The 42,526-nt window shown below is 72.4% G+C and carries 39 protein-coding genes and 1 CRISPR repeat array (1 of these 40 cut by a window edge); of the genes, 9 read left to right on the top strand and 30 right to left on the bottom strand.

Annotated features, from left to right (window positions below):
• A protein-coding gene (locus BMY61_RS32250) for a tetratricopeptide repeat protein (protein ID WP_042447000.1) crosses the window boundary here: on the top strand, positions 1-1,972 show its 3' portion. It extends 446 nt beyond the left edge of the window; only the last 1,972 of its 2,418 coding nucleotides appear in the window; its start codon lies beyond the left edge, outside the window; it ends in the stop codon at positions 1,970-1,972.
• On the opposite strand, the gene BMY61_RS32255 is transcribed toward BMY61_RS32250, so the two are convergent.
• The 13 genes from BMY61_RS32255 to BMY61_RS32315 all read right to left on the bottom strand — a co-directional run bounded on the left by BMY61_RS32255 (position 1,867) and on the right by BMY61_RS32315 (position 20,731).
• Positions 1,867-3,036 (bottom strand): polyprenyl synthetase family protein, encoded by a 1,170-nt coding sequence (locus tag BMY61_RS32255; RefSeq protein ID WP_042446588.1) that lies wholly within the window; start codon positions 3,034-3,036, stop codon positions 1,867-1,869. The genes BMY61_RS32250 and BMY61_RS32255 overlap by 106 nt on opposite strands.
• Positions 3,033-4,229: a UbiA family prenyltransferase gene (locus BMY61_RS32260; RefSeq protein ID WP_042446585.1), complete on the bottom strand. Its 1,197-nt coding sequence runs from the start codon at positions 4,227-4,229 to the stop codon at positions 3,033-3,035. Before BMY61_RS32260 ends, BMY61_RS32255 begins: the two co-directional genes overlap by 4 nt.
• The gene (locus BMY61_RS32265) at positions 4,219-5,202 is read right to left on the bottom strand and encodes a hypothetical protein (RefSeq protein ID WP_042446582.1); all 984 of its coding nucleotides are present in this window, start codon (positions 5,200-5,202) and stop codon (positions 4,219-4,221) included. The genes BMY61_RS32260 and BMY61_RS32265 overlap by 11 nt, the downstream gene beginning before the upstream one ends.
• A complete protein-coding gene (locus BMY61_RS32270) occupies positions 5,199-6,221 on the bottom strand; it encodes a hypothetical protein (protein WP_075004151.1) in 1,023 nt (340 codons plus the stop codon). Before BMY61_RS32270 ends, BMY61_RS32265 begins: the two co-directional genes overlap by 4 nt.
• On the bottom strand, positions 6,208-6,969 hold the full coding sequence (locus tag BMY61_RS32275; RefSeq protein ID WP_075004152.1) for a glycosyltransferase family 2 protein: 762 nt from the start codon (positions 6,967-6,969) through the stop codon (positions 6,208-6,210). Before BMY61_RS32275 ends, BMY61_RS32270 begins: the two co-directional genes overlap by 14 nt.
• Positions 6,966-8,483, bottom strand: coding sequence for a GNAT family N-acetyltransferase (locus tag BMY61_RS32280; protein ID WP_052438624.1), 1,518 nt, complete (start codon positions 8,481-8,483; stop codon positions 6,966-6,968). Before BMY61_RS32280 ends, BMY61_RS32275 begins: the two co-directional genes overlap by 4 nt.
• The gene (locus tag BMY61_RS47195) at positions 8,480-9,454 is read right to left on the bottom strand and encodes a DUF3419 family protein (RefSeq protein WP_042446573.1); all 975 of its coding nucleotides are present in this window, start codon (positions 9,452-9,454) and stop codon (positions 8,480-8,482) included. The genes BMY61_RS32280 and BMY61_RS47195 overlap by 4 nt, the downstream gene beginning before the upstream one ends.
• Entirely contained in the window at positions 9,451-10,347 is an 897-nt protein-coding gene (locus BMY61_RS47200; RefSeq protein WP_042446569.1) for a hypothetical protein, read from the bottom strand. Before BMY61_RS47200 ends, BMY61_RS47195 begins: the two co-directional genes overlap by 4 nt.
• Entirely contained in the window at positions 10,344-11,366 is a 1,023-nt protein-coding gene (locus tag BMY61_RS32295) for a hypothetical protein (RefSeq protein ID WP_042446565.1), read from the bottom strand. The genes BMY61_RS47200 and BMY61_RS32295 overlap by 4 nt, the downstream gene beginning before the upstream one ends.
• On the bottom strand, positions 11,363-12,343 hold the full coding sequence (locus BMY61_RS32300; protein WP_143094628.1) for a hypothetical protein: 981 nt from the start codon (positions 12,341-12,343) through the stop codon (positions 11,363-11,365). Before BMY61_RS32300 ends, BMY61_RS32295 begins: the two co-directional genes overlap by 4 nt.
• Before the next feature lie 372 nt (positions 12,344-12,715).
• Positions 12,716-16,540 (bottom strand): CHAT domain-containing protein, encoded by a 3,825-nt coding sequence (locus BMY61_RS32305; RefSeq protein ID WP_042446559.1) that lies wholly within the window; start codon positions 16,538-16,540, stop codon positions 12,716-12,718.
• 761 nt (positions 16,541-17,301) lie between these two features.
• Positions 17,302-18,306: a CRISPR direct-repeat array (repeat unit 29 nt; unit sequence GGGACCATCCCCGCGGGCGCGGGGAGCAG).
• A 94-nt stretch (positions 18,307-18,400) separates the two neighbouring features.
• Positions 18,401-19,705 carry an IS256 family transposase gene (locus tag BMY61_RS32310; RefSeq protein WP_042446555.1) on the bottom strand — a complete coding sequence of 435 codons (1,305 nt, stop codon included), beginning with the start codon at positions 19,703-19,705 and terminating at the stop codon, positions 18,401-18,403.
• A 168-nt stretch (positions 19,706-19,873) separates the two neighbouring features.
• Entirely contained in the window at positions 19,874-20,731 is an 858-nt protein-coding gene (locus tag BMY61_RS32315; RefSeq protein WP_052438623.1) for a HEAT repeat domain-containing protein, read from the bottom strand.
• Positions 20,732-20,743: 12 nt separating this feature from the next.
• On the opposite strand from BMY61_RS32315, the gene BMY61_RS48025 reads away from it, so the two are divergent.
• Positions 20,744-21,106, top strand: coding sequence for a hypothetical protein (locus BMY61_RS48025; protein ID WP_042446552.1), 363 nt, complete (start codon positions 20,744-20,746; stop codon positions 21,104-21,106).
• A 448-nt stretch (positions 21,107-21,554) separates the two neighbouring features.
• On the opposite strand, the gene BMY61_RS32325 is transcribed toward BMY61_RS48025, so the two are convergent.
• Entirely contained in the window at positions 21,555-22,226 is a 672-nt protein-coding gene (locus BMY61_RS32325; RefSeq protein WP_143094629.1) for a hypothetical protein, read from the bottom strand.
• 367 nt (positions 22,227-22,593) lie between these two features.
• Here BMY61_RS32325 and BMY61_RS32330 point away from each other — a divergent pair, with 367 nt between their 5' ends.
• Positions 22,594-23,082, top strand: coding sequence for a YfbM family protein (locus BMY61_RS32330; RefSeq protein ID WP_042446546.1), 489 nt, complete (start codon positions 22,594-22,596; stop codon positions 23,080-23,082).
• 153 nt (positions 23,083-23,235) lie between these two features.
• Positions 23,236-24,444, top strand: a complete 1,209-nt coding sequence (locus tag BMY61_RS32335) for an ISAs1 family transposase (RefSeq protein ID WP_174514490.1) — start codon at positions 23,236-23,238, stop codon at positions 24,442-24,444.
• A gap of 379 nt (positions 24,445-24,823) precedes the next feature.
• Here BMY61_RS32335 and BMY61_RS32340 read toward each other — a convergent pair whose 3' ends face one another.
• The 7 genes from BMY61_RS32340 to BMY61_RS45470 form a co-directional block, all read right to left on the bottom strand.
• Positions 24,824-25,135, bottom strand: a complete 312-nt coding sequence (locus BMY61_RS32340) for a 4a-hydroxytetrahydrobiopterin dehydratase (RefSeq protein WP_042446985.1) — start codon at positions 25,133-25,135, stop codon at positions 24,824-24,826.
• Positions 25,136-25,140: 5 nt separating this feature from the next.
• The gene (locus tag BMY61_RS32345) at positions 25,141-26,400 is read right to left on the bottom strand and encodes an NsdA family TPR-like regulatory protein (protein ID WP_042446542.1); all 1,260 of its coding nucleotides are present in this window, start codon (positions 26,398-26,400) and stop codon (positions 25,141-25,143) included.
• A gap of 1,304 nt (positions 26,401-27,704) precedes the next feature.
• On the bottom strand, positions 27,705-28,136 hold the full coding sequence (locus BMY61_RS32355) for a PIN domain-containing protein (RefSeq protein ID WP_042446536.1): 432 nt from the start codon (positions 28,134-28,136) through the stop codon (positions 27,705-27,707).
• Positions 28,137-28,146: 10 nt separating this feature from the next.
• Positions 28,147-28,533, bottom strand: coding sequence for an AbrB/MazE/SpoVT family DNA-binding domain-containing protein (locus BMY61_RS32360; protein WP_143094631.1), 387 nt, complete (start codon positions 28,531-28,533; stop codon positions 28,147-28,149).
• Positions 28,523-28,837 (bottom strand): hypothetical protein, encoded by a 315-nt coding sequence (locus BMY61_RS32365; protein WP_236655980.1) that lies wholly within the window; start codon positions 28,835-28,837, stop codon positions 28,523-28,525. Before BMY61_RS32365 ends, BMY61_RS32360 begins: the two co-directional genes overlap by 11 nt.
• A 193-nt stretch (positions 28,838-29,030) precedes the next feature.
• Positions 29,031-30,923, bottom strand: coding sequence for a pentapeptide repeat-containing protein (locus BMY61_RS32370; protein WP_236655979.1), 1,893 nt, complete (start codon positions 30,921-30,923; stop codon positions 29,031-29,033).
• A gap of 425 nt (positions 30,924-31,348) precedes the next feature.
• Positions 31,349-31,939, bottom strand: a complete 591-nt coding sequence (locus BMY61_RS45470) for a hypothetical protein (protein WP_042446530.1) — start codon at positions 31,937-31,939, stop codon at positions 31,349-31,351.
• A gap of 454 nt (positions 31,940-32,393) precedes the next feature.
• Here BMY61_RS45470 and BMY61_RS32380 point away from each other — a divergent pair, with 454 nt between their 5' ends.
• Positions 32,394-33,110: an ATP synthase F0 subunit B gene (locus BMY61_RS32380; RefSeq protein ID WP_042446527.1), complete on the top strand. Its 717-nt coding sequence runs from the start codon at positions 32,394-32,396 to the stop codon at positions 33,108-33,110.
• A gap of 71 nt (positions 33,111-33,181) precedes the next feature.
• On the opposite strand, the gene BMY61_RS32385 is transcribed toward BMY61_RS32380, so the two are convergent.
• The 3 genes from BMY61_RS32385 to BMY61_RS32395 form a co-directional block, all read right to left on the bottom strand.
• Positions 33,182-34,294: a DUF4238 domain-containing protein gene (locus BMY61_RS32385; protein ID WP_042446524.1), complete on the bottom strand. Its 1,113-nt coding sequence runs from the start codon at positions 34,292-34,294 to the stop codon at positions 33,182-33,184.
• Between the two features lie 135 nt (positions 34,295-34,429).
• Entirely contained in the window at positions 34,430-34,852 is a 423-nt protein-coding gene (locus tag BMY61_RS32390; protein ID WP_052438621.1) for a PIN domain-containing protein, read from the bottom strand.
• A complete protein-coding gene (locus BMY61_RS32395) occupies positions 34,849-35,268 on the bottom strand; it encodes an AbrB/MazE/SpoVT family DNA-binding domain-containing protein (protein ID WP_042446521.1) in 420 nt (139 codons plus the stop codon). The genes BMY61_RS32390 and BMY61_RS32395 overlap by 4 nt, the downstream gene beginning before the upstream one ends.
• A 239-nt stretch (positions 35,269-35,507) precedes the next feature.
• Between BMY61_RS32395 and BMY61_RS32400 the strand changes: the two genes are divergently transcribed.
• Entirely contained in the window at positions 35,508-36,698 is a 1,191-nt protein-coding gene (locus tag BMY61_RS32400; protein WP_075004155.1) for a tyrosine-type recombinase/integrase, read from the top strand.
• Positions 36,699-37,195: 497 nt separating this feature from the next.
• Complete coding sequence (locus tag BMY61_RS32405; protein ID WP_143094633.1) at positions 37,196-37,672, top strand: helix-turn-helix domain-containing protein; 477 nt, start codon at positions 37,196-37,198, stop codon at positions 37,670-37,672.
• A 252-nt stretch (positions 37,673-37,924) separates the two neighbouring features.
• On the opposite strand, the gene BMY61_RS46640 is transcribed toward BMY61_RS32405, so the two are convergent.
• The 3 genes from BMY61_RS46640 to BMY61_RS32415 form a co-directional block, all read right to left on the bottom strand.
• Positions 37,925-38,095, bottom strand: a complete 171-nt coding sequence (locus BMY61_RS46640) for a hypothetical protein (RefSeq protein WP_161791241.1) — start codon at positions 38,093-38,095, stop codon at positions 37,925-37,927.
• Positions 38,096-38,384: 289 nt separating this feature from the next.
• Positions 38,385-38,822, bottom strand: a complete 438-nt coding sequence (locus tag BMY61_RS32410) for a hypothetical protein (protein ID WP_042446513.1) — start codon at positions 38,820-38,822, stop codon at positions 38,385-38,387.
• Between the two features lie 110 nt (positions 38,823-38,932).
• Positions 38,933-39,817, bottom strand: a complete 885-nt coding sequence (locus BMY61_RS32415; protein ID WP_143094634.1) for a hypothetical protein — start codon at positions 39,815-39,817, stop codon at positions 38,933-38,935.
• Between the two features lie 122 nt (positions 39,818-39,939).
• On the opposite strand from BMY61_RS32415, the gene BMY61_RS45475 reads away from it, so the two are divergent.
• Positions 39,940-40,137, top strand: coding sequence for a hypothetical protein (locus tag BMY61_RS45475; RefSeq protein ID WP_143094635.1), 198 nt, complete (start codon positions 39,940-39,942; stop codon positions 40,135-40,137).
• Between the two features lie 78 nt (positions 40,138-40,215).
• On the opposite strand, the gene BMY61_RS32420 is transcribed toward BMY61_RS45475, so the two are convergent.
• Positions 40,216-40,569 carry a hypothetical protein gene (locus BMY61_RS32420; protein ID WP_052438620.1) on the bottom strand — a complete coding sequence of 118 codons (354 nt, stop codon included), beginning with the start codon at positions 40,567-40,569 and terminating at the stop codon, positions 40,216-40,218.
• A 368-nt stretch (positions 40,570-40,937) separates the two neighbouring features.
• Here BMY61_RS32420 and BMY61_RS32425 point away from each other — a divergent pair, with 368 nt between their 5' ends.
• Positions 40,938-41,120 carry a hypothetical protein gene (locus tag BMY61_RS32425; RefSeq protein WP_042446507.1) on the top strand — a complete coding sequence of 61 codons (183 nt, stop codon included), beginning with the start codon at positions 40,938-40,940 and terminating at the stop codon, positions 41,118-41,120.
• Positions 41,121-41,338: 218 nt separating this feature from the next.
• On the opposite strand, the gene BMY61_RS32430 is transcribed toward BMY61_RS32425, so the two are convergent.
• Both BMY61_RS32430 and BMY61_RS32435 read right to left on the bottom strand, forming a co-directional pair.
• Positions 41,339-41,860: a hypothetical protein gene (locus tag BMY61_RS32430; protein ID WP_042446504.1), complete on the bottom strand. Its 522-nt coding sequence runs from the start codon at positions 41,858-41,860 to the stop codon at positions 41,339-41,341.
• Between the two features lie 84 nt (positions 41,861-41,944).
• The gene (locus BMY61_RS32435) at positions 41,945-42,259 is read right to left on the bottom strand and encodes a hypothetical protein (RefSeq protein WP_042446502.1); all 315 of its coding nucleotides are present in this window, start codon (positions 42,257-42,259) and stop codon (positions 41,945-41,947) included.
• Positions 42,260-42,526: the final 267 nt, after the last annotated feature.

Consider the following 42,526-nt stretch of genomic DNA (forward strand, 5'->3'; position numbering starts at 1 on the left):
CATCCGTCCACCGTTGGAACGGCTCGCCCGGGAGCCGAGGGTGCGGGGGCGGGACGCGCTCGTGGGACGTCTCGCGGACGCGCTGCGCCCGGGGGCGTCACCGCGCGTGCACGTGCTGCACGGGCTGGCCGGGGTGGGTAAGAGCACGGTGGCGCTCGCGGTCGCCGGGCTCGCCCAGGGGCGCGGGGCCCGGGTCTGGTGGGCCGGAGCCCGCACTGCCGACGCGACCGCCGACGCGATGTACGCGCTGGCCGCCGAACTCGGGGCGTCCCGCCAGCAGTTGGAGCACGCCAGTCTGCCCGACCTGGTGTGGCGGCTGCTGGGCGCGCAGCGCGGGCCGTGGCTGCTGGTGTTCGACGGGGCCGACGACACCGACACGGTGCTCGCGCCGGGCAGCGGCCCCGCCGCGGACGGCACGGGGTGGGTCCGCGCGGCGCCCACAGGGCAGGGCACGGTGCTGCTGACCACCAGTGACGGCCACACCTGGCTGGGGGCGCGGTCCAGCGTGTCGGCGCGGCGCGGCTGGTTCACCACCCACCGGGTGCACCCCCTGGACTCGGGCGATGCCGCCCGCGTCCTGCGAGAGTTGGCACCGGACGCGGGCGACGCGGCCGAGGCCGAGGCACTGGCCCGGCGCTTGGGCGGTCTGCCGCTGGGGCTGCGCCTGGTCGGTGGCGCGCTGGCTGCGGCGGCCCGGGTGCCCGCCGGGTTCGCCGATCAGGCGACCCCGCGCACCTTCGCGGCCTACGCGGCCGCCCTGGACGGCGGCGCGCTGGGCGGCTCCGGCGCCTGGCCGGGCTTCGAGGGGACGGGCGTGGGCTGGCGGGTGGCACTGGCACAGTTGGAACGTCGCGGCCACTTCGCCGCGCGGCCCCTGCTGCACCTGCTGGCGTGCCTGGCGCCCGGTCCCGTCTCGTGGGCGGCACTGCTGCGGCCACACCTGCTGGCGGCCTCCCCACTGTTCCCGGGGTTGACGGCGCTCGGGCTGTGCGAGGTCCTGGACGCCCTGACCGATGTGGGGCTCGTGACCCGCTACCGGGAGCAGCCGGACGAGCTGGTGGAGGTGCCGCCGCTGGTGCGGCGCTGCTTCCGCGACGCACCCGAGGTGCGCGGACAGCTGGATGCCCATGTCGCGCTGTTGACGGCCCTGCTGGTGGCGGCCGGGGGCCAGCGCGACGGCCGCGACCCGCAGTCCTGGCCCGGGCTGGAGGCGCTGGCTGGGCAGGAACGGGCGGCACTGGACCTGCTCGCCGACGCTGACGCGTCAGGTCTGGTCCGCCTGCCCGACCAGCTGCTGGCACCGGTGCTGCTGGCCGGACGGCACCGCCGGGCCGCCGGGCGGCTGCGGGATGCCGAACGGATGCTGGCCCAGGGGCTGGCGGACGGCCGACGGCTGCTGGGCCGCGACCACGCGGACGTGCTCGCCCTGGAGCACGAGCTCGGCCGCGTCCGGCTGGGCCGAGGGGACGCCGAACGGGCGGAGCGCGAACTGCGCGCCGTGCTGGACGCCAGGGTCCGCCTGCTCGGCCCCGACCACCCCGACACCCTGACCACGCAGCACTATCTCGGCCGGGCGCTGGTCGAGCGGGGCCGGCTCCCGGAGGCGCACGCCTGGTTCTCCCGGACGCTGCGGGCCCGGGAGCGGGTGCTGGGCCCCGCGCACCGGGACACCCTGACCAGTCGCAACAACATCGGCCTCGTGCTGGTCGAGCAGCGTCGGTACGACGAGGCCAGGACAGTGCTGGAGCAGGTGCTGGCCGAGCGGGTCGCCGCGCTCGGCGACGGCCACCCGGCCACCCTGGTGACCCGTCAGCACCTCGCCCGGCTCACCGCGGACACGCGGGGCGCCGGGCCCGGCCGTGAGGCCTACCGGGCGCTGCTGGCCGACTGCCGCCGGGTGCTGGGCCCGGACCATCCGCGCACCGCGGCCGCGCGGGCCGCGCTCACCGCGTTGTCGCCGCCGCAGGAGTGAGCAGTCCCGTCCGGCAGGGCGGCGTCCAGGTAGTGGGCGGGCAGACGGGCCAGCAGCCGCGCGGCCGGGTCGGCGAACCCCTCGTCGACCAGCGCCCGCCGGGCCCGCTCCGCCCAGGCCCGGGCGACGGCCACCGCCGGCGGCACGCCGAGCCGTCGCACGGTCTCGTAGGCGTGCGCAGTCTCGGCGTCGCCCGCGTCCTCCCGTAGCACCCCGGCGAGCCCGGACCCGCCGGCGCCGCGGGCGGCCAGCAGGACCGGCAGGGTGTAGACGCCGCGCGGGATGTCCTGCCGCACAGGCTTGCCGCAGCTCTCCGGTGTGGCCAGGACGTCGGCCAGGTCGTCGGCTATCTGGAACACGACACCGAAGCAGGCTCCGTAGCGGGCCAGCGCCCGGGCGGCGCCCGGTCCGGACGTCGTGCCGCCGCGCCGCGTGCCGCCCGCGGCCTCCCGCACCGGCAGGGCGCCGAGCACGCAGGCGGCGCTGATCAGCGCCGCCGTCTTGCCGTGGACCTGGCGCAGGTATGCGGCGGGCGTGCCGAGGCGGTGGCGCTGGGCGGTCTCCAGGGCCTGGCCGTCGCACATGGCCAGGAACGCCTGGTGCCAGACCCGGTGTACCTCCGGTCCGGCGTCCGCGAGCAGCAGGCCGGCCGCCGCCAGCAGGCGGTCCCCGCCCACGACGGCGCCCTCGGCGCGGTGCGTGGCGTAGACGGTCGGCGCGCCGCCGCGCACGTGGGAGCGGTCCATCAGGTCGTCGTGGACCAGGGAGCCCAGGTGCAGCAGTTCCACGGCGGCCGCCCGGCGCAGCAGTGCCGGCTCCGCGGCAGTGCCCGTGAGCTCGGCGACGGCCAGCAACAGCCCGGGCCGCAGCCGTTTGCTGGGACGCCGCACGGTGCGGGCCAGGGCTTCGGCCAGGTCAGGCGAGGGGCTGGCGGCGGCCTCGGCCAGCAGCTCCTCCAGCGCCGCGGCGGTGGGCGCGGGCAGCGCCAGGGGGCCGAGCACCTCGGCCGGGGAGGCGGGGCGCGGCGCCGGGACGATCGGCCCGGCCGTCGTCGTCCAGGTCACGGCCGCCTCCCTTCGGCCATGGTCCGTGCCGACCGGCGGGCAGCCCGCCGGGTATGGACGGCGCGCAGCCGGGCCAGCGCCAGCACGGCCGCGAACCACGCTGCGACGGCGGACGCCATCAGGGCGGCGGAGCGGCCGGGCAGCACCGCGGCGCAGCCCAGCAGGAAGGCGAGAGTGTTCCCGAACGACCAGCCGCCGTTGCGCAGCCAGCCGGGCGGCAGTTGCCCGCGACGCGACGGTGCGGACAGCTCGGAGCGGGAGACGTCGGCGAAGGGGCCGGCCCCCCGGAGCAGCCGGGCCAGGCCGACGGTCGAGGCCATCGCGAGCACGTCGGCGGCCGACGCCAGCCAGGTCTGGCGGGCCGTCCAGCCGTCGGCGGCCAGCACCGCCGTCGCCGCGGTGACCGCGGCGACCACTCCCGCCTGGGCGGACAGCACGAAGGCCAGGTAGCGGCGCGGGAAGTGGAAGGCGCCGTCGCGCGTGGGGTGGACCCCGAGGACCAGGGCGGTCGTGCGCGACCCGGCCGAGCGGTCGGTGGCGATGTCCTTGAGGTTTCCCACCGAGCTGTTGGTGGCGACCATGTGGAACAGGAAGGCGACCGCCATCAGGCAGGCGGCCGCGCCCGGCCGCACCCCCCTGGCCAGCGCCACGAGCGGGAGCGGCGCGGCCATGGCGACGCCGAAGAGGTAGTCCCACAGCAGGGGCGAGCCCGGCCCCTGGGCCTTCTGCAGGATGTTGAGCCAGGCCGTGAGCACCACGACGCCCGCGAGCCCGACCCGGGCGGCCGCGCCGTGCGCGAAGGCCCAGTCTGCGGCGACGAGCACGGCCGCCTCGGTGGCCGCCCAGCCGGCCACGACCGCGGGGGTGACCTCGCCCCGCACGAGCGGGCTGCGGACCCGGGCCGGGTTGATCCGGTCCGAGGCGACGTCGGTGACGTCGTTGACGTGGCAGGCGAAGGCCTGGAGCAGTGTCCCGGCGGCGACGAGCAGGGCCCAGCCCGCCCAGGTGAGGCCCGGCGCGAGCAGCCCGCCGACGACATAGGGCAGCCAGGTGAAGACCGCGACGGGAAGACGGGACAGGACGACGTAGTGCCGGACGGGCGCGGCCGTGGCGGTGGCCGGGCCGCCCGGTCGGTGCGGTGCGGGCCGGGACCGGCGCGCGGGCCGCTCCTCCCAGGCCTGGTCAGTGGTCATCGGGTCCTCCTGAGGGCAGGGTCGCGCCGAGTGGCGCGACCTCGAAGAAGGGGAAGCGTGTGGCCAGGGCCGTGCGGCCGCGGCGGAGCAGGCCGGGCACGGGCGCGGGCAACGCCCGGGTGGCGTGCTCGAATACGGCGCCAACGACCACGCCGGCGTGGAAGAGGACCAGCCAGGCCAGCAGCGTCCGGTGCCGATGGCCCGGCCCGCGTCCGTAGAAGGCCGTCAGGTCGCGGCGGGCGACGGCGAACCGGTGGCCCGCCTCGGCCAGGGCGGCGGGCAGCGGGCCGACCAGCGAGACGCGGCCGTCCGCGCGGTCCTCCAGGCGGTCCTCCAGGTCGTCCATGTACTGGAGGTACGACCCGAACGAGCGCAGGGCGCGTTCCTCCTCGGCGCCGAAGGCCGGGTTGACGGCGGCGAAGTACAGGCACACCGAGTGGTGGCCCTTGTCGCGGGTCAGCTCGGCCAGGGCCGCCGATGGCAGGTCCGGCGCCTGCGTCTGGGCCTGCGAGCGCCGCTGGGTGGTGATCATCCGCTCCAGGTGCGCCCGGATCGCGGCCGGGTCCGCGACCGACTGCCAGCAACGGGCGGCGAGTTCGCCCAGGACGCTTTCCCAGGGGTCGTCCGGGTCGGGCCGCCGGGTACCGAGGACCACCTCCTCCAGCGCGTCCAACTGCCGCGCCGATGCGGCGCGTCGGTCGTAGGCGTGGTCGAGCAGGTGGGTGACGGCGCCGAGCAGGACGCCCAGGCGGGTGTCGTGGGGCGCGCGGCGCACGGTGGCGTACAGGAACAGCAGCGCGTTGATCCGTTGGACGGTGTGGGTGAGGTGACGCTCCTCGGCGTCGTCGAGGTACAAGTCCAGGCGATGCAGCAAGGACGTCCGAAGGAGCGTCAGCTCTGCGGCGGCACTGGCGCATTCGTGGTTGGCGGTGCGCCAGGGCAGGGTGCGGGGGGTCGGGCCGGGGCCGGTCATCGGATCACCTCGCGGCGGGCGAAGAGGGTGGGGACGGAGGGCGGCCGGACCGGCCGCTCCGGGGCGGGCACCGCGCCTCGGCCGACCAGCCGGGCCAGCGCGGTCAGGTACAGCCAGCAGGTCAGGCCGTCGACGAAGGGCCTGGCCCGGCGCGGGCCGTACAGTGACGTCAGGCGCCGGTCGAGGGCGTCCAGTTCCTCGTGGAGCAGCCGTAGCGGCAGGGCGTCGAGGGTGGCCGCGGTCATCACCCCGGCCCGCAGGTCGACGGCCCGGTCCTGGTAGTCGTCGACGAGCTGGAGAAAGGCGCCGAGGGCCAGCAGGGCTTCGCGCTGGGCCGCGGACGGTGCGTGCTGCACCAGGCCGCCGAGCACGAGCATGCCCAGGCCGCCCTTCGTGCGCGAGGCGTCGAGCAGCGCTGCCGCGTCGGCGCGGCCCGCGGCGTCGCGTCCGTTCGCCGTGAGGCGGACGGAGGCGAGCTGGGCGGCGTGCAGGGCCGGCAGCGCGGCGTAGGCGGTGCGGTGGCGGTCCGGGTCGGTCCGAGCGCGCAGCGCCCGGAACAGGGACGCGGCGGCGCGGGCGGCGCCGGGTCCGGGCGCCGGGCCGGGCAAGGGCGCGTCGGCGGCGGCCGGGGCTGCGAGCCAGTCGTTTACGAGGTCCGCGGCCGACGGACCGGCGTGCTCGTCCAGAGCGTCGTCGTACAGGCGGGTGAACGCGCCCGCGAGCACCGCCGTCGCCGGGTCCACGGTGTGACCGGTCAGCCGTGCGTGACGGACGAGCAGCAGTCCGCCCTGGACGGCCCAGGGCAGAAGCCGGTCGGCGAGGCGCGGATCGCCGCCCTCGGGCAGCAGCGGTGCCACGGTCCCGGTGTAGGCGGCGGCCAGGGCGTCGCAGTCGGCGTTGACGCCGGGCAGCGCGGGCAGCAGCCGGACGGCCAGCCCCGGGAGACGCAGAAGCCGGCGCACGTTCCCGCGCACGTTCCGGCGCGCGGCGTCGGTGCCGGGGCGGTCAGCGGCGCTCATACCAGTAGCCGCATCGCGTCAGGTCGGTCCTGGCCCGCCGGGAGACCGCCATCAGGGCGTAGGTGGACAGCATCCCGCCGCGGTGGAAACCGCGCGGCGAGGCGTGCACGGTGATGCCGTCCAACTGCGCCCACCGGGCCCGGCCGCGGCGGGCGTCGGCCCGCAACTGCTCCAGGAAGGCGACGTCCTCGTAGGCGTACAGATCCTCCCGGTAACCGCCGACCGAGGCGAAGTAGCCGGCGCGCACCGCCAGCACGCCGAAGGACATCCGCTTGACCCGGGTGAGCAGGCGCAGCGCGCCGTGCGCGCACAAGCGGGTGAGCGGATCGATCTCGGCGGGTTCGAGCTCCACGCGCACCCCGGCGGCGGTCAACGTGGGCTCGGCGCCGAAGCGGGCGGTGATCCCGGTCAGGAAGCCGAGCGGGACCCGGTAGTCCGCGTCCACGAAGACCAGCAGGTCGCCGCGGGCGGCGCGGGCGCCGGCGTTGCGGGCGCGGGCGACGCCGCGCCGCGGCACTTGGACCACCCGCGCGCCGAACGCGCGCGCCGTTTCGGCGGTGGCGTCCGTGCTGGCGTTGTCGGCGACGACTATCTCGCAGCTCACGGCGCCGCCGATGTCGGCCAAGCGCAGTGCGGAGTGGTGCAGCGAGCCCAGGCAGCGCGGCAGGAAGCACGCCTCGTTGAAGGCAGGGACGACGACGGACACGTGCGGCCGGTCCGTTTCGCCGGTTGCCGTAGGGGAGTTCACGCGGGGCCTTCCTTTCTGAGCAGGACGCGGTGGTGCCCGGCGAGCGGGAGAAGGCGGTGCAGCATCCCGGAGGCGACCTCCAGCGGCAGGACGAGCGCGACGGCCACGGCGGCGGCCAGGCAGCCGGCCGTGGCCCGTACGGCGCCGAGCCGGCGCCGCTGGTGCGGGTGGGGCAACGCGGCCTCGAACAGCAGCGCGGCCGAGGCGGCGTACTCGCCGGGCAGGTAGACCGGCCGGGAAGCCAGCACGCGCGCCCCCGGACAGGCGCGGCGCAGCGTCGCCGCGAGCGAGGCGGGAGAGTGGACGTGCCGGTGGAAGGGAGGCAGCAGCGGAAACCAGCGCGAGCCGAACAGGCGCCCGGCCAGCCCGCCGGTCACCGGTGTCTCCACGCACAGCACGCCGCCCGGCACCAGCAGGTCGACGGCGCGGCGCAGCACGGCCTCGGGGTCGGCGACGTGCTCGACGACGTGGAACAGGGTGACGGCGTCGTAGCGGTCGCTGGTGCGGAACCGCGCGAAGTCGCCGTCGTGCACGGCGAGCCCGGCGCGGCGCGCCTGGCCCGCGAGCGCCGGGTCGACCTCGACGCCCTCGCCCTCCGCGCCCGTCGCGGCCAGCGCGCGCAGCAGACCCCCGGTGCCGCAGCCCACGTCGAGGACGCGCCTGCCCTGGCCGAGTCGGTGGCGGCGGGCAAGCCAGCGGGCTCGCGGCCGGTAGACCAGGCGGGCCACCGCGGGGCTGTCCATGACCGCGGTGACGAAGGGGAGTTGGGGCTCGGCCAGGATGACCGGCCCGTCGTTGTGCGTGGCCTTGTCCGCTCCGCCGTCCGGCTCCAGCCGGCGGAGGTGACCGCAGTGCGGGCAGCCGGCGTAGCGGCTCAGCGCGCCGCTGCCGAAGGCGCGGTCGGTGGCGGTGAACGCTTGCCGGTCGTCGACCGGGAGACGGCATCCGGGGCACGGCTCGTGCCGCGCGCCCGCGTCGCTGCGCAGCAGCACCAGGGCACGCGGGCGCGGCGCGGCGCTCAGCAGCCCGCCCAGCCGGTCCGGCCGCAGCCGGTCCGCGAACAGGCCGCGCCACTGCGCGAGGCTCAGGCCGCCCGGTCCGATGCGGCGGAAGCCGAACTCGCGGACCAGGTGCTGGGCGAGCCGCGGTCCGGTCACGCACAGGCTGGTACGGGCCTGCGGCAGGGCCGCCTCGAACAGCAACCGCGCCGTCCCGCGACCCCGGAACGCGGGGTGGACGTAGAGACCCGCGAGCTCCTGGGTGACGCCGTCGCGGTGCGGGACGCACAGCAGCCACCCGGCGGTCTCCCCGGACGCGGTGGTGGCCAGCAGCAGCCGGCCGGTGTCGCAGGCGCGAGCGAGCTGGGCGCGGCTGCGCGGGGCGAGGGCGGGATCGTCGCGCAGGGTGCGGTGGACGGTGGCCACCAGCGCCTGGCGGCGGTGCGGTTCGGCGGGTGCCGCGCTTACGGTGAGGGGTTCCGGTGCCGTGACGGGTGCGTGGCGGGGCGGGTTCATCGAGGGTCTCCCGGGGTGCGCACGACGAGGACGAGGAGGCTGCGGAAGTAGCGGACCCGGTCGCCCACCAGCAGCGAGCGCCGGAGACGGTCGTCGGGCTTGAAGCGGTCGGCGAGGTCGGCGGGGACGTCCAGACGTCGGTGCCGTGAGCCGGCCAGCACTCGGGCGCCCGGCGCGGCGGTGCGGGCGACCTCGGTGAGCAGCGCGTGCCAGCCGGGCCGGGTGACCCAGTCGGCGATGTTCGACAGGGCGAACCGGTCGACGCCGGCGTCGGGTTGGTCGCGGAGGTGATGGCGCAGGTCGGTGTGGACCAGCTGGATGCGGTGCGCGTGGGCGGACAGGGCCGGGTAGAGCTCCTCCGGCGGACAGGGCAGCAGCTCAGCCCTCTCGCCCGCGGCGTGACGACGCGTCAGCAGGGCCGAGCGGTCCGGGGACCGCCAGGCGAGGGGCCGCCACAGCGGAGCCCCGGCGGTGGCGAGGCGCGGGACGGCCCCCTGCCAGACCAGCCCAGCGGTGATCATTCGGGCGTTCCGGTCCCAGAAGACGCGAGTGCCGACCGGGAGCGCGGGCCGTACCTCGTGGTAGGCGGCCAGGGCCGCATCGGGGTCCGGGGCGAGGCCGAGCAGGTCGCGGAACCCCGGGTACGGCAGCTGCATGGCGGCGGTGCGCTTGAGTTCGGTCAGGTGGAGCTGGGCGGCGGACAGGTCGACGGCGGTGACCCGCCCGGGGGCGCGGCCCAGCAGCGCGAGCGGGATGTCGCCCCCGGAGGCGAGCGTGACCACGTGCTGGCCGGGGGCGACCGCGAGCGCGGTGTCGACGGTGCGCGGGTCCTCCAGCGTCGCCGAGAAGGCCACCGGGCTGACCAGCGCGTTGAGGCGTCGGTACAGGCGTCGCGAGGCCCGGAGCCGGTCGGGTCCGTGGTACCGCAGAGGCTGCGGGACGGTGGGCTCCGGTGTGGTGTCGGGTCTCATCGTCGTCCCTCGGGTCGGGCCGCGCCCCGGGCGGAGGCAGCGCTGGGGGCAGCGGCACGGGTGGCGTTCGCGGCGAGGGCGGCGAGCAGGCGCGGCCCCCGGTAGAGCGCGCGGTGGCCGCAGCGTTCGACGAGGCAGCCGTCCGGGTCGCCGAGCCCGAAGAAGTCGACGTAGGCGGGGCCGCCACCCTCGCGGCGGACCAGCACGTTCGGCAGGTACAGGCCGCGCCGGTCGGCGCGCGGGACCAGATCCAGACCGATGCCGTCGCGGTCGGCCATGAGCTGGGCCAGGCACAGCAGCACGGCGACCGCGGCGGCGGTGGCCGGATCGGGTTCCGCCGGAGCGAGCCGGACGGCCCGCGGGCCGGCGTCCTGCTGGAGCAGCGCGGGCACGTCGGCGACGCCCAGGTCCGGGAAGGACGCCACGGTCGGCCGGGACGGCTCCGGGACCAGCCCGAGTACCGGCCCATCGCCGAACGCGGCGGACACCACCATCCGCCGAAGACCGCCGGGCAGGCCGGGAACGGTGTGGCGCACGGCGGCTTCCGCCGTCTCCCGGGTGACCGTGCCGAGAACCGCGACGGCGCGGTCGTGCCCACGACGCAGCCGGTCCGCGCGCGCCCGGTCCGGCCGGAACGGGTTGTCCGGCCATGGCGCCCGGCGCAGCGGCGCGGCCCAGCGCGGCTCGCGGAGCCCGCCTCCCGGAGCCGACCCCGACCGGGTCCGCAGGGCGCGCCGAAGGTCGTCCACCGCGAGGAACTTGACGACCAGTCCGCACGCGAGACGCCCGAGGTAGGCGGTGGTGCCAGGCTGCCGCAGGGGCAGCGCGACCGTCACGGCCTGCGGGCCGGACGCCTCGATCACGGCGCGCACTCGCAGCGGGTCCGGCGTCATCGTGTGCCCTCGGGACGCAGTTCCGCCGGGGCCGCGCGCCAGCCGGGGATCGCGCGCGCGGCGTTGTCCCGTGCCTCGGCCCAGATCCGGTGCAGCCGCGCGGTCAGCTCGACGGCCGTCGCCGCGCCGGTCGGCCCAGCTGGCGTCAACGCGTCCAGCGGGACGGGGGCGTCGGCGTAGACGTACGGGCCGGGGTCGGCGTAGGCCAGGCGCAGCCGGGCGGCGGCCCGAAGCGCGGAGCGCGGTCCGGGCAGCCGGGAGGCGAGCAGATGGGCGTCCCGCACGCCGTAGACCATCGGCACCAGGTGCACCGGGCGTCCGCCGGGCTCGGCCGCCCTGGCCCGCAGCAGCAGTCGGACCAGGTGTCCGGCGCCCGGGCGCCAGGGCGCGTCCTGCTGCAGCGAGCCGCTCGGGAACAGGTGGACGCCGCCGCCCTCGCCCGCGATCAGCCGTGCCGCACAGGCGAGTTGGGCGGCGTTGGCGCGGCGGGCGGCGAAGTCGTCGCGGACCGGCCAGACCGCCTGCTCCACCGCCGCCAGCGTGCGGTCCCGCACGCCGCGCGGCGCCGGCCCCCCGCCTCCGGTGCGGGCCAGCGGCAGCACCATCCGGGCCAGGTGCGGGCCCACCGAGGCGACGAAGTCGCCGGCCAGGAAGTACACGTCCTCGCGCACCAGGAGCGCGTTGAACAGGGCGGGCTCCAGCCCGCAGGCGTGGTTGCCGAAGGCGAGGAAGGGCTCCTCGGCCAGCACCTGCCAGGTGCGCGGGTGCATCTCGTAGCGTGGTCGGACACCCCACTCTTCCAGCATCCGCCGCGAGCCCGCGCCGATGCCGTGGGCGCCGACGTCCGCGTCGTAGCGCAGCAGCGCCGTGCACAGCGCCCGCACCGGCACGAGGTTCTCCAGCGCCGCCGCGCCCGCCCTGGCCAACGGCCCTCGTTGCGTCGCTCGCTGGTAGGCGTTCGCGGCCTCGCGCAGCCCGCCCCGCCGGAACACGTCGATCAGCGCGTCGGTGGTCTTCATGCGCCTCTCCGGTCGGCGGGTGCGACGGCGCTGCGTCCCCGTAGCAGCAACGCGGCCCACGCGTTGCCGGGCGTCCTGCCCGCGCTCCCGGGGGCGCCGGCCGCGTGGGACGGTGCGTCAGATCGGGCGGCGGCCCGCAACCGCGAAGCGGCCCGCCCCACCGTGCTCAGCAGCAGGAACACGTGGGCCTCGTCCACCACGCGGCGGGCGGCACGGGGTCCGTGCACCCCGGCCAGCCGGGCCTGGGCTGCCGCCAGGCGCTCGACGAGTCCGGCCGGGTCGCAGGCGCCGACGCCCGGCAGGGTGGCGATACCCAGCGCGGCGTCGGCGTCCCGGTCGTGGTGGTCGTCGCACAGTTGCAGGGCGGCGCCCAGTTCGGCGACGGCGGCTCGTTCCTGAGCCCCCATCCGCGGCCGGGCGAGGGAGAACAGGACGGTGAGTGTCGCCGCGCCCTTGCCCCAGGTGACCTCCTCCAGTTCGGCCCGGGTCACCAGCGGCGAGGTCTGGCGGGCGGAGCGGCACTGGTAGTAGTGCACGGCGGTCAGGGCCGCGTAGAGCGGGTCGTCGGGACGGCGCCCCAAGCGCCGCTCCAGGGTGTGGAACAGGTCACCGGCCAGGGCCTCCAGCGGGCCGGCCGGGGTCCACGGCCGATGGGCGAAGAGGAGGCCCGCACGCTCGGCGAAGCCAGTGCCCGCAGAATCGTCCAGGAGATCGTCGTACAGGCGCGCGAACGCGCAGCCGAGGGCGGTCACCTCGGCCGCGTGCCGGGTGAACGGCACGCCTGACGCCCGGCAGTAGGCGGCCACCAGGTGGCCGCCCTTGGCGCTCCACGCCCTCAGCGTGGCGTGCAGCCCGGCGTGGACGGTGTCCGTGTCCGGCTGCCGCGCCAGGACCGGGGCCACCGCCCGGTCGAACGCCCGGCCGCAGGCACCCGCGTCGCGTGCCGCCGCGAGCAGTACTGCGGGCGCCGCCCGCAACCCCCGCAGGGTGCTGCGGACTTGTGGGGGCCCGCCGCGACCGGCGGGCCCGCGCCCGGGAAGGGCGGCCCGGCACGATCGGTGTGGCGGACGTATGGGAGAAACAGCGGACGGCTGCTGGGGCACGGGCACGCACCTCTTCCGTGATGTCGACCGGCCCGGTCCGGCACCGTGTGCCACGGAGGCGACGCGCGGTGCGGTGACCGGGACCCGCCCATCACAGCGCGCCGCCGGGCTCGGACGGGAACACGGTCACGTCCGACTCGGACGCTCTCGGACGCTCTCGGACGTCCGGCGTCCGGCGTCCGGCGTCCGGCGGGACGGTGCCCCGGTGTTCGGCGGCGCTGCGTTCGGCGGCCCGGCCGCGACGGCTCACACGCCGAAGTGCAGATACGCCGCCCACAGCCGGGGGTTGGTCGGGTAGCGGTCACGCAGCGCCCGGACGCCGTGGTGGACCGCCTCGGCCGGGGTCCGGCCGGGCTCGGTCAGCAGCGGGTAGAGGGCGGAGGCGACCTCGTGCGACCAGTCGTCCCCGACCGGCCACAACGTGCCGATGACATGCCGGAAGCCGGCCAGTTGCAGGGCGGCGGCGATGTGCAGCGACTCGTCGGGCAACCGCGCGCCGCCGTAGGCACTGCGGCACGAGGACAGGTAGGCGAGGTGAGCCCCGGTCAGCCGGCCCTGCACCAGGTCCCGTACCGAGAGCGGTCCGTCGGGCAGCAGCAGGGCGCTCGCGGACGGGTCGGCCGGATCGGTCAGGCAGTGGCAGGCGAAATGCGCCCAACTCGCCGCGACCAGTGCCTCGGACACCGCCGCCCGCGTCGCGGCGGCGTCGAGGAGGGGTGCGCGCACGGGCCGGCCGGCCGCACGCAGGTGGGCGTGCACGGCCTCGGCCTCCGGGGCAGCATGGGGGAGCGAGCGCTCACCGGGCACCTCGGTGACCCCGACCGCGAGCGCCGGTCCGGCGGCGGCGCCGAGGGAACCGGCCTGCTCCGGCGTGCGATCGTCGGCGGCGTGCGCCAGGACCCGCAGCGTCGGGGCGTACGAGGAGACCACGCGGTCCAGCACACTCGCCCCGACTTCGTCCGGGCCGTCCGCTCCGGCCGCGTGCAGCGGCAGCAGCGCGAGCGGGCCGGTCGGCACCCAGGTGACCCGTGGCCAGGCCGCTCCGGGCGGGGGCGGGCCGATGGCCCCGAGCGCGTCCAGGACCGGTTCGGCGACTCTCGTCCACAGGCCGGCGAGGACCGCGCGCAGCTTGCGCGACGTGTCCCAGTCGTCCGCGTCCACGGCGTCCAGCATGGTGTTCGCCCACGCCACGGCGTCGGCATGGGTGAGCTCGGGCAGGGGCACAGGCGTCACCGCGCCGTCGTCGGCCACCAGCAGGGCGGCGCAGCCGTGCCGGGAGGCGTTGACCACCGCCACGACGCCGCCCTTCGGCGCGGTGGGCCGCGCAGGCGTCCCTGCGGCCTCGGGACCTGCCAGATCCTGCCAGGCGCGGGCGGCGGCGCGCCGCGGCGCCCAGGGGTCGGCCGTGCTGAGCGGGTGCAGCGGTCCCCCGAAGGGGTCCGCCAGCGGCGCGACATCGGTGCTCAGCACACGGCGGAAGTCCTCCAGGCGGTCCGTGGCCGTGCCGCTCTGCGGCCGGTAGTCCAGGCCCTGACCGAGCAGCACCCCGCGGGAGCGTTCGAGCAGGTCGACGGCGCGGGCCGGGTCCCCGAGCCGCAGGGCCACCGCCGCGGCGTCGGCTCCGAGCCCGGTGAGCCGGCGCAGCTGGGCCTGCGCGCTCACCCGGGCCAGGGCCCGGTGGGCGACCTGCGACAGCAGCGCGATCGCCCGTTCGTAGGCGGCCTGGGCCGCCGTCAGGTCTCCCCGCCGGACCTCGCACTGCGCCTGGGCCTGCGCGGCAGCGGCCCGCCACAGCGGGGTGGCGGTGTCGCTGTCGGCACACTCGGCGTAAGCGCGGACCGCCTCCTCGGCCGCGTCTTCGGCGCCGCCGTCCGGCTCGGCCTCCGCGGCCCGGTCCAGCGCGCGGGCGAGGTTCAGCAGATAGCCGGCCCGCGCGGGATCTCTGGGCAGCGCGGCGTCGACGGCCAACCGGCCCAGCGCCAGCGCCTCCGTCAGATCCTCGGGGGCACCAGCGAGTCGGTGGCGCGCGAGCAGCGGGCCCACCAGGTTGGACCGGAACCCGGCCAGCTGCGGGGAGGCGTCCCCGGCCGCGTCCAGGCAGGCCCGGCCGCAGGTGATGGCCGCGTTCAGGTCGTTGGGCGCGTCGGTGAGTTCGTGACGGCGGAACAGTGCCAGGCCGAGGTCGGCGAGGTGACCGGCGTAGGCGGGGCCGTCCGATCCGGCGGCATTGGCCGCCTCGCCGTGGGCGGCGATGGCCCGGTCGATGTCGCGCGGGTCGCCGACCGCCTCGAAGCGGCGGATCAGCAGTGCTCCCAGGTTGGCCAGGGCCAGTTCCCGGCGGGCGGCCGCACGCGAGGGGGCGGCGATCGAGGCGCGGACCAGCCCAATGGCCTCGTCGAGGTCGCCGACCTCGCGGTCGACCTCGAACCTGACCCGCAGGGCGTTGGCGAGGTTGTGCAACCGCGACGGGCGGGCGGTGGCCGTCTCGGGGGTGAGCGCGGCGGACCTCCGGGCCAGGGCCACGGCCTCGTCGAGCTGCCGCCGGTCGCCGGCGCGGTCGAAGGTGCGCAGCAGGGCCAGGCTGACCAGGGACGCGGTGCGTGCCTCCGGCGCGCCGCCGCGCGCAGACGCGGCCAACGCGGCCCGGCCGAGCGTCAGCGCCAGCTCCAGGTCGGCGGCCCGGCCGGTCGCGTCGTAGCGGGTGCGCAGCAGCGAGCAGAGCCGCCCCAGGTGCCGCGTCCGGCGCGGGCCGGCCCCGGCCAGCCGCACCGCCCGGCGCGCCGCGAGGACGCCACGGGCCAGGTCCCGATGCGAGCCGCCGTGGACGTAGCGCCGCCGCATCGCCTCCGCCAAGCCGGACTGCACCTCGGCCCGCAGCGCGTCGTCGGGCGCCGCGGCCTGCGCCGCAGCGAGGTGGTGCAGGGCCTCGTCCAGCACGTCCTGGCTGCCGCTGGTCTCGTACTCGTGCAGCAGGACCACGGCCAGGTTGTACCGGGCTGTGGCGGTCCCCCGGCCCGTCCCGGGTGCCGTCGCGACGGCGCGGCGTGCCCAGGACTGCGCCGCTGCCAGATCGGGTGCGGACGAACGCCTGCGGTACCGCTCGCGCAGGCACGCGGCCAGGTTCGCGGCCACCGGGAAGAGCACCGGGCCGTCGTCGAAGAGCGCGGCCACCTCCTCCGCGCGGCGCACGGCCTCGTCGAGCAGCGCGTCGTTCCTGTCGGTTCGGTGCAGGGTGAGCAGAACGGCCGCCAGTTCGGCGACCACCTGCGCCAGTTCGAGGCGTCGGCCCGGTTGCCGGGCGAGCGCACCGGCTGCGTCCCGCAGGAGGTCGGCGGCCTCCGCCAGGTCCTCCTCCGGAGGCGGCCCAGCCGCCTCGGCCGCACGGGCGCGCAGCGCGGCCGCCACGCGGGCGGCGGCCAGCGGCCGGTCCTGATGGTCGTCCGCGAGGGCGGCCAGCGCCGCACGGGCCCAGGCGATCACGGCGTCGTGGTCCGTCGTCCCGGCACGGCGCTGCATGGACGCCAGGGTCGACTCGATCGTGGCACGGTGGGGGCTGTCGGGCGGCGCCTCGGCCAGCGCCGCACGGCAGGCTGCGACCGCGGCCGCGGGGTCGCGCCGACCGATGACCACGGCGAGGTCGAGCCACACCGCGCAGCGGTCGGGGTCGTCCGGCGGCAGCGCCATCAGCGCCTCCTCCAACCAGTCCCTCGCCTCGTCCCGCAACGCTTCCTCCTCGCCCGGCGCGCTGTGGCCGCGGTCGGCCGATGCGAGCAGCGCCAGCGCCAGGTTGGTGCAGGCTGTGGCATGAACGGGCCCTGCCGCCGGGCGCGCGGTGCAGGCCGCCCTGCCCGCCACGATGCTCAGCGCTGCCAACTCGGGCGTCTCGTCCCGGTGCGGCGACTCGAGGGATAGCCGGGCGAGCTCGGCTAGCAGCCTTTTGCGGCGTTCCCAGGCCTCCTCCTCAGCGGGTGCGGCGCGCGCGAGCAGCTCCAGGGCCTGTTCCATCACCTTCAGGTCCGAGGTGCCTGCCTGCCCGTCGCGGAGCTGGACCAGATACTCGTAGGCCTCCACATGCCGCAGCCTAGCTAGACGGGCCACCGGACCGGGACCGTCCCCGCGGGCGGGGGAGCAGCGCTGGATCGCGTTCCAGGTCTTGTGCCACTGGGGACCATCCCCGCGGGCGCGGCGGGCAGAACATCGCCCACCACCCGCTGACCGTGGCCAAGGAACATCCCCGCGGGCGCGGGGAGCAGTGCGGTACTCCCAGACCTCCGGGCCGTCGTCGTGGACCATCCCCGCGGGCGCGGGGAGCAGGACAGCGACGGCAAGGGCGGGAAGGCGCTCACGGGACCATCCCCGCAGGCGCGGGGAGCAGGACAGCGACGGCAAGGGCGGGAAGGCGCTCACGGGACCATCCCCGCAGGCGCGGGGAGCAGATCCTCGTGGTGGGCTTCCTGTCCCGTCACCTGGGATCATCCCCGCGGGCGCGGGGAGCAGTCCTACGTCGCGGCCTGGGCGGCCGGGATCGCGGGACCATGCCCGCGGGCGCGGGGAGCAGTGTTCGTACGTCTCCCGAGTGCGACGCGACCCGGGACCATCCCCGCGGGCGCGGGGAGCAGAGCCGGGTGTCGACGGCGATGTCCTGTCCGAGGGGAGCATCCCCGCCGGCGCGGGGAGCAGAAGTACGGGCCGGCGGGCGCGGCGGCGGCCTGGGGACCATCCCCGCGGGCGCGGGGAGCAGTGGCGGGCCGACCTGTTCGCGATCGGCTACGAGGGACCATCCCCGCGCGCGGGAAGCAGCGGAGGACGAGACGGCTGATGCGGTCGGCGTAGGGACCATTCCCGCGGGCGCGGGGAGCAGTCCCACGCCCAGTGCCGTACCGGGTTGGACCAGGGACCATCCCCGCGGGCGCGGGGAGCAGGAGAGGGGGTCAACCATGTTCCGCCCCACCACGGGACCATCCCCGCAGGCGCGGGGAGCAGCTCGGCCGGACCCGGGACCTACCCCGGGGCCGGGACCATCCTCCCGGGCGCGGGGAGCAGTCGTCCCCCGGATTTGGGTGTTGGTCCGACGGGGGACCATCCCCGCGGGCGCGGAGAGCAGTTGGTCGAGCGTTGGGACGGCGAGCGGTGGACGAGACCATCCCCGCGGGCGCGGGGAGCAGCAGAACGTCCCTATGCTGCGCGGTGACCAGTGGGGACCATCCCCGCGGGCGCGGGGAGCAGCCGACTTGCAGCGCGCCCGGGCTTTCGCCGGCGGGACCATTCCCGCGGGCGCGGGGAGCAGTGGCCGCCGCCCGCGTAGATGCCCACGTGGCTGGGACCATCCCCGCGGGCGCGGGGAGCAGGGTCACGGCGCCGCCTCGGCGGCCCGGGCGGCGGGACCATCCCCGCGGGCGCGGGGAGCAGGTCAGGCGGAAGCCGTTCTCGTAGGCCTGCCGGGGACCATCCCCGCGGGCGCGGGGAGCAGCAAGGACGACACGTTCGCCCAGTTGGTCACCGAGGGACCATCCCCGCGGGCGCGGGGAGCAGTGATTCGCGGGAGAGCGGTGGGCGCGACGGCCGGGACCATCCCCGCGGGCGCGGGGAGCAGATCGAAGGCCAGCTGAGCACGTTCGAAACGCAGGGACCATCCCCGCGGGCGCGGGGAGCAGCCGGTGAGCCACTGAACAACCAGCTTGATCGAGGGACCATCCCCGCGGGCGCGGGGAGCAGGCCGTGTGGGGCATGGTGGTTCCCCCGTGGGTGGGACCATCCCCGCGGGCGCGGGGAGCAGGTCATCGACACCGAGAACGACACGCCGGTCGAGGGACCATCCCCGCGGGCGCGGGGAGCAGGTGAGGGCGGCGGACGAACGCCGCCGGTCGGCGGGACCATCCCCGGGGCCGGGAGTGTCTGATCCTTTGTGGGTGATCAGGTGCTCGGTCTGGTCTAGCGGTCGGTGACGCGGTCGCCGTAGTAGCCGGCGAGGCTGTTGATGGCCTGCTTCCAGGACTGGGTCCGGCCGGTGACGTTGGCGTGGTTCTTGATCGGGTTCTGGATCACGAGGTAGAGGACTTTGAGGGCCGCGTCGTCGTCGGGGAAGTGCCCGCGGCGGCGTGAGGCCTGCCGGAACCTCGCGTTGAGGGACTCGATCATGTTGGTGGTGTAGACGACGCGGCGGATCGGGGCGGGGAACCGCATGAAGACGATCACGTGCTCCCAACTGCGGCGCCAGGTGTCGATCACGGCCGGGTAGCGCTCTCCCCATTCCTCTTCGAAGCGGGCGAACCGCTGCTCGGCCTCGTCGGCGGTCTTGGCCGTGCAGACCTCCTTGAGCTGGCGGGCGATGGCGCCCCAGTGCTGCTTGGCCGCGTAACGCAGGCTCGTGCGGACCATGTGCACGACGCAGAGCTGGACATCGGTCTGGGGCCACACGTCGTTGATAGACTCCGGTAGGCCCTTCAAGCCGTCACAGCAGGCGATCAGGACGTCCTGGACGCCGCGGTTGCGCAGTTCGGTCAGCCAGGTCATCCACTGCTTGGCGCCCTCGCCGCCGGTGCCGACCCACATGCCGAGCACGTCGCGGTCGCCGTCGAGGTTGATGCCGACCGCGATGTAGACGGGCTTGTTGGCCACGGCGCCGTCGCGGATCTTGATGTAGATGCAGTCGATCAGCAGGACCGCGTAGACCCGGTCGAGCGGGCGGGTGCGCCAAGCGGCCAGCTCCTGGGCGACCTGAGCGGTGGCGCGGGAGACCAGATCGCGCGAGACCTCGATGTCGTAGACCTCGGCGAGGTGGGCCTGGATCTCACCGGTCGTCAGCCCCTTGGCGTAGAGGGAGATGATGGTCTCGGAGAAGCCGTCGACGCGGCGGGAGTGCTTGGGCACGATCTGTGGGTTGAAGTTGCCGGCCCGGTCGCGGGGGATATTGATCTGGACCGGGCCGACCTGGGAGAGCACGGTCTTGCGGCTGGTGCCGTTGCGGTGGTTGCCCGACCCGGCGCCGGCCGAATCGCCCTTCTCGTAGCCGAGATGTTCGGCCATCTCGGCTTCCAGGGCGCCTTCCAGGACCAGCTTCACCAGTCCGGTCAGCAGCCCGTTCTCCCCGACCAACTGCAGACACTCGCGGCGGGCGCGTTCGATCAGGTCTTCGGCCAGATCCCGGTTCTGCTCGGCCAGTGCTCGTGCCAACTCCGCCCCCGTCTGCACCTCGTGCTCGTTCTGGTGGGGGCTCTGCTCGTTCGTGGTGCCCATGGGTGATCCTTCCCGGCAGAGAGGTCATCTCATGCCATCTCGGGTCACACCAGACCAACCACAAAGTTCAGGACAGTCCCGTGGGGCCTGCGGCCCGGAGCGCTCACGGCGTGGCAGGCCGGCGATATGTGCGGCCGCTCGGCATCGACCCGGAAGCCCGAGGGCTGTTCACGGCCACTTTGATGGAGGCGCGAGGGCTTGGCACGCGACATCGCGTACGTTCGCATCCTCATCGGTCGCGAGCCTTTCGAGCGCGGCGCGGGCTTTGTGCGCCGGCCTTTGGGATAGCGCCAGTGCGGCCCAACACCGCACCAGGCCATCAGCATCGCTCGCACACGCGAGAAGGGCATCGGTGGCCGCCTCATCTGTTTCGAACCAGAGGGACGACGCAGCTGCTCGTCGGACCTCGGGTGCGGCATCGGATGTGCCGGCGATGCGGATGGTCAGGGCTCGCGCGGGATCACCCAAGCCGAAGCTGGCGCCGAGGGTGATCATCACGTCGGCGCGCACCGCGGGGTCCGGGTCGCCGGCCGCCTCGGCGACCAGATCGAAGTACTTGGTCCCGAACAAGTCGAAGAAGCACATGCCCCACAAGCTGACTTTCCGCAGCCCCGGATCCTCTGAGGCCGTGTAGGCCATGGAGAGTTCCAATGCGGTCTCCGGCCAGGCCTCGAAGAGATCGATGACATCGCGTTCCAGCGTGTCCCCGTCTTCGTTGCGATCGGTCACCCGCGCGCGCAGCAAGGCGGGCAGGGCTTCTTGGCCACAGGCGCCGGCGAGGGCATGGGCGATGCGGTCCCGCGCGAAGGAATCGTCCGCAGCAACGTAATGCGCGAGTCGCTGCTCCAGTTCCGGCTGCAGGAACGCCGCTGCCGGGGTCCGCAGCCTCTCCACCAACGGCGCGAGCCGACGGCGGTCCCCGAGCTCACGCTCGGCGCTTGCCAACAGTCCCGCATCCAGGTCGTCCAACGCACGGCGCAATGCGGCGCGCTCCGCGCTGTCCTCATCCCGATCCATCCCCGGCATGCCGCTCACCCTATGTCGATCACCATGGCTGCCGACAACGGCCAACTGCAGCTCAACGCGTTCGAGCCGCTCATCGCCCACCTCCTGCTGCAGAGCACCGCATGGCTCACCCACGGATGCGCGGTGCTGCGCACCCTGTGCGTGGACGGCATCACCGCCAACGAACGGCGCTTCGCCCAGCAGGCCACCACATCGGTCGGCGCGGTCACCGCACTGACCCCGCACATCGGCTATGAGGCCGCAGCCAGCATCGCCAAGCAGGCACTGGCCACAGGGAACGCGGTCGCGGACCTAGTCGCCGCAGAGAGCCTCCTGGACCGGCACATCGCCGCGCGGCTCTTGTCCCAGGGCGTGCGGGCGATTGCTGGCGGGTAGCCCAGGCTGGCTGAGACCAGCCCTCCCTTTGGCTCATCGTGCCGAGACGGGCGGTGAGCCAGCCGGTTGTAGCCATTCCTTCCCAACGACGCTCTCGGCCTGCAGCGCGTCCGCGCCCTCACCCTCAACGCAGACGGCATCCGCCTTGCCGAGCAGGTCTCCGGGCAGCTCACGTCGAAGCTGTCGCCGAGCTTGGGAAGCCAACGGCGGGCCGATGTACGACCGAGGGGGCATGGTGCCGGCTTCAGGCCAGAACCACTGGCGCACTCAGAAGGCGGAACGTGAGTTTTTGAACGATTTGCCATTCGCCTCTGGGTCGGGGACAGGCGGGCTGGCCCGCGTGATCCGCGATGCATCTCCGGTTAGTCGCCGGGTGAAGTGGTGATGGCGCGGTGATCAAACTGTTCGGAAGCGCAGTCCGGTGTGCGCATCATCGCAGTCCGGTGCCTCACCAGGGCCTCGGAATCAAACGCTTGGGAATGCCGCGTGGCCGTTGCCCCGGCCAACAGACAAAATATGTGAGCTCGACGAGCACGGCCACCGCGTGCTCATGCGACTCAAGGGCCGGCGCCGCGAAATCACCGATCTCGACCGGAGGCTGCGGGCCGCTGAACTCCAGCGGCAGATCGGACCACGTAGGACCGTCCGGAACGTTCCGTCCGAGGATGTAGGGCGGCGTGTTCAAAGTGGTGTAGGCCGGATTCGGATCAGGGATATCACGCGAGGTCCACACCACCTGCGTTGAGCACGGCGTTCCCTCGCCCCCCTGCGCGAGGCACGGAGGTTTCTCCCGACCAACCCACGATCCCAGCGCAGCGCCGTTCGACTCCGCAATCGCCCGAACGGGCCACTGGCGATCAGTGGTCCGGTGTCGACTGTTCTGCAGGCGCAGCTGCCAACCCGACTGCTCGACAAGCCTGATCACCTCCAGGATCCGGCTGGACAAATCGCCGTCGAATCCGAACACCACGGCGACGTGCCGGTAGAAGTGCGGCAGCGCATAGACCCCGGCGTCGACGCGCAGGATGCTCCCGGACATCACATGCCATCGAGCGCCGCGGCCAGGTATCGAGGTGCCGTAGTCGTAGACGTACGCCGCCGCCGGATCCAGCCAGGGCACCGCGCGCAGGGGCGCGAACTGCCGCTCGATCCAACCCCCAGCCGCCGACCGGTTCTCGCGGAATTCGCGTGTGCGGGCAAGGCGCTCCAGATCCGGGGGCCACCATGGCAGCCTCCACGTAAACAACGGCCCAGATAATCCCATGAGACCCCCTCGCCCAGGGCGGCGTCGTTCAGCCTGTCTATCCGTTTTGTGATCATGCGAGGCTGAGGGGCGCGAGGATGTGAACGTCCACAAGGACATCCGGCCTGGCCATGTGGCATGAGTTCCTGGCTGTCGCTGAGCGGCGCGCGGCCCGACAGACGTGCGCGGCCGACTGTGATCAGCTGAACGTGAGGGGTCTTGCTGCCCCTGTACGGTGTGCCGTATGAGCCTGGGAGTCCACTTCGCCATCGATGCGGAGACCGCCGATCGCTTGCTCGCGGCTGCCGATGACGATGAGGTTGCTGCGCTCGTCGAGGAGATTGAGGAAGAGGGCATCGGTGTCGGCCACTGTGACACCGACAAGGCGTGGGACGCCATCCATCGCAGCCTGACCGACGGTTACCTTGGCTACGCCAAGGGCTTCTACCCGCTGAACGCTGTGATCCTGGGCGGCGTACAGCTTCATGAAGGTGAAGATTACATCGTCAGCCTGCTCACTCCGGATCGGGTTCGCGATGTCGCCGACGCCATGGCCGATGTCGACCGCGAGGCACTGAAAGCAGGCTACGACCGCATCGACGTCGAAGACTATGGGCCGAACTTCGGCGACGAGGACTTCGCCTACACCTGGGCGAACTTCACCGACCTGGTCGTCTTCTTCCGGCAGGCAGCGGACGCAGGAAGCCACGTGATCTTTACGGTCGGCCAGTAGGGTTCCGGAACCGGGGCAGCGTCGTTCAGTCGGTCTGCCGACTTGATGACAGCTCATGTGCCCGAGCCGGCTGCGCTGTCCCAGGATCGGAGGCAAGCACGGTCTCCGGGTGATCATGAGGTGTCGAGTCCCTGATCACCGCAACGGAAGACCGTGCCTGGCCGCTCATCATCGCCCATCCCCGCCGGTCTGGGCCAGCTCGCTGTTGCCCGGCTTTCCGCCGCCGAAGAACACTCCAGCCTGCTGGACTGTCTTGCCACGGTGCCTGATCCGCGCCGGGCCAAGGGCCGTCGCCATCCCCTCACCTTTGTCCTCGCCCTGGCCGCCTGCGCGGTCCTGGCCGGCGCGAGATCTCTGACCGCGATCGCAGAGTGGGCCGCGGACGCGCCGGCCACCGTGCTCACCGCCCTCGGCGGACCGAACCGTGAACCAAGCGGCCCGACCGCCCCCGCCGAGGCCACCGTACGTCGCGTCCTGCAATGCATCGACGGCGACGCGCTCGACACAGCGATCAGCTCCTGGCTCGCCGCCCGCGACCCCGACCGCCCGCCATCCGGTCAGGACCCGCTCGAGCAGCCCCGACGTTCCCTGGCCGTGGACGGCAAGACCATCCGTGGTGCCCGCCGCACCGACGGAACCCAGGTCCACCTGCTGGCCGCGATGACCGGAACCGGCCTGGTCACCGCCCAGCGCGAGGTTGACTCCAAGACGAACGAAATCACCGTCTTCCGGCCGATGCTCGCCGAGCTCGACCTGGCCGACACCGTGGTCACCTTCGACGCGCTGCACTCGCAGACCGCCCACGCCCGCTTTCTGGTGGAGGAGAAGAAAGCCCACTACATCGCCGTGATCAAGAGAAACCAACCGCTGCTGCACCGGCACTTGAAGCAGCTGCCCTGGCGGGACGTTCCGCTGCTGGACAGGACCCGTGCCACAGAGCACGGCCGTGACGAGATCCGCCGCGTCAAGACCGCCACTGTCACCCGTGGCCTCGACTTCCCCCACGCCGCCCAGGCCGTGCAGATCGTGCGCCGTCGCCGGATCGTCGCCGCCGGCAAGGTCACCCTGGAACGTGTCTACGCAGTTACCGACCTGACAGCGGAGCAGGCCGATGCTCCCGAGATCGCGCACCGTGTACGCGAACACTGGGGCATCGAGAACAAGATCCACCACGTGCGCGACACCACCTTCGCCGAGGACGCCTCGCGCGTGCGGACCGGGACCTCGCCCCGGGCCATGGCGGCACTACGCAACCTGGCCATCGGCGCCCTACGTCTCACCGGCTGCGACAACATCGCCGCTGGCCTGCGCAAGCACGGCCGAGACGCCACCCGACCGCTGGCCACCCTCGGCATCACGTGATCAAACCGGACAGATCCCCTGAACAACACCGCCCTGGGTGTGCCGCTCGTACACCTCGAGCATCCCCATCACTGTGCTGACCGCAATGGCCACGGTCCCCAGGATGGTGGCCACCTATCCGAGGATCACGAGCTCTGTCGGCATCTGGCTGCCCAGCAGCTGGAGGAGCCCGAAGCCGGCCACGATCATGCCGAGCTCGGCGGGGTGCTCCCGCAGGACTGCCCAGTAGTGCCGCTAGTCAGGGCGGTGGTAGTCGACCAGCGCCTGCCATTCCTGCTGACTCAGTAGCTCTGGCAGCCCGTCCGGGCCCGTGGAGGGCTATCTCGCCTCTCGCTCTCCGTCGCTGTCCGTGGCCTCGCCTCAGTCACACCCTCCGCGCTCAGTTGAGCGCGGCAATGTCCCAGGCTGCGGAGTGGCCTGTGACGACCTGGTCGATGCGTTCAGCGAGGAGGAAGTCGGCGTCGGTGAGGACGCCACCGGCATCGTGGGTGGTGAGGGTGAAGCGGACGCCGTCGAAGCTGAGGTTGATGTCGGCGTGGTGGTGGGTGAGCCGCGATAGGTCGGCGACGTGGACGATGAGGGCGACGCCTGCGTGGTAGCGGATCGGGGTGACGAGGCGGGTGATCGTGTCGCCGTCTCGGGTCCAGTGGGGGAGGCCGGCGAGGTGCTCGTCGATCTCGCGTTCCGACATCACGTTCACGGTGTCCCCTCCACGCGGGCCAGCAGCCCGCTCATCTCCTGTCCCACCGGGGCATCGTGCCATGGCCACATCTGCTGGGCCAGGCCGCGCAGTTCGCGGCGGACGCGCGCGGAGCCGGTCTCCACGGCGATCTGGACGGCTTGCTCGCCGAGGGCCAGGGCTTGGTCGGGATCCTGGCCGGTGGCGCAGGCGGTGGCGTGGCGGGCGAGCCACACACCGGCGTCGCGACGACCGACGACGGCGGCGGGTTCGATGATCTGCTCCCACAGCTGTGCCGCTTCACGGACGAGGCCGAGGCGGCCGTAGCAGGTGGCGCGTTGGATCTCCAGGTAGCCGGGGGTCCGGCGGCAGGCGTTGCCCCAGGGGAGGTCATCGTTGACGCGGCGGACCAGCCGGTCGGCCTGGTCGAGGAGGCGGTCGACTTCTTGGCGGTCTCCGCCGAGGGACGCGCCGTGGGCCTGCTGCTGCAGGGCCATCACGCGGACCTTCGGGGCCAGGCGTCGTGGGTCGGCCAGGGCGGCCTCGCACAGGTCGACGACGCCGTTGCCGTCGCCCAGGTCGGTGCGCACGCTCGCGTGGTTGACCAGGGCGTAGCCGACCAGCTGGGGGTCTCGGGAGCGGGCGGCTATCTCGGCGGTGACACCGCGCCAGAACGCGGCGGCGGCGAGGTCGCCCGCGTCCTGGTAGAGCCACCCGACCAGGGCGGCGTAGGCGGCACCGACACGCAGCAGACCGTGCCGGGTGTCGCCGGCCGCGTTGCGGGAGAGCTTGTCGATGAGCTCGAAGCCGGCCGCGACGGTGCCGATCAGGTCAAGGGGTCCCAGCATCATGTCGGCGCGGTAGTGGCCCTCCAGCTGCTGCTCGAAGTAGCCGATCAGGGCCGGGTCGACATGCCGGGGCGGGACCGGTCCGGCGGTGAGCGCGGCCGCGGTGGCGCTCAGGAAGGCGCGTCGGTTCACGTCGTCCTGGGCCTCGGGCAGTTGCAGGTGCTCGGGCGGGGTGAAGCCGAGCCGGGTGAGCGGCTGGCCGAACGCGGCCTCAAGGGCGGACTGGTAGTCGGCTCTGGGCCACGGCGGCCGGGGCGACTCCCAGCTGCGGTAGGTCCGCACCGCCACGGTGAAGTGAGGGTCGTCCAGCACCCTGCGGCCCGCACGGCTGACCTGGTCCGCAGCGGCCTCCTGGGTCCGCCAGCCCTGCTTGAGACGGGCGGCCCGGAGCGCGTCGTTTCCTGCATGCCGCTCAGTGTCGTGGGCCATGGCGCGCCTCCGCACGGTTCGCCGATCTGATGCCGCGGAGATGACGGTGAGCTGCCGCTCGCGTACCTCGTGGCCGGAACGCTCTGCTGGCCATGATGCCGTGTATGGATACGCGCCGTGACCGCATCGCCACAGAACCGGCTGCTCAAGGCAGGATCGCCGTCGGGGCCGGGCCGCTGCGGCGTGGCTACGCGACGCCGGAGTGCCGCACTGGAGCGGACCGCTGGCCGGACTTGCACGCGATGTGCCACGCGCCTGGCTACCGGGACCGGGTCCTCGGCTGGGTCGCGGTCCCCTGCGCCTGCGCCTGCCATCAGCAGACCGGGGGCCCAGAGCGGGCGGCGGGGCTGTGACCGGGCCGAGGGCCGGGCGGTCCGGGGCTTGTCGGGACGACACCCACCCTCGCCTGCACGCCGTGTGCCCCGGCTCGTTCATCGCCCACGCCGGCGACGTCGAGCACAGCGGCCTGCGCCCCTGCGGATGTCCCTGCCACCGGCCCGGCACCGCTCTGCATCAGCAGGCTCAGCGCAACCCGTCGGCATGACGGCCACCTCTTCGGCGGTGCTCCCGCGCCTGAGACCGGCGGAAGGCGGCGCGCCCCGAGAGCGCCCGTCGGCCCGCAGGGGGCGCTCGTCCCGCGCAACGTGTCCGGGCACAGGAGAGTGGGCAGGCTGCGCCGCATGACGATCGAAGAGGAACGGCGAGCGGCCCGGGCCCTCGTCTCCCAGGCGGACAGTGTCGGCCGGGACTCCGGGCGCGAGCCGTTACGAGCCGTCCTGCAGTGGCTGACTCGAGGGCGTCTGGGGCGCCGACAGGGCCCATACATCTCGCCCGACCTCGGAACCCCGTGGCAGGACACGCCCTCTCACCGCCGGGGTTGGCGCTGGCGTGCCGTATACCTGGAAGGCGAGCCGGTCTTCGAGGTCGATTACGTGGTCTGCTCCCGCTGCTGCCTCGGGTGGGTCGAGCAGCCAGCCACTCACGAACCCTTCCAGCGGTTGGGCTTGGCAGCCGCGGGCCTGACCCGGCTCCGGGTTGAGAATCCCGGGCTGTCCTGGCACACCCTGGGCGGGCACCTGGTCTACGCCGTGCCTTTCTGGAATGCCATCGGGACGGGAGTCCCGGGCTCCTACCAGCAGCGGGAGCTGTGCCCGCATGTCGTGAGGGAGTAAACGTTGTCGCTACTTCCCAGGGTGTCAGAGGCCTCTCCTACCATTACGTAATGGACAAGCTGACGGCTTGTAAGGCCTCAGGCCCGGGCGGCGACCCACCGACCGGAATTCCGGAGCGGCGGGTCGGTGTCGTCAGCGGAAGAGCGCAATCTGCACCTGGACCAGGTGCTGCAGCTCGGTCCAGAGGGTGTCGCCAGTGACGACGGGCAGGCCGAGGCGCTCGGCCAGGGCAAGGGCCTGGCCGTCGCCGCGGGCGAGGGTACGCCCGTTGTGCTTGTCCTTCTCCAGCTTGGAGAGGTGGACGAGCTCAGCGGCGCGGGCCGCCTGGTCGGCGGTGGTGCCGTTCACGACCTGGAGGCCGAGGGCCTGCAGGTCGGCGGCCAGCTCCTGACCGGTGCGCTGGTACCCGCGGGCGTGGCAGCGGACGAGCACCTCGGTGAGGTTGTCCGTGCCGATCGCGGAGACGGGCAGCAACTGCTCCACGGCGTGCGCGCCCTGCTCGTCGAAGACGAAGGCGAGGACGGCCGAGGCGTCCGGGACGGCACGCAGGGAGGACGAGGTCAAAGCAGTCTCCTCAACAGGTCAGGACCGGGATCGGGTGGTCCCTCGCCGGTCCGGCTTGCTCCCGATCCGTATGAAGCCGCGCGGCTTCGTACACAGCGCCGGCTTTCCGCTCGGCTCCGGTCCCGTCCTCGTTGTCCCGGTCGGCTCGGATCTCCGCCACGGCGTCGTAGGGGGCTCCGGCCGGCGCCTTGGGCGCGGCGGCGCGGATGCGGTCCTTGACGGCCTGGACGAACTCGATCGTGAACCCTCCCGGGCCGACGACGCGGATGCCGACCTCGGCACCTTCGGTCCGCCCGGCCGCGCGCTGCAGGGCGACCGGGATGGTCACCCGACCGCGCGGGCCGATCTTCGGCGGTGTGCCCTCCGGCCGCACGACCCTATTCCAGCTATCCGGCATGGTCGAGGTGATATTTGCGGGTGTGGTTGGCGACGCTCGCCGGCGCGCCGGTGTAGTCGCAGTGGGTGCACGTCGTCCAGTCGGTCTTCTCGACGGCGTCGTGGGTGACCGAGTGCTGGGGGCCGTAGCCGTGGGCATGCAGGAACTGGGGCACGGAGCCGCCGTACTGCACGGCGATCAGCGCCGCCTCGGCGACCTTGTCGTGGCCGCGGGCGAAGAAGGAGCCGATGCCGGTCTGAGTGCCGCAGCCGCACCAGCAGTGTCCGGTCGGGATGAGGCGGGGGAGTTTCTCGCTGGGAGTCATGTAATCAAGATACAGCTTCTTGATTGGCATTCAAGGTTGCCAACCAAGAAGCTGCGTCAAGGGAGCTGTCGGCCGCTCCCCGAGCGCTCGCATGCCACACTGCCAGCGCGCTGACGACGAGTGCGACCGAGCCGATGTACAACGTGCTGGCGACGGGTGCCTGGGCCTGCCGCGCCCACGAGTGCTGTGGCCGTCAGCGTTTGACGCGGCCGCGGATTGCGAGTGCGGCCAGGGTGAGCAGCGCCGGTTCGCTGATGCGGGAGAGCATCTCGACGACGGTGCCCCAGGTGGTGAGGTTCTGTCCGCTGGAGCGGAAGACCACGGAGTTGACCACGACCAGGGCGGCCTTCTGCAGGCGTCCCTGGGTGATTCGCTGTCCCAGCGGGAGGGTGAGGGCGGGGTCGGAGATGCTGCTGACCACGCTGACAGTGCCGGCCCGGTCGCTGCCGGAGATGACCGGCTGCGGGTCCGCGTTCGGCAGTCCGACCAGCATCAGCACCAGCGCGGTCGTGGCCATCGCGGTGCCCAGCCAGGCAAGCGCGCGAGACGCCCGCAGCCCGTACCCGGACAGCAGCCAGTACAGCCACAGCAGCCACCGCTCCGCCCGCGGACGGAGCGGGTCGACCCGGCGCATCTCCATCTCGCCGTAGTAGAAGTCCGCGGCATCCGGCTCGTTGCCCCCATCCTCGAACGCCTTCCGCAGTTGCTGGTACAGCCCTGCCAGGTCGTCCGCTCCCGGCGTCGCCGCCTCGTCCGGGTGCTGCGGGCCCTGGGTCCAGCCCGCCCCCAGCGCGCCGGCGCTGAGCGCGCGGTAGTGCTGCTCCTCGGCCAGCGTCCTCCGGGGCGACCAGCGCAGTGCGACCGGGCCGCGCCGTCGCCAGCCGGTCGGGACACCCTGGAATGTGCAGCCGAATCCGATCCTGATCTGGTCCAGGTGAAACGCCCGCGCAAACCGGCAGTCGGTCAAGTTGATATCCGTGAGGACCAGGTGGGCGGCGTCGACCCCTTCAAGGCTGGCCAGCCGTACGCCAGGGCTGTGTCCTTGGTCGACCAGAGGGCTCTCGTCGAGCGGACGATGTTCTGGCGACGGGAAAGCAGTCGGCCAGGCCTGCAGAGCTGTGGGACCGGCGAGGACCGCCCGGTCCAACGACACGGCCGCGAACCGGAGCCGCAGCGAGGCCGTGCCTGAGAAGAGGACACCGTCGAAGTGGATCTGCGGCGCCGCCGCCTCCACCACGACCTGGGGACCGCCGAATCGGGCTCCGTCGAAGTCAAGGGCGGTGAGCCCGAGCATGGGCCCGAGTCGTTGAAGGTGTGTGAAGGTGGCCGAACGGAAGTTGGCGCCGCTGGTGAAGGTGGCCGCCCCGAAGTCGGCGTCTTGGCTGAAGGTGGCCGCCCCGAAGTCGGCACCGTCGCTGAAGGTGGCCGCCCCGAAGCCGGCACCGTCGCTGAAGGTGGCCGCCCCGAAGTCGGCGTATCTGAAGGTGGCAAAGCCGAAGACGGCGCCGCTGGTGAAGGTCGCCGCCCCGAAGTCGGCGTATCTGAAGGTGGCAAAGCCGAAGTTGGCGTTGTCGGTGATGGTGGCCGAGCGGAAGTCGGCTCTGCCGGTGAAGGTGGCAAAGCCGAAGTTGGCGTTGTCGGTGAAGGTGGCCGAGCGGAAGTCGGCTGTGCCCGTGAAGGTGGCCGTGTGGAAGTCGGCTCTGTCGGCGAAGGTGGCCGAGCCGAAGAAGGCGTCACCGCCGAAGGTGGCCGAGCCGAAGAAGGCGTCACCGCCGAAGGTGGCCGAGCCGAAGAAGGCATTGGCGCTGAAGGTGGCCCAGCCGAAGTCGACTTTGCCGAGGACGGGCTTGTTGGTGGCGGGGTCAGTCAGAGCGGTGAGGAGTTGGGTGAGCAGTTGTTCGTCCAGGGTCGTGCCGCTGAGGTCGATGTCGGCGCCCGGGCCGAGAGCGGCAAGGTAGGCGTTCTGGTCGGCCGGGAGGAGGTGGGGGAGGCAGCGGGTGTGCCCGGGGACGGCGATGCCCCTGCAGCCCACTGGGTCGCTCGGGTTCGCCCCGTCCCCGCAGTGAGCCCAGGGAGGCGCGCTCACGGCAGCCGACGGGGTTGTGGGTGCGGGCGGGTTTGTCATACCGGTGTTCTACTACGACGGCCGTGACCCGCCGCATGCCTCCCTACCTGGTTGTGACCGGTCGACGGCGGGACTGCGACGGCCGCAGCCGCGCGGCTGGGCGCTGGGCAAGGTCCGCCGTCCGCCACGGGACGTGACGGCCCCTCAGTGCTCGAGCCGGACCAAGGCTGGACCGGCTCCCCGCAGGCGGCCACCGGGCCCGTGCACCCGGACTGGCAGCTGACGCTGACCGGACGTCGGCTCACCGCCACCGGCCCGGGCTCACGGCCGTGGTACGACGGATCCCACTGCTGACCCGCCCCCTCTGCGCCGCCCGCGCCCAGCTACCGTCCTCAAGCACGGCAGGTCGTTGGGCAGGTCGAGGTTGCTCTTGCCCGTCTCGTCGATCAGGAGCACACGTGGCCGTCTGACGGGCAGGAGGGCCGCGCCCAGCCGGCCGAGGCCCACCGGCGCCGCCAGCTCGCGGTACGAAAGGGGGTCCCGGTCGAGGTCCCCCCTGGCACGACGGCCGTGCGCTGGCCGCACAGCGGCCCCCCACGGGGCGGCTGCGACGCGGGCGTGCGAGGCAGTCGCCGCCGTCGGGGTGGCTTGCCTCGCGGCATACGGCTCCTGTCGCTTCCAGCGATCGACGCGGGCGCGCACGAGGGATCGACTGCGCTGCCGTCGGCGGGCGGGCCCGCCTCGACCGCCGCAACCGGGGTGACGTCGGGGAACTGGACGTGGGTGCGCCGGCGCTCCAGGATCAGACGCCACCAGTCCACCTTGTGCTGGGACTCCTGCGGGACCAGCGCGGCCAGCAGGGCGCAGACGGCGCTGACCGCCACCACGACCGCGATGACCCAGCCGCGGGCATGGGTGAAGGCCAGGGAGCCGGTGCCAACGGTGCCGATGCCGAGGCACCCCGTCGGCAGCCAGTGGCCCGGGGACGGTTTCGCGGCAGACGACCCGAGGTCCTCGCGCTCGTCGTTGGACTGCATCGGTGCGTTCCTCTTCTCAAGACGGATGGGTCAGGTACGACCGCAGACGAGATCGACGGCGCTGAATGCCGTCGGGCTCGCCGTTTCGCGGGCTGGGCCCATCTGAGGGCAAGAACCGGGTCCCACCAACACCCCAATCCGACGGTTCCGTGCCTCGCCTCCTGCGGCACACACGAGAACAAGGGACAGCGTCGGTGGCGAAGATCCGGGCGTTGGTGGCGGCCCCTGTGAGTGGTAGGGGCGCGCTACCCACTTGACCGTGAGGCTGGCCGACCGCTCAAGCAGGGCGCACAAGCCCGGCTCAGGTTCGGACACATGAGGAACTGGCCGTCTCCGGGGAAACGTTGGCGTATCTCAGCGGACAAGGCGCTTGTACGGGGATTTACGCAAACGTGCGCTGTTCACCGGTGACGGCTCCTACGCTGGTCCGAGCGGATCCCGAGGGGGGAGTCGAGTGGCGGCCCAGGACGCGAGCAATCTGGCTGCGGAGGCCCTTGCCGCTTTCGCCAGAGCAGTGGAACGGCTCTACATCGAAGCGGGCACTCCGACGTATCGCGACCTCAGAGCCTTGTCGGGCGGCCGACTTTCCCCTACCGGGGTCGGGGAGGTCATTCACGGCAGCCGCCTTCCCAGGTACGACTACATGATCAGCCTTGCAGCCCTCCTGACCACCGACGGGGAGCGCCTGGAAGAGATCAAGAGACTCTGGCGTGAGGCGACCGCGCTGAAGCGAGAAGCCGCCGCGGAAGTCAGGGCCAGCGTCATTCTCGACAAGGCACGACGTGCCGCCAAAGAAGAGACGCGGGTAATCCTCCAGGCCGCCCGCGAAGAAGCGGCGAAGCTTCGAGACGAGGCGATCAAGAACGCCGTCGAAGAGGCAGAGAGTCTGCTGGCGGCAGGCAGGGCGGCAGCAGAGCAGGTCCTGGAGGAGGCGCGCGAGGAGTCGCGACGCATGACCGAAGAAGGCCGCCTTGAACTCGACGCGCTAGTCGACCGGCGCAAGGACATCAACACCGAGATCGCGAGAGTCCAAGACGTTCTGACAGCCCTCGAAGCCTTTGAGTCCCGTCCAGGCGCCGGAGCCATGGCGGAGGACCCCGAAGCGGTTGAAAAATCCCCGGCGACAGGTTCTCCCCGCTGGGGGCGGCGGAAGCGAGCACAGCCGGATTAGCCCTTGTCCTGGTCCAGCTCATCGTGGGCCCACGGGCGGTCGGTTTCGGCACGGTGACCGGGCCCCGCCGCTTACCCGCGCTTGGACTGGCGGCGTCCGTGGACCTCAGGCTGGAGGCGCTTCGGAACGGCCGCAGCAACGATCTTGTGTTCGTCGTGGGCTCCTCCGACACGAAGGAGGGGTTCGACCTCGGGGAGGGGCGAGGCGAGGAGGTCTTGGTCCTCGGGGTGGCAGAAGGCGAAAAAGTAGGCCCTGGAGAGCGCCAGTTCGTTCACCTGTGCCGCCGCCTCGCGACTGTCCTCCGCCGAGAGCTGGATGTTGGTGTCCGTGTCGGATTGCGTGCCAGGGGCGCCGAAGGCGAGCACGGTGCGTCGCCCAAGGGGGAGGAGGACCGTCTCGGCAGTGAGGATCCCTCCGGCTGGGTTCTGGATGTGGATCACCTGGTCGTGTCGGCGGGGAACTCGGACGCCCTTGCGCCGCCGGCTGCGCAGTCGGCGAGCCGGGGGATCCGGGGCTACAGGGCCAGGTGCACCTTCGGGTTGCACGAGCAGGACCGGCTCGTCGCAGCTGAGCAGAGCGGCGTCGGTAAGGGTGAATGCGGCGATCGGCCGGTCGACGAGGTGGCGGAAGGTGTTCGCGGCGAGGCTGCCGATGAGCTTGAGGTGCTCACTCGGGTCGGGGACGACCTCGTGCACGCTCCAGAGCTCCTGACGATGCCGGTACTCGGCGCGGGCCGCGCGGGTTAGCTCGCCGGGCGGGTTGACGGTCTGCAGGCGGGTGAGCAGGTCTGCCTGCAGCTCGACCTCACGGCGCTTGCGCTGACCGCGGGCCAGCTGGAACGCCACGAAGGTTGCAATGCTGGCCCGGTCCTCGATGCTCAGCGGCGCATTCCACGTCACGCCGCTGCAGAGTCGGTCCAGGGCCGGCGCGGCGGCCCTCTCGACCTGGGCCAGCAGTTGCTCCAGTCTTCCGTCCGGTTGTCCGTCCAGGTTCGTGAAGGTGTAGAAGTCCTTGATCGCCAGGTCGGTGTACCTACTGCGGCCAGCCTCCGGGCGCCTGCGGTCGCGCACCCACACCTGGCCTTCCTGGTTCGCGAACTTGCGGATGTAGAAGGCGGGCACGGTGTGGTGCCGTGCCCCTACCTGTTGCTGCGGGTCGGCACTCGCCACGTCCCACTGCGCCATGCGCACCCCTCCGGTTCCGCTCCAGTATCCGAACCGGGTCCGGGAGCCACCACGGCATTTCGACCGTGCTTCCGCGCCTCGCGGCTGCCGGATGTCGTGGGGCCCGACCGCAGTTGCCCCGGGCCCCACGACGGTTCAGCGGAAGAGCTCGATCTGGACCTTCACCAGGTGCTGCAGCTCGGCCCAGAGCCGGTCGCCGGTGACGATCGGCAGGTCCAGGTCCTCGGCGAGGGCAAGAGCCTGGCCGTCGGCACGGGACAGGCTGCGGCCGGCGTGCTGGTCCTTCTCCAGCCTGGAGAGGTGGACGAGCTCGGCGGCGCGGGCCGCCTGGACGGCGGTGGCGGAGACGACCTGGAGACCGAGGCCCTGCAGGTCGGCCACCAGATCGGGGCGCTGGTAGCCGTGGGCATGGCAGCGGATCAGCACCTCGGTGAGGTTGTCCGTGCCGATCGCGGAGACGGGCAGCAGCCGCTCCACGGTGTGCGCGCCGTACTCATGAAGGAGAAGGGCGAGGACGGCGGAGGCGTCCAGGACGGCGCGCAGGGAGGAGGTGGTCAAAGCAGTCTCCTAAGGAGGTCGGGGCCCGGGTCGGGCGGTCCAGATGCGGGGGAATCCGCATTTGGTCCCCTGTCTGCGGTGGTGGCCGCAGCTAGGAGTCCGCCTTCGTCGGCGTCCCGCCCAAAGAGAAGCGAGGAAGACCCGTCCTCCGCGTCACGTTCGGCGCGGATCTCGGCCGTAGCGTCCCAGGTCGTGCCCTCCGGCGCCGCCGGCATCGCCGCGCGGATGCGGTCCAGGACCGCTTGGACCGACTCGAGGGTGAACACCCCGGGTGCGATGACGCGGATGACGACGTCGTCGCCCTCGGACAGGCCGGCGGCGCGCTGCAGAGCGACCGGGATGGTCACCCGGCCGCGTGGGCCGATCTTGGTCCTCGACGCCGGAGTCAGGCTCTCCGGTGTGGTCAGCGTCGTCATGTGGGTCTCCTTCGGTCTTCGGTCCCGCAGTGCCTCCTGGTGTGGGGCGCTGGTGGCGCAGGGCCTCGAACTAGCAGAAGGGTACACCTTCTGGAGTCTGTCCCACACTTTTCCGCCTTACCCACACAGGCTTCCCTCTATAATTTGCGTTGTCGCAGGTAAATTCGATCATGGTTTCGGCCGCACGCCCAGCACACCCCTGAGGGGTATGCGGCGCGCCCCGAGGCGGAGGAGTGCTCGTGACGGGACGCGACGGCGAGGAGATCGTCGACGCCGAGCTGGTGGAGGAGGGGCCCGACTGGTCCGCGGCGGTGGTGCCCGCGCAGCCGCGCCGGCCGGGCGGGCCGCGCTACCTGGTGGACCGGCACACGGTGCTGGAGCCGGGGGAGCTGCCGCCGACGGTGGAGGACCTGCCGCGCTACACCGAGGCGGACTTCCGCATCAGCGAGGACACCGCGAAGCGGCGCGGGCGGGCCGGGTCGGCCAACACCCGGATCAACCGCGACGCGACGGTGCGCCGGTTCGAGGCCTGGTGCGCGGCCGAGGGCCGGGTCGCCCGGCCCTGCACGGACGCCACGTTCCTGGAGTACGCCGGGCACCTGATGCGGCAGCAGCCCCGGCTGAAGGCGAATACCGTCGGCATCTACCTCGGCCACGTCTGGCGCTGGCAGCCGTCCGGGATGCGGCCCGACCGCCTGGAGGTCACCGAGCTGCTGGAGACCTACCGGCGGGAGAACCCGCGCGCGGCGCGCAAGCGGCAGGCGCCGGCGCTGCGCCTGGACGACGTGCTGGCCATGCTGGAGGCGATCGACGAGACCACCGCGACCGGCACGCGCGACGCCGCGCTGCTGGCGGTGATGTACCTGATGCTCGCGCGCCGCAGCGAGATCGCCGCCATCGACCTCGAGTACACCGAGGTGCTGGACCACCTGGTCGTCATCGACCTCGGCTCCGACAAGACCCACCAGGACGGCGAGGGCCTGGACCTGGTCCGCCTGCACGACCGCCCGGACCTGCAGCCGGTCCGCCGCCTGCGCGCCTGGATCGGGTGGCTCAAGGCGCAGGGGATCACCAGCGGCCCGTTGTTCCGGCAGCTGTCCACCGGCGACAAGCTCACCGCCCGCGCCCGCTCGGACGGACCGCAGGCCCGGCTGTCCGCCGCCGCCATCGGCGAGCGGGTCCAGGTTCTGGCCGCGAAGGCCGGCGTCACCAAGACCGCGAAGGTGACCTCGCAGGGCGTGCGCGCCGGCGCGGCCACCGACCTGGCCGAGGCCGGGGTGCGCGGGAAGGCGCTGAACCGGGCGGGCCGCTGGCGGGAGGACTCGCACACCGCGGAGGAGGTGTACGTGCGCCCGCTGGACGGCGAGCGGCCGAACCCCTTCGCCGCCGTCTCCCCCCGTCCAGATCAGACGCCGGTCCCGGACGCCTGAGTCAGCGGTGCGGGTCGATCTGTTCGAGGACCCACTCGACGAGTGCGCGGGCGACGCCGCCGCACGCGCTACGCAAGGCCGCCTGGGCCAGCTCGTCGCGGCTCGTCGTCGTGCGGGCGGGCCGACGGGGCCGGGGCGGTCGGCCCGTGCGGCCGGGACCGGCAGGAGGCCTATGGGACGCGCGGTGCTTGCGTGACACTTCGGTGCCTTTCGCTCCATGAGTTTCTGATGTCACATCAGTATGCGCAGACACCACCTCTCACCTGCAGTTTCTTCAACATCTTCGGTCCGGATCGGCCCTCTTCCGGCAGTCGCGGACACGGTGGGACGCTGACAGACAGCGTCTGACACCAGCCAGCAGCGAGGGGGCCGAGATGGCGAGTCCGGGGCGGTTAGCACAGCCTCCGGCGGATGCGTTTCCGAGCCGCGCGGCCGCGCGGCTCAACGCTCTCCTGCATCACGTCCACCTGCGGGCCGGGCGCCCCAGCTCCCGGCAGATGGCCATCATGATCAAGCGGCAGGGCGTGATGTCCCCGCCGGCCTCGCACAGCACGGTGTACGACGCGTTCGCAACCGTCCGGCTCCCTTCCCAGCAGCTCGTGGTCGCGCTGCTGGACGTGCTCACCGAGGTCGGCCTGCTACGGAACAGCGCGGACCGGGAGTCCCTCAAGCAAGGCGCCGCCGACTCGTGGCTCCGCGCGGCCGCCGCGGAGACCGGCGCCGACGACGGCCTGGATGAGGCGCTGCCGGAGTTGCAGACCTTCCTGTCACCGAATTCCCCCCTGCGTGAGCTGTCGCTGGTCACGCCCGAGGAGGCCGGGCAAGTCCTGCGGCTGCCGCCCGCCGAGGTCCAGCGGCTCATGGACAGCCACGAACTGGAGGCGGTACAGGTATCCCCGCGCCGGCAACGAGTTCTTGCCGAGGCGCTGCAGGCGTATCTCGACCGGATCAGGGAGGGCGGCATCGCCAGCTGACCCCGGCGGCCGAGGCGAGCGCCCGCAAGCGTGTCAACCAAAAAGGTTGACAAGCGGTAATGGCAAATGTCCATTTTGTCGCACTCGGGCGCGCTACGATGCGGGGGATCCGTCTGATCGGATATAGCAACATGCAACGGGACCCCGCGCCTACCGGTGGAATGGATCGGCGCGAGGCCCCTGATCGCGATGAGCGGCCGCAGAGCGGCTCGAAGGGCGGCAACCCTTCGGGCCGTTCCCCTTTAAGGCCGGCTACCGCCAGAAGCGGTTGCCGATCTCCCAGGCCAACTTCGCGGCCTCGACAGCGGTCTGTGCGAGGCGGATGCGGTTGGTGCGGCTCTCGTCCTGATCGCGGGAGCGGTCCCGGCTCGGCCCGGCGTTCTTCGCCCGGGTCTTCCGGTTCCGGCTCTTGCGCTCAGTCATAGCCCCGCCCTTGGGTAGTTGGATCAACAGCTGAGCCGCACGGGCACGGACAAGGACATCCGGAACCGCGCGCCTCATCCGTTGGTCCAACGGGGAAGCGGGGATAAGCCTAGCGAGTCACTCGCAAACACCCTCGATCGTTGTCGCGATCTTCCGCACCGTCAGCGGTCGTCGCAGGTCGTGGCGTTATGGCCCCTGTGGATATCTACTCTGACCCACAGGTGGCGGCATACGCCGATCGGCTGCCGGTGTTGCCCGGCTACGCCACCTCTTCGCTGGCCCTGGCGGCTTAAAGGTCGTTCGGCACCTCCTCGAGACGACCGCCAGCGCGGTGGCGCGTCCATCGCACCCCGGCCTGGTCGGTGAAGGAGAAGGTGATCGGGTTCTTCTCGCCCCGGCGTTCCGGCTCGCCGTCGTCGACCGCAGCCACGGCCTTGCCGCCCACCGGGATGATCCCCGCCAACGGGACGACGGGCTGCCCCGTGCGGGGCGCCTTGACGTCGTAGACAGCGCCGTTGCTGTTGTTCTCGACGACGTACATCCCGTCGTCCTTGTAACCGTGGACAGTGCTGGCCTGGGCGCGTCGGGCTCTTGCGACGTCGTTCCGCCACAGCTTGAGCGCCAGCAGGAGCGCGCCGACCGTGCCGAGGGCACCGAAGCAGGTGGCGACGGCGGTCGTCACGTCCGTCGCCGTCGATCCGGTGGTGACCGTGATGGGTGTCTGCATGGGCGGCACCGTAGGCGTCGCCCCTACGCAGACCACGTAGGGCGTTCCGGTCGGTCACCCGTCCGGCTGGCACCGCTGGGTCGGAACCCCGGTGCGAGCTTCCAGCTCTGTCACGGTTGCAAGGTGACATGCGGCGAAGGCGTGCAGGCGAACCTTGCTGCCTGCTCGGGGTAGATGATTCCCAGGCCCAGCACAGTCAGCAGGTGATCGCAGGATTCGTTGAGCGCCCTTTCCGCGGTGATGGGCGCGTAGAGGTCTTCATGGCCGGCTGGCGCCGTCGCCGCGAGGACGGGCTGTTCGGCGGCGTATTGCACGTGGTTGATGAGGTGAGCGGTCCGCGCCGCGCGGAAGTCGTCATCGGTGAACTCGTCACGGGCGAGGTTCTTGGTAGCCCGGAGGCGGGCGTCGATCAGCCCCACGTAAGAGTCGACGGCGAGCGGGGCACTGGGGTGACCGAGCCCCCTGCGCAACGTCCCGAACCCTGGCTCGAAGACGTCGCGCAGGGTGCGCTCCAGGGCGGCGAGATCGACTCGTCCGGTATAGGCGGCGTCCGTGACCAGGTCCAAGAGCTTCTTACGGGCGGCCGGTGCTGCCGAGGGGTGGTCGAACTGTTTCAGGATGTCCTTGGCGGACTGCCGTGCTCGCGGTCGGCTGACCCTCGGGTCGCCGAGCCAGGTCTTGAGGGCGACCCTCACCTGCCGCAGCGGCACGAACTCGTCGCCCCAGTACAGCCACACGGCTACAGGGATCTGGGCCAGTCCCCGGATGCTCACGCTCTGACGGTGGTGCAGCAGCGTGAGCAGCAGGTGCCGCTGTGACTCCTCGTACAGCGCGGCGTGCGATCCGTGCCCCTTGCCCGCTGGACGGCGCTGCGGGTAGTCCAGCAGGCCGGCCTGGGTCCAGTCGCGGATCCGACGTGTCGTGAGGGCGTATCCGGCGGCGGCCGCGTCCGCGACGAGCTGGTCGATCGTCGCCGGTCCGGTAATCGCGCTCATGGCTATGGAGATTACACGCAAGTGCCCCACCTGAGGTGGTTCCATGTGACGTCGCACAAGCCACATAGTGAGAGTAGGGCCGCCATCCAAGGCGACATCATCCTCATGGAAGGAGCACGGAAGTGGCGAAGCAGACTACCCCCGGAGTGACCCCGGTCGCGATGGCCTTCGCGCTGTACCACCTGGTCACCATCGTGATCGACGCGGAGACCTGCATGAACAACCTGCGCGCTTACCAGGCGCGACAGTCCGGGGCCAACTTGGCTCGGCTACTGCTGGCGGAAGGCGTGCTGATCAAGGATCTCGGCCTGGGCGCCTGATCCGAGCGACGTCGGTGGTGTGGCGCCTGACGGCGCCGCGCCGCCGACGTCGCTCGGCGATATCAACGCCGGAGACGTTCAGGCCTCGGTGGAGTGAGCGTCAGGCCGCTGGTCCTCGAAGAGGTCCAGCTTCGTCCCGAAGAGGTTCTCCCCCGTGGGGAACACGGTCTTCTCGTACAGGGCGTGCTGGCAGATCAACGACTTGTCGGGGGCGGACAGCTTCAGCTCCCGCCGGGCTTCGGTCGGCTCCGTGAACCACTGTTGTACGGCCAGGAGCTGAAAACCGGTCGAGCTGGAGTGATCGCCGTAGACGAGACGTGTCAGCCCTTCAAGTACCCGTTCGTGACTGAGGTCTTTCCGCGTGCCTGCGGGGTCAGAGAACGATACGGTCCACGACCACCTCTGGTCGTCCTGAACGGAAGCCCACTGCACACACGCCCCCCGAGACCGGCATCGGCGTCGGCCTCTACGCCGACGCCGGCATGGAGATCAACGCGTCCGGGGTCACACGCCGAGACGGGTCACTAACCATGTGGCCGAGGGTTGGGAGGGCCCCCGCAGCCGGTGTCCCAATGTGACAACTTGCCCGATTTGACACCGTGTCTCATCGACGCTGAGCAATAACCGAAGCAATAACCGACTACGGAGCGTTGATCCACTGACCATGCGTCGAAGGTGACGGACGTTTTTTCTGACAAGGATTTGAACAGGCGCGGTTCGGCCTACGAAGATTCTCCTCAGCTCAACTCGCCACCGGTCACAGCCGTGTGGACCGGGGCGGGCGACCTGCGGGAGTCCGATTGGCCGGCAGACACCGCCGCGACCGGAACGACGACCGCGAGGAACCGAAGCGCAACCCGTGGGCCCGAGTCTGGACCTGGGTCAAGATCAGCACGACGCTGTACGGCCTATACGACCGACACAGCGTGACCGCGAACCGCCTCATCGACGAGGCGCGGGAGTGGATCGAGCATCAGATCTGACACCGGGATGTGAAGAGCCCCGGCGCTCCAACGCCGGGGCCCTTGGTACCTCGCCCAACTGAATCGAGGTGATCACGCTCCGGGTCGCCGCCCCTTCTCCTTGACCGGACGGGGTGGCGACCCTCTCTTCTCCGCCGAGACGGAGTGCACGGGTCGTCGCTACCTCGGCGGTAGCGTCGAGTCCTACCGGCATAGGTAACGTCATGTGGCCCATCGCGTCAATGCGGCTGTGGCGTCGCCGGGTCCGCCTCTTCGAGCTGCAACGCGATCCGGGCGAGCCGTGCGGCCTCGCGCATGCAGTGGCCCCAGTCGCACCCGTCGCCGACTGCCGGGGTGGCCGCGGCGTCGCTCATGGCGCGGAGCGCGGCGATGGCGACGACGCAGGCGGGATTGTCGGAGCCCATGTCGGTGAAGGGCGCCGCCGCAATTTCGTCCGGCCACGTGAAGGGCGGCGCGGCGGTGATGTTGCGCGCGTAGTCCTCGAACTCGTCGAATCCGTCGAGGGCTTCGGCGACGGCCCTGAGGAGGCTGCTCCTGCTGCTCCGGGGATAGTCGACGGACCACAGCGCGTAGGCGGCTCCGCGCAGGACGGATGAGCTGCTCTCGGTGAGGCGAATGTCGTCCGCTGCTCGCCGAAGGATCGTCGGCCACTCCCAAGTCTGGTCTTCCCCTCTCACCTCCTCGGAGAGCTCGGCCTCGTGCTGCAGGGCGTCGTACAGTGCCCGGACGGAGTCGATCATTCTGCCTTCTCCCTGGTCGGTGCTCGGTTTGCGCTGGGGCCACGGATAGCACCCCCGGGCCCAGGCCGTGGCCGATGCTCCGATTCACCCCCCGGTGAGGGTGACGATCTTCGAGTCCCAGTCGGGTCCGCCGTCGACGATCGCGGTCAGCACGACGTCGGTGTGGTGCGTCCAGGCGTTCACCTGGACCTGCTGGCCGGCCCGGCAGGTCCGGCGGATCGAGTCGTGGCTGAAGTAGGTGCCGAGGTGCATGTTCACGGCGCGGAGGTCGACGCAGCCGCGGTCGGCGCGGACGTAGCCGATCAGCCGGAAGCCTCCGCGCTCGCGGGTGACGGCGAAGTCGGCGACCCCCGATGATGTCGAGTCTCCAGCGACCGCTTGGACGGAAACCCATTGCACCGGCCGTAGGGCGGCGGCGTCCGCGGCTGCTGGGCTGACCAGCATTAGGGCTGTGGCAACGGCGGCGGCAGGAAGACGCACAACGGACTCCGGACACGGGGAGCGGGACGGACCGTTGTCCAACGCCTCGGCCATTGCCCCGGTCACTTCACGGGAGGGTGATCTTGGCCTGTCGGGCATAGCTTGATTCGTATGAGCACCATGTCGGCGGAGGCCCCTCTCGGCCGTCCGTCCTTCTCGGGGTCGATCACGTTCGGCCTGGTCGCG

It is taken from the genome of Streptacidiphilus jiangxiensis (assembly GCF_900109465.1).
Classification (GTDB): domain Bacteria; phylum Actinomycetota; class Actinomycetes; order Streptomycetales; family Streptomycetaceae; genus Streptacidiphilus; species Streptacidiphilus jiangxiensis.

Excerpts from the sequence above, each read along its gene's own strand:
- BMY61_RS32260 (WP_042446585.1), bottom strand. The coding sequence starts at position 4,229 with ATGACCACTGACCAGGCCTGGGAGGAGCGGCCCGCGCGCCGGTCCCGG.
- BMY61_RS32265 (WP_042446582.1), bottom strand. The coding sequence starts at position 5,202 with ATGACCGGCCCCGGCCCGACCCCCCGCACCCTGCCCTGGCGCACCGCC.
- BMY61_RS32270 (WP_075004151.1), bottom strand. The coding sequence starts at position 6,221 with ATGAGCGCCGCTGACCGCCCCGGCACCGACGCCGCGCGCCGGAACGTG.
- BMY61_RS32280 (WP_052438624.1), bottom strand. The coding sequence starts at position 8,483 with ATGAACCCGCCCCGCCACGCACCCGTCACGGCACCGGAACCCCTCACC.
- BMY61_RS47195 (WP_042446573.1), bottom strand. The coding sequence starts at position 9,454 with ATGAGACCCGACACCACACCGGAGCCCACCGTCCCGCAGCCTCTGCGG.
- BMY61_RS47200 (WP_042446569.1), bottom strand. The coding sequence starts at position 10,347 with ATGACGCCGGACCCGCTGCGAGTGCGCGCCGTGATCGAGGCGTCCGGC.
- BMY61_RS32295 (WP_042446565.1), bottom strand. The coding sequence starts at position 11,366 with ATGAAGACCACCGACGCGCTGATCGACGTGTTCCGGCGGGGCGGGCTG.
- BMY61_RS32310 (WP_042446555.1), bottom strand. The coding sequence starts at position 19,705 with ATGGGCACCACGAACGAGCAGAGCCCCCACCAGAACGAGCACGAGGTG.
- BMY61_RS32315 (WP_052438623.1), bottom strand. The coding sequence starts at position 20,731 with ATGCCGGGGATGGATCGGGATGAGGACAGCGCGGAGCGCGCCGCATTG.
- BMY61_RS48025 (WP_042446552.1), top strand. The coding sequence starts at position 20,744 with ATGTCGATCACCATGGCTGCCGACAACGGCCAACTGCAGCTCAACGCG.
- BMY61_RS32330 (WP_042446546.1), top strand. The coding sequence starts at position 22,594 with ATGAGCCTGGGAGTCCACTTCGCCATCGATGCGGAGACCGCCGATCGC.
- BMY61_RS32340 (WP_042446985.1), bottom strand. The coding sequence starts at position 25,135 with ATGTCGGAACGCGAGATCGACGAGCACCTCGCCGGCCTCCCCCACTGG.
- BMY61_RS32345 (WP_042446542.1), bottom strand. The coding sequence starts at position 26,400 with ATGGCCCACGACACTGAGCGGCATGCAGGAAACGACGCGCTCCGGGCC.
- BMY61_RS32360 (WP_143094631.1), bottom strand. The coding sequence starts at position 28,533 with ATGCCGGATAGCTGGAATAGGGTCGTGCGGCCGGAGGGCACACCGCCG.
- BMY61_RS32365 (WP_236655980.1), bottom strand. The coding sequence starts at position 28,837 with ATGACTCCCAGCGAGAAACTCCCCCGCCTCATCCCGACCGGACACTGC.
- BMY61_RS45470 (WP_042446530.1), bottom strand. The coding sequence starts at position 31,939 with ATGCAGTCCAACGACGAGCGCGAGGACCTCGGGTCGTCTGCCGCGAAA.
- BMY61_RS32385 (WP_042446524.1), bottom strand. The coding sequence starts at position 34,294 with ATGGCGCAGTGGGACGTGGCGAGTGCCGACCCGCAGCAACAGGTAGGG.
- BMY61_RS32395 (WP_042446521.1), bottom strand. The coding sequence starts at position 35,268 with ATGACGACGCTGACCACACCGGAGAGCCTGACTCCGGCGTCGAGGACC.
- BMY61_RS32405 (WP_143094633.1), top strand. The coding sequence starts at position 37,196 with ATGGCCATCATGATCAAGCGGCAGGGCGTGATGTCCCCGCCGGCCTCG.
- BMY61_RS46640 (WP_161791241.1), bottom strand. The coding sequence starts at position 38,095 with ATGACTGAGCGCAAGAGCCGGAACCGGAAGACCCGGGCGAAGAACGCC.
- BMY61_RS32410 (WP_042446513.1), bottom strand. The coding sequence starts at position 38,822 with ATGCAGACACCCATCACGGTCACCACCGGATCGACGGCGACGGACGTG.
- BMY61_RS32415 (WP_143094634.1), bottom strand. The coding sequence starts at position 39,817 with ATGAGCGCGATTACCGGACCGGCGACGATCGACCAGCTCGTCGCGGAC.
- BMY61_RS32430 (WP_042446504.1), bottom strand. The coding sequence starts at position 41,860 with ATGATCGACTCCGTCCGGGCACTGTACGACGCCCTGCAGCACGAGGCC.